General features: G+C 70.1%; 49 protein-coding genes and 1 pseudogene. 22 read left to right on the forward strand and 28 right to left on the reverse strand.

Annotated elements, in window-relative coordinates; translation table 11 throughout:
• Positions 1-314 precede the first annotated feature (314 nt).
• Positions 315-2585 (forward strand): tetratricopeptide repeat protein, encoded by a 2271-nt coding sequence (locus ACXIZN_RS17405; RefSeq protein ID WP_457955666.1) that lies wholly within the window; start codon positions 315-317, stop codon positions 2583-2585.
• A gap of 116 nt (positions 2586-2701) precedes the next feature.
• On the opposite strand, the gene ACXIZN_RS17410 is transcribed toward ACXIZN_RS17405, so the two are convergent.
• A complete protein-coding gene (locus tag ACXIZN_RS17410; protein ID WP_457955667.1) occupies positions 2702-3910 on the reverse strand; it encodes a cytochrome P450 family protein in 1209 nt (402 codons plus the stop codon).
• Positions 3911-4056: 146 nt separating this feature from the next.
• On the opposite strand from ACXIZN_RS17410, the gene ACXIZN_RS17415 reads away from it, so the two are divergent.
• Positions 4057-5559, forward strand: a complete 1503-nt coding sequence (locus tag ACXIZN_RS17415) for a diguanylate cyclase (RefSeq protein WP_457955669.1) — start codon at positions 4057-4059, stop codon at positions 5557-5559.
• A gap of 206 nt (positions 5560-5765) precedes the next feature.
• On the opposite strand, the gene ACXIZN_RS17420 is transcribed toward ACXIZN_RS17415, so the two are convergent.
• Complete coding sequence (locus ACXIZN_RS17420; protein WP_457955671.1) at positions 5766-6713, reverse strand: phosphatase PAP2 family protein; 948 nt, start codon at positions 6711-6713, stop codon at positions 5766-5768.
• Positions 6714-6823: 110 nt separating this feature from the next.
• On the opposite strand from ACXIZN_RS17420, the gene ACXIZN_RS17425 reads away from it, so the two are divergent.
• The 4 genes from ACXIZN_RS17425 (at position 6824) to ACXIZN_RS17440 (ending at position 10284) form a co-directional block, all read left to right on the forward strand.
• Positions 6824-7513 (forward strand): response regulator, encoded by a 690-nt coding sequence (locus ACXIZN_RS17425; RefSeq protein ID WP_457955672.1) that lies wholly within the window; start codon positions 6824-6826, stop codon positions 7511-7513.
• Positions 7510-8922: an ATP-binding protein gene (locus ACXIZN_RS17430; protein WP_457955673.1), complete on the forward strand. Its 1413-nt coding sequence runs from the start codon at positions 7510-7512 to the stop codon at positions 8920-8922. The genes ACXIZN_RS17425 and ACXIZN_RS17430 overlap by 4 nt, the downstream gene beginning before the upstream one ends.
• Complete coding sequence (locus ACXIZN_RS17435; protein ID WP_457955674.1) at positions 8919-9416, forward strand: hypothetical protein; 498 nt, start codon at positions 8919-8921, stop codon at positions 9414-9416. Before ACXIZN_RS17430 ends, ACXIZN_RS17435 begins: the two co-directional genes overlap by 4 nt.
• A gap of 196 nt (positions 9417-9612) precedes the next feature.
• Positions 9613-10284 (forward strand): hypothetical protein, encoded by a 672-nt coding sequence (locus ACXIZN_RS17440; protein WP_457955676.1) that lies wholly within the window; start codon positions 9613-9615, stop codon positions 10282-10284.
• Here the strand turns inward: ACXIZN_RS17440 and rnhA are convergent.
• Genes rnhA through ACXIZN_RS17460 form a run of 4 tightly spaced genes read right to left on the reverse strand, consistent with a single transcriptional unit; the run spans position 10281 to position 12759 of the window.
• On the reverse strand, positions 10281-10763 hold the full coding sequence (rnhA, locus tag ACXIZN_RS17445; protein ID WP_457955678.1) for a ribonuclease HI: 483 nt from the start codon (positions 10761-10763) through the stop codon (positions 10281-10283). The genes ACXIZN_RS17440 and rnhA overlap by 4 nt on opposite strands.
• A gap of 21 nt (positions 10764-10784) precedes the next feature.
• Entirely contained in the window at positions 10785-11975 is a 1191-nt protein-coding gene (gene dinB, locus ACXIZN_RS17450) for a DNA polymerase IV (RefSeq protein ID WP_457955679.1), read from the reverse strand.
• Positions 11976-12020: 45 nt separating this feature from the next.
• Complete coding sequence (locus ACXIZN_RS17455; RefSeq protein ID WP_457955680.1) at positions 12021-12314, reverse strand: putative quinol monooxygenase; 294 nt, start codon at positions 12312-12314, stop codon at positions 12021-12023.
• A gap of 25 nt (positions 12315-12339) precedes the next feature.
• Positions 12340-12759, reverse strand: a complete 420-nt coding sequence (locus ACXIZN_RS17460; protein ID WP_034319495.1) for a DUF6010 family protein — start codon at positions 12757-12759, stop codon at positions 12340-12342.
• Between the two features lie 92 nt (positions 12760-12851).
• On the opposite strand from ACXIZN_RS17460, the gene ACXIZN_RS17465 reads away from it, so the two are divergent.
• Positions 12852-13790, forward strand: coding sequence for a GlxA family transcriptional regulator (locus tag ACXIZN_RS17465; RefSeq protein WP_457955682.1), 939 nt, complete (start codon positions 12852-12854; stop codon positions 13788-13790).
• Here the strand turns inward: ACXIZN_RS17465 and ACXIZN_RS17470 are convergent.
• Entirely contained in the window at positions 13787-14005 is a 219-nt protein-coding gene (locus ACXIZN_RS17470) for a hypothetical protein (RefSeq protein WP_457955683.1), read from the reverse strand. The genes ACXIZN_RS17465 and ACXIZN_RS17470 overlap by 4 nt on opposite strands.
• Before the next feature lie 190 nt (positions 14006-14195).
• Here ACXIZN_RS17470 and ACXIZN_RS17475 point away from each other — a divergent pair, with 190 nt between their 5' ends.
• The 4 genes from ACXIZN_RS17475 to ACXIZN_RS17490 all read left to right on the forward strand — a co-directional run bounded on the left by ACXIZN_RS17475 (position 14196) and on the right by ACXIZN_RS17490 (position 25261).
• The gene (locus ACXIZN_RS17475; RefSeq protein ID WP_457955684.1) at positions 14196-15752 is read left to right on the forward strand and encodes an MFS transporter; all 1557 of its coding nucleotides are present in this window, start codon (positions 14196-14198) and stop codon (positions 15750-15752) included.
• Positions 15753-15773: 21 nt separating this feature from the next.
• Positions 15774-17072 (forward strand): diguanylate cyclase, encoded by a 1299-nt coding sequence (locus tag ACXIZN_RS17480; RefSeq protein WP_457955685.1) that lies wholly within the window; start codon positions 15774-15776, stop codon positions 17070-17072.
• A gap of 25 nt (positions 17073-17097) precedes the next feature.
• Positions 17098-18540 carry a glycosyltransferase family 39 protein gene (locus ACXIZN_RS17485; RefSeq protein ID WP_457955686.1) on the forward strand — a complete coding sequence of 481 codons (1443 nt, stop codon included), beginning with the start codon at positions 17098-17100 and terminating at the stop codon, positions 18538-18540.
• A gap of 1228 nt (positions 18541-19768) precedes the next feature.
• Positions 19769-25261 (forward strand): ATP-binding protein, encoded by a 5493-nt coding sequence (locus ACXIZN_RS17490; RefSeq protein WP_457955687.1) that lies wholly within the window; start codon positions 19769-19771, stop codon positions 25259-25261.
• A gap of 73 nt (positions 25262-25334) precedes the next feature.
• Here the strand turns inward: ACXIZN_RS17490 and ACXIZN_RS17495 are convergent, their stop codons facing one another.
• From ACXIZN_RS17495 to ACXIZN_RS17510, 4 genes and pseudogenes are all read right to left on the reverse strand, one after another.
• Positions 25335-25874 (reverse strand): bifunctional nuclease family protein, encoded by a 540-nt coding sequence (locus ACXIZN_RS17495; RefSeq protein ID WP_457955689.1) that lies wholly within the window; start codon positions 25872-25874, stop codon positions 25335-25337.
• A 53-nt stretch (positions 25875-25927) separates the two neighbouring features.
• Positions 25928-27824, reverse strand: a pseudogene (locus tag ACXIZN_RS17500) (cytochrome c oxidase subunit I); the annotation flags it as partial.
• 58 nt (positions 27825-27882) lie between these two features.
• Positions 27883-28989, reverse strand: a complete 1107-nt coding sequence (locus ACXIZN_RS17505) for an acyltransferase domain-containing protein (RefSeq protein ID WP_457955690.1) — start codon at positions 28987-28989, stop codon at positions 27883-27885.
• Between the two features lie 340 nt (positions 28990-29329).
• Positions 29330-30235 (reverse strand): LysR family transcriptional regulator, encoded by a 906-nt coding sequence (locus ACXIZN_RS17510; RefSeq protein ID WP_410649596.1) that lies wholly within the window; start codon positions 30233-30235, stop codon positions 29330-29332.
• Positions 30236-30306: 71 nt separating this feature from the next.
• On the opposite strand from ACXIZN_RS17510, the gene ACXIZN_RS17515 reads away from it, so the two are divergent.
• Complete coding sequence (locus ACXIZN_RS17515) at positions 30307-31296, forward strand: YeiH family protein (RefSeq protein ID WP_457955691.1); 990 nt, start codon at positions 30307-30309, stop codon at positions 31294-31296.
• Here the strand turns inward: ACXIZN_RS17515 and ACXIZN_RS17520 are convergent.
• The gene (locus ACXIZN_RS17520) at positions 31274-32449 is read right to left on the reverse strand and encodes an MFS transporter (protein ID WP_457955693.1); all 1176 of its coding nucleotides are present in this window, start codon (positions 32447-32449) and stop codon (positions 31274-31276) included. The two genes, ACXIZN_RS17515 and ACXIZN_RS17520, sit on opposite strands and share 23 nt — an antisense overlap.
• 56 nt (positions 32450-32505) lie before the next feature.
• A complete protein-coding gene (locus tag ACXIZN_RS17525) occupies positions 32506-33402 on the reverse strand; it encodes a DMT family transporter (RefSeq protein WP_126735858.1) in 897 nt (298 codons plus the stop codon).
• Between ACXIZN_RS17525 and ACXIZN_RS17530 the strand changes: the two genes are divergently transcribed.
• Both ACXIZN_RS17530 and ACXIZN_RS17535 read left to right on the forward strand, forming a co-directional pair.
• Entirely contained in the window at positions 33401-34825 is a 1425-nt protein-coding gene (locus tag ACXIZN_RS17530; RefSeq protein ID WP_457955694.1) for an aminotransferase-like domain-containing protein, read from the forward strand. The two genes, ACXIZN_RS17525 and ACXIZN_RS17530, sit on opposite strands and share 2 nt — an antisense overlap.
• A gap of 37 nt (positions 34826-34862) precedes the next feature.
• The gene (locus ACXIZN_RS17535) at positions 34863-35561 is read left to right on the forward strand and encodes a Crp/Fnr family transcriptional regulator (protein ID WP_457955696.1); all 699 of its coding nucleotides are present in this window, start codon (positions 34863-34865) and stop codon (positions 35559-35561) included.
• Here the strand turns inward: ACXIZN_RS17535 and ACXIZN_RS17540 are convergent.
• Entirely contained in the window at positions 35533-36093 is a 561-nt protein-coding gene (locus ACXIZN_RS17540; RefSeq protein ID WP_457955697.1) for a hypothetical protein, read from the reverse strand. The genes ACXIZN_RS17535 and ACXIZN_RS17540 overlap by 29 nt on opposite strands.
• A 351-nt stretch (positions 36094-36444) precedes the next feature.
• On the opposite strand from ACXIZN_RS17540, the gene ACXIZN_RS17545 reads away from it, so the two are divergent.
• Positions 36445-37965, forward strand: a complete 1521-nt coding sequence (locus ACXIZN_RS17545; RefSeq protein WP_457955698.1) for a sialidase family protein — start codon at positions 36445-36447, stop codon at positions 37963-37965.
• Between the two features lie 344 nt (positions 37966-38309).
• Here the strand turns inward: ACXIZN_RS17545 and ACXIZN_RS17550 are convergent, their stop codons facing one another.
• From ACXIZN_RS17550 to ACXIZN_RS17570, 5 genes are all read right to left on the reverse strand, one after another.
• Positions 38310-39719 carry a DHA2 family efflux MFS transporter permease subunit gene (locus ACXIZN_RS17550; RefSeq protein ID WP_457955699.1) on the reverse strand — a complete coding sequence of 470 codons (1410 nt, stop codon included), beginning with the start codon at positions 39717-39719 and terminating at the stop codon, positions 38310-38312.
• Positions 39720-39800: 81 nt separating this feature from the next.
• Positions 39801-40268, reverse strand: a complete 468-nt coding sequence (locus ACXIZN_RS17555) for a hypothetical protein (RefSeq protein WP_457955701.1) — start codon at positions 40266-40268, stop codon at positions 39801-39803.
• On the reverse strand, positions 40269-40538 hold the full coding sequence (locus ACXIZN_RS17560; protein ID WP_034322891.1) for a DUF1905 domain-containing protein: 270 nt from the start codon (positions 40536-40538) through the stop codon (positions 40269-40271).
• Positions 40539-40576: 38 nt separating this feature from the next.
• Positions 40577-41083 (reverse strand): flavodoxin domain-containing protein, encoded by a 507-nt coding sequence (locus ACXIZN_RS17565; protein WP_457960542.1) that lies wholly within the window; start codon positions 41081-41083, stop codon positions 40577-40579.
• An 88-nt stretch (positions 41084-41171) separates the two neighbouring features.
• On the reverse strand, positions 41172-42380 hold the full coding sequence (locus ACXIZN_RS17570) for a nitric oxide synthase oxygenase (RefSeq protein WP_457955702.1): 1209 nt from the start codon (positions 42378-42380) through the stop codon (positions 41172-41174).
• A gap of 376 nt (positions 42381-42756) precedes the next feature.
• Here ACXIZN_RS17570 and ACXIZN_RS17575 point away from each other — a divergent pair, with 376 nt between their 5' ends.
• Both ACXIZN_RS17575 and ACXIZN_RS17580 read left to right on the forward strand, forming a co-directional pair.
• Entirely contained in the window at positions 42757-43773 is a 1017-nt protein-coding gene (locus ACXIZN_RS17575) for a CobW family GTP-binding protein (protein WP_457955704.1), read from the forward strand.
• Between the two features lie 288 nt (positions 43774-44061).
• Positions 44062-44328 (forward strand): hypothetical protein, encoded by a 267-nt coding sequence (locus tag ACXIZN_RS17580; protein ID WP_457955705.1) that lies wholly within the window; start codon positions 44062-44064, stop codon positions 44326-44328.
• Between the two features lie 60 nt (positions 44329-44388).
• On the opposite strand, the gene ligD is transcribed toward ACXIZN_RS17580, so the two are convergent.
• The 3 genes from ligD to ACXIZN_RS17595 are packed head-to-tail and all read right to left on the reverse strand — an operon-like array spanning position 44389 to position 47664.
• On the reverse strand, positions 44389-45396 hold the full coding sequence (ligD, locus tag ACXIZN_RS17585; protein WP_457955706.1) for a non-homologous end-joining DNA ligase: 1008 nt from the start codon (positions 45394-45396) through the stop codon (positions 44389-44391).
• Positions 45393-46472, reverse strand: a complete 1080-nt coding sequence (locus ACXIZN_RS17590) for an ATP-dependent DNA ligase (protein WP_457955707.1) — start codon at positions 46470-46472, stop codon at positions 45393-45395. The genes ligD and ACXIZN_RS17590 overlap by 4 nt, the downstream gene beginning before the upstream one ends.
• Before the next feature lie 40 nt (positions 46473-46512).
• Positions 46513-47664 (reverse strand): DUF1015 family protein, encoded by a 1152-nt coding sequence (locus ACXIZN_RS17595; RefSeq protein ID WP_457955708.1) that lies wholly within the window; start codon positions 47662-47664, stop codon positions 46513-46515.
• Between the two features lie 111 nt (positions 47665-47775).
• Between ACXIZN_RS17595 and ACXIZN_RS17600 the strand changes: the two genes are divergently transcribed.
• Positions 47776-49296 carry an MDR family MFS transporter gene (locus ACXIZN_RS17600; protein ID WP_457955709.1) on the forward strand — a complete coding sequence of 507 codons (1521 nt, stop codon included), beginning with the start codon at positions 47776-47778 and terminating at the stop codon, positions 49294-49296.
• Here ACXIZN_RS17600 and ACXIZN_RS17605 read toward each other — a convergent pair.
• Complete coding sequence (locus ACXIZN_RS17605) at positions 49293-50183, reverse strand: TIGR03854 family LLM class F420-dependent oxidoreductase (protein ID WP_457955710.1); 891 nt, start codon at positions 50181-50183, stop codon at positions 49293-49295. The genes ACXIZN_RS17600 and ACXIZN_RS17605 overlap by 4 nt on opposite strands.
• A gap of 123 nt (positions 50184-50306) precedes the next feature.
• Here ACXIZN_RS17605 and ACXIZN_RS17610 point away from each other — a divergent pair, with 123 nt between their 5' ends.
• On the forward strand, positions 50307-51053 hold the full coding sequence (locus ACXIZN_RS17610) for a thioesterase II family protein (RefSeq protein WP_457955711.1): 747 nt from the start codon (positions 50307-50309) through the stop codon (positions 51051-51053).
• Here ACXIZN_RS17610 and ACXIZN_RS17615 read toward each other — a convergent pair.
• Both ACXIZN_RS17615 and ACXIZN_RS17620 read right to left on the reverse strand, forming a co-directional pair.
• Positions 51043-51876 (reverse strand): LuxR C-terminal-related transcriptional regulator, encoded by an 834-nt coding sequence (locus ACXIZN_RS17615; protein WP_457960543.1) that lies wholly within the window; start codon positions 51874-51876, stop codon positions 51043-51045. The genes ACXIZN_RS17610 and ACXIZN_RS17615 overlap by 11 nt on opposite strands.
• Complete coding sequence (locus ACXIZN_RS17620; RefSeq protein WP_457955712.1) at positions 51833-53752, reverse strand: ATP-binding protein; 1920 nt, start codon at positions 53750-53752, stop codon at positions 51833-51835. Before ACXIZN_RS17620 ends, ACXIZN_RS17615 begins: the two co-directional genes overlap by 44 nt.
• Before the next feature lie 111 nt (positions 53753-53863).
• On the opposite strand from ACXIZN_RS17620, the gene ACXIZN_RS17625 reads away from it, so the two are divergent.
• On the forward strand, positions 53864-54460 hold the full coding sequence (locus ACXIZN_RS17625; RefSeq protein WP_457955713.1) for a hypothetical protein: 597 nt from the start codon (positions 53864-53866) through the stop codon (positions 54458-54460).
• Positions 54457-54969, forward strand: a complete 513-nt coding sequence (locus ACXIZN_RS17630; RefSeq protein ID WP_457955714.1) for a YceI family protein — start codon at positions 54457-54459, stop codon at positions 54967-54969. The genes ACXIZN_RS17625 and ACXIZN_RS17630 overlap by 4 nt, the downstream gene beginning before the upstream one ends.
• Here the strand turns inward: ACXIZN_RS17630 and ACXIZN_RS17635 are convergent, their stop codons facing one another.
• Positions 54970-55401 (reverse strand): DUF6292 family protein, encoded by a 432-nt coding sequence (locus tag ACXIZN_RS17635; protein ID WP_126735842.1) that lies wholly within the window; start codon positions 55399-55401, stop codon positions 54970-54972. It abuts the gene before it with no gap.
• A gap of 100 nt (positions 55402-55501) precedes the next feature.
• A complete protein-coding gene (locus ACXIZN_RS17640; RefSeq protein WP_073847073.1) occupies positions 55502-55945 on the reverse strand; it encodes a MarR family winged helix-turn-helix transcriptional regulator in 444 nt (147 codons plus the stop codon).
• A 104-nt stretch (positions 55946-56049) separates the two neighbouring features.
• Here ACXIZN_RS17640 and ACXIZN_RS17645 point away from each other — a divergent pair, with 104 nt between their 5' ends.
• Positions 56050-56448 (forward strand): DUF5313 domain-containing protein, encoded by a 399-nt coding sequence (locus ACXIZN_RS17645; RefSeq protein ID WP_126735841.1) that lies wholly within the window; start codon positions 56050-56052, stop codon positions 56446-56448.
• Between the two features lie 171 nt (positions 56449-56619).
• On the opposite strand, the gene ACXIZN_RS17650 is transcribed toward ACXIZN_RS17645, so the two are convergent.
• On the reverse strand, positions 56620-57396 hold the full coding sequence (locus ACXIZN_RS17650) for a hypothetical protein (RefSeq protein ID WP_457955715.1): 777 nt from the start codon (positions 57394-57396) through the stop codon (positions 56620-56622).
• Positions 57397-57671: the final 275 nt, after the last annotated feature.

Below are 57671 nucleotides of genomic sequence, written 5' to 3' on the forward strand. Positions count from 1 at the left end.
TACACCGACGTTAAGCAGTCCTGCACATTTCGAAAGGATCCGGCCGTGGTCGCCGGGAAAGGCGGCCACGGCCGGTTTCCGAGGAGATCAGTACTCGCCCGGTCGTTCGCGAGGCTGGACAGGGCCTGCTCACATTTCGCGGTCGCGCATGATCCACCTCCCTTTCGGCCGGCGCACCGGTGGGGAACGGGCGCGTTCTCGCACAGTTTGGGGGCTGTCTTCGCACCCGCGCATACCCGGTGGCCAGGTTGTGACCCACGTAATGGGAAGGTTGTGGCACCATCTGCCGCGCAGCGGGGAGAAAGGTGCTTCTGGTGACCGAGAAATCCGGCTCGGCCAGATCCGGGGAGACCGGTAAAGCCCGCCCGGTTTCGACGGCGGCGCTCACCTTCGGGCGCGCATTGCGGCAACGGCGGCAGGCACGCGGGCTGGCCTTGCGGGACCTTCAGAAACTCGCCTATGTCGACAAAAGCCTCATCAGCCGGGTCGAACGGGGGCTCACCCCGCCGAGCGCGGAATTCGCCGAAGCGTGTGATCGCGCGCTGGGCGCGGGCGGGACCTTGATCGTGCTCGCCGAAGCGGCCCGCGCGGAACCCTATGTGCATCTCCCCCCGCCGCCGGATCATTTCGTCGGCCGTGCGGAACACTTGGCGCTGCTGGACGAAAAAGTGTTCACCGAAACGGCCAAAGTGGTCTTCGTGGCGGGGCCGCCCGGGGTCGGGAAGACAGCGCTCGTGCTGAATTGGGCGAACCGGCGGCAAGAGGAGTTCGACTGCGTCCTCTGGTCGGATCTCCGCGGTTATGCGGCGGGCTCCCCGGCGCAACCCGCCGACATCCTCGACGACCTTCTGCGCTGCGTCGGCGTCCGCCCCGACCGTGTCCCCGCCGAGGAACACATGCGGCTGGCGCTCCTGCGGGGATTGTTGCGCGGCCAGCGCACGCTCGTGGTGCTGGACAACGCCCTCGATTCGCACCAGGTGCGGCCGGTGCTGCCCGGCACCCCGGACACCACCGTGCTGATCACCAGCAGGCGGCGGCTGTCCGGGCTGGTCGTCGGCACCGGCGCGGTCCAGGTTTCCTTGGAGCCGCTGGAAGATCTCGAAGCGGCGCGGCTCATGGCCGATCTCATCGGCGACGAACGCGCGGCCAGCGACCCCGGAGGCGTCGGCAGGCTCGTCCGGCTGTGCGCGGCGCTCCCGCTCGCGGTGAGCATCGCCGCGGAACGGGTCGCCACGCATCCCCATCAGAGCGTCGGCGAACTCGCCCGGGAACTCGTCGCCGAGGGGCGAAGGCTGGAACTGCTCGCGGTCGACGACGACGCCGTCGGGGTCCGGGCCGCGTTCAGCTGGTCGTACCGCGCGCTGGAGGCCGACACCGCCCGGATGTTCCGGCTGCTCGGCCTCCATCCCGGGCCGCGGTACAGCGCGGACGCGGCGGCCGCGCTCGCCGGTCTGCCGGAACACGAAGCACGACGGTTGCTGGACAAGCTCGTGCACGCGCATCTCGTCCAGCAGGTCGGCGCGCGGTACTACCGCTTCCACGACCTGCTCCGCGTCTATGCCGCCGAAGAGGCCGCCGCCGCGCGATGGCGGGACGAGCGGCAGGCGGCGGTCTCCCGGCTGGCCCACTGGTACCTCTACGCCGCCAACGCGGCGAGCTGGACGCTGACCCCGGCGCGCGACCACCACGTAGACCTGGGGCCCGCGCCCGAAGGCGTCGAGCCGCTCCGGTTCGCCACGTTCGACGAGGCCTACATCTGGTGCGCGTCGGAGATGCCGAGCATCACCGGCGTCGCCCGGCTGGCGCTGGACCACGGGTTGTACGAGATCGGCTGGCGGCTGCCGGTGGAACTGTTCGACTACCACCTGCTCGGCAGGCCGTGGCAGACGTGGATCTCCAGCCACGAGGTGGCGATCGAGTCCGCGAAGGCGGGTGGCGACCTCGCCGGGCTGGCGTGGTCGGCGATCAACCTCGCCGAGGCGCACCGGCGGCGCGGCGACCTCGACCGCGCGCGCGAACTGTTCGGCCAGGCCGTCGAGCTCTCGGAAGAGATCGGCGAGAACCCGAGCCTCGGCTGGGCGCTGGTGGGGCTCGGCAATATCGCGCACGAGCGGGAGGACTACGCCGAAGCCGTACGCCTCGCCGGGAAGAGCGTGGAGGTGAACGCCAGGATCGGCTACCGGCTCGGCGAAGCGACCGCGCGGGTCCACCTCGGCCGCGCGTACCGCGACCTCGGCGAGCGGGACCTGGCCCTCGAACACGGCCTGCGCGCCTTCGACGCTTACGCGAAGGACGCCGACCAGCACGGCATGGGTTTCGCCCTGGTGCCGCTGGCCAGGACCTGCCGCCGGTTCGGCGATCTCGAGCAGGCGCTCGGGTACTGCGAGCAGGCGTTGACCGCCTACCGGAACTGCGGCGACGTCTGGGGGCAGGCCGACGCGCTCGACGAACGCGGCTGCGCGCTGGCCGCGCGGGGACGGACCGGCGAGGCCATGGCCGTCTGGCGCGACGCGCTCCAGCTCGTCATGGATCTCGACGACCGGAAGGCGAGCGTGCTGCGGGGCCGTCTCGAAGGCGCGGTGTGACCTGAGGGCGCATGCCCGCTCGGACGACACGCGTGATTGGACGGACGGCTCACCGATAGCCGGATCCTGCCGCGTGTCGTCCGCCTGATCACACGAGCCGGCGGACCGGGCACGGTCTAGAGCTTCACCGGCAGGTTGTGCAGGCCGCGGGTGATCGCGCTCGGCCACCACACGAGCCGGTCCTCTGGCACGGTCAGCGTCATCGACGGCGCGCGGCCGAACAACGTCTCCAGCGCCGCGGACGCCTGCATCCGCGCGAGCGCGGCGCCGATGCAGATATGCGGACCGACGCCGAAGGCCACGTGCCGCACCGGCCGCTCGCCCGGCCGGAAGGCGAGCGGGTCGGGGTGCACCTCCGGATCGCGATTGGCCGCCAGCAACGACAACAGGATCGGATCGCCCGCCTCCATCCGCTGCCCGGCGAGTTCCATCGGTTCGGTGACGAAGCGCCAGCTCGTGTTCTGCAGCGGGGTGTCGCGGCGCAGGACCTCCTCGATGACGAGCGTCAGGTGTGCGCCGTCGGCGCGGGCGCGGGCCGCCTCCTCCGGATGCGTGATGAGGGTCAGCGCGGTGGACGCGATGAGACTGATCGTCGTCTCGTGCCCGGCGATCAGGGAGAGGAACGCCGTCGCGGCGACCTCGTCGCCGGTCAGCTTCCCGGCGGCCTCCTGGGCGAGGAGATCACTGATCAGGTCCGCGCCCGGTTCGGCGCGTTTGCGGGCGACGACGTCGGCGAGCAGCGCGTCCAGCTCGTCGGTCGCCCGCAGCATCGACGCCATGTCCGTGACGTCGCCGGCGGCGACCACCAGCGCGGGCGGGCGCACGTCGTCCAGCAGGCTGTCCGGGATGCCGATCAGCTCGCAGATCGACCGGATTCCCAGCGGGTACGCGAAATCCTCGACGAGGTCGCCCTCGCCCCGCTCCAGGATCGGGTCGAGCAGTTCGTGCGCGAGCCGGTGCGTGCGGTCGCGCATATGCTGCAGCCGCCGCGGCCCGAAGGCACCGGCGCAGGCCTTGCGCAGCCGTGCGTGGTCTTCGCCCTCGAAGTTGTTCATATGCCCGATGAGCGTGGGCCGGTGGTCGGCGGGCAGCCCGAGATTGGCCTTGCGCCAGTGGTCCGCCGCGACGGACGGGCATTTGGACAAACGCGGGTCGGCCATCGCGGAAACCACGTCCGCGTGCCTGGTCAGCAGCCAGGTCCAGGTGTCGCCGGGAAGCGGGAGCCGGAACGCGGGGGCGTTCGCCCGGAGCCATTCGTAGGCGGGCGAGGGATCCCTGTCGAACTCCGGGCCGAACAGCGCGGGTACCTCGGCGGCGTCAGGCATACGAGCCACGATGCCAGCTTGTGGCCGAAGGTCGTCCGCCGAACGCAGGCATCGGCCTGTCTCACGAGATCGTCAACGCGGTCCCCCTGTCACCCCCTCGTGGTGACCAGCAAGATCGGAGCGGGTGCGGTGCGTAACGGTGGGAGGTGACCCTCGTCAGCGAGTTCGGCAAGCACGACCCTGACGCGGTCTCGGAGCGGCCGCGCGGTTCGCTCCGGGGTTTCGCCGACACCGTCGGCCTCGCCGCCGCCCGCGTCTGGCGGTTGCGAAGTCGTGCCTGGAACACCCTGCGGCATCCGGCGGGGTGGGAACTGTGGCGGCTGCCGCCCGCGGCGGTCTTCTGGATGCTCGGCACCGAGGTCGCCGTCGCGGTCTGGGCGCTGTACAGCGGTTTCCGGGCGTCCGTCACGACCACCGACCTCGTCCGCTTCGGCGTGATCGCGTGTTGCGCGATCTGGTACGTCGTCCAGACGCAGCATCCCGAGGAGCAGCGCCGGGCCGACGACCGGCGCGGCGAGCACATCGACCAGACCGCCGTCTGGCTCGGCGGCGCGGCCGTCCTGCTGCCGCCCACGTTGTCGCTCGCGCTGCTGCTGATGGTGCGCGTGCAGCGCTACTCCATCGCGCACAAGGCGATGACGACGTTCCTCTTCACCACCGCCGCCCACGCCGCCTCCATCCTCGGCGTGCACACGCTCACCGAACTGACGGCACTGCACACCTGGCTCGAATCGGGCACGCTCCCCCAGCGACCGGGTGACATCGCGCTCGCCGCCGTCGCGCTGGTGGGCGCCGCGCTCTGGTACTTCGCGTCGCAGACGCTCCTGATCAGCATCGCGCGCGGCCTGGCGTGGGGCGGCTGGCGGCGGCAGAAGCTGATCGGCAGCTGGGCCGACAACGCGGACTTCGTCTACGCGCTGCAACTCGCCGCGTGCACCACGATCCTCGGCGCGGTCAACATCGCGCTGGTGCCGCTCGTGATGATCGGGGTCGCGCTGCGGTCGACCCGGCTCTCGCAGGCGCTGGCGGACACGATCGCGCGCAGCCAGCGTGACCGGAAGACCGGCCTGCTGACCGAGGACTCCTTCCACGCGCCCGCGGCCCTGCGGCTGCTCGAAGACCAGACCGGGCGGCGGCCGACGGCGTTCCTGATGCTGGACCTCGACCACTTCAAGCAGTGGAACGACAAGTACGGGCATTCCGGCGGCGACATCGTGCTCGGGTGCGTCAGTGCCGTGCTGCGGCAGAACACCCGCTCCACCGACATCGTCGGGCGCTGGGGCGGCGAGGAGTTCTCGGTGCTGCTGCCGGACACCACCCGCGAAGAGGCGACGCGGATCGCCGAGCGGATCCGGGCGGCCGTCGCGAAGACCGCCATCACCGGCCTGACCGAACTCGCCAGCGGGCACGCCACCAACGAACCCCGCGCGGTGGGACCGATCCACGGCTGCACCGTGTCGATCGGCGTCGGGCTCTCACCCGAACATTCGACGGATTACGGCGAGCTGTTCCGCGTGGCGGACGCGGCCATGTACCAGGCGAAACGGAGCGGACGGAACCGCGTGGTCGTGGCACCCTCCGCGGTCCCGCCCTCGCCCCGGACGCCGATGTCCCCGCTGACCTGGGCCGGAGACTCGCGGCGGGATTGACGCGTTTAGGTCTCTAATTGCGTTCGCCGACCGGGGCCGGTCCCCTTGCCAGGACGCGCGTACATGTCGCGAAAGCCACTTTCGGGACACCAGACGTCGCGAAAGTGGCTTTCGCGACATGCCATGCGTTGCGAAGCACCGATGTCACGTACGGGACCCGAACGGTCCCATACGTGACATTCGGGAGCGCCTCCGAAGACCCCGGGTCAGCGCCGGGTCACGAGGCGGGTCTCGAGCAGATCGCCGACCACCCTGGTCTCCACGCCGGTCCGCCGTTCGAACTCGGATCCGCGCAACGGCCACACCGCGACCAGCACGATTCCCACCGCCGCGCACGCGGCCAGCACCAGCGCGGCGACGAACTGCGCGGCGCCGGCGGTCGCCGTGCTCAGCACCGCGAAGCCGATCAGGACGATCCCGGTGGGCAGCACCGCGGCCAGCGCGACCAGGGAAGCGGGGGTGCGGCGCAGATCCCGGCGCCGGGTGGTCAGCCAGGCCGCGAGCAGGCAGGCGAACGACGCCGCCAGCAGGCAGGCGCCCACCGTGTCGCTGAGCCGGTGCCAGCCCAGCGCGATGGTCGAGGACGCGACCCAGGCGACGCCGACGCCGCCGATCCCGATGATCGCCGGGCGGAATCGTTGGGGCAGAACGAAAGCGAGTGCCATCAGGATGGCCATGGCGGCGCTGACGTGCCCGCTGGGGAAACTGTTGTGCCCCGGCCCGCGGCCGCCGTCGGGCAGCTCGGGGCGGACGAGGACGTAGAGCTTGAGCAGCTGCGCGGCGACGAGCGGGAGCACGAGAACGCTCAGCGCGGGGACCAGGAGGCCCGGTTTGCGCCGGAGCAGCGCCAGGACGACGAGCCCGATCCCGGCGGCGCCGATCACGAGCACCATGTCCTGGTCGCGCAGCGGCCCCGCCCAGTCCATTGTGGACCACTGGCCGGACTGCGCGCTGCGGACGACGCCGTTCTCCGCGAGCTGCCCGGCCGACGTGTGCACGAACAGCACATAGCTCACGAGGAACGCGACGGCCAGTCCCAGTCCGGTGGCGAGCTGGAACACGGCCCTGGACAGGGTCCGCCTGGTCTCGGCGTGCCGTCCAGGCAGCGGACGGCGGGCGGGGGTCGGTTTCGCTTCGTGGAGGAGTAGGGCCATGCGTCTCACTGTCCCCACGGCGTTTAGCCAAGAGGTCCGGACAATGTCATGGTTCTGCTACAAGATCGAGCCGAGTCGCACAGGCGCGGCGGCATCCGAATAATGGCGGCGTGGCCAGTGTCCTGTTGATCGAAGACGACGCGTCCGTGCGGGAGGGGCTGGAACTCGCGCTGCGCCGGCAGGCGCACACCGTCCACACCGCCGAGAGCGGTGAGCTCGGGCTGGAGAAACTGCGGGTGTTCCAGCCCGACATCGTCGTGCTGGACCTGATGCTCCCCGGCATCGACGGCTTCGAGACCTGCCGCCGCATCCGCTCGGCGGGCGAGGTGCCGATCATCATGCTCACCGCCCGCAGCGACGATTTCGACATCGTGGCCGGGCTGGAGGCGGGCGCCGACGACTACGTGACCAAGCCGATCGAACCCCGCGTGCTGGACGCCCGGATCCGGGCGGTGCTTCGCCGTGCGGTGAGCGAGAAGCCCGCGAACGACGCCGCCGCCGGGGAGCGGCACGGCGGCCTGGTCATCGACCGGGCGGGGCTGGTGGTCACGAAGAACGGCGAGCCGGTCTCGCTCACCCCGACCGAGCTGAAACTGCTGCTGGAGCTGTCTCGCACGCCCGGCCAGGTCTACAGCCGCCAGCAGATCCTCTCCGCCGTCTGGGATCACGACTACCTCGGCGACTCCCGGCTGGTCGACGCCTGTGTCCAGCGGCTGCGCGCGAAGATCGAAGAAGTCCCCGCGAAACCCGAACACGTCCAGACCGTCCGCGGCTTCGGGTACCGGTTCGGCCGTTCATGAGGCTGATCTCCGGGCTGCGGCCCCGGCTCATCCTGGCCTTCGCGGCGATGGCGATCATCGGCGCGGCGGCCGCGGCGGGGGCCAGTTACGTCTCGGCGAGGAACGCGATCCTCAAATCCGTCCAGGACGCGGCGATGGATCAGCTGAAGGACCGGGTCGGCGCCTACGACCGCCCGCTGTCCACGCCACCGACCCAGGACCAGCTCAACGACTTCGCGGGCAGCCTGCGATTGAACGCCGTCGCGGTCCACGGCAACCTGCGGTCGATCAACGGCCCCGACCTGACCCGGTTCTCCACCGAACTGCGGCGGACGGTCGCGGGCGACATCCGGATCCAGTTCCAGCGGCTGGACCGCGACACCGGCCCCGAACTCCAGGTCGGCCTGCCAGTGCTGGCGCGACAGCCCGACGGGTCGCCAAGGGCCAGCGGCATCGAGGTGTATTCGCTCACCTCGCTCGTCCAGCAGCAACAGGCCATCGACGAACTCGCGAAATCCGCCTGGCAGATGGCCGCGCTCGTCCTTCCGCTGGCCGCGGCGCTGGCCCTGCTCGCGGCGAGACAGGTGCTGAGACCGGTGCGGGCGCTCAACACCGCCGCCGCCCAGCTCGGTGAGGGCAGGCTCGACGTCCGGCTGCCCGCCAAGGGGTCCGACGAGCTGGCCGAGCTGGTCACGACCTTCAACAACACCGCCGCCGAACTGGAGCGCACGGTCGGCGAGCTGAGAGCGATGGAGGCCGACGCCCGCCGGTTCGTCGCCGACGTCTCGCACGAACTCCGCACGCCGCTCGCGGCGATGAACGCGGTCACCGACGTCCTGGACGAGGACGCGGAGGCACTGCCGCCGGACACGGCCGTCGCGGCACGGCTGGTCTCGGGCGAGACCCGGAGGCTGACCCGGCTGGTCCAGGACCTGGTCGAGATCTCCCGGTTCGACGCGGGCCGCGCCGAACTCGTGCTCGACGAATGGGATCTCGCGACGGCGATCCGCGACAGCCTCGACGCCCGCGGCTGGCGCGAGGGCGAAGACCTGGTCACCGACCTGCCGGAAGGCGTCCTCGCCCGCGTCGACCGGCGGCGGCTCGACCTGATCGTGGCGAATCTCGTGGGCAACGCGTTCCGGCACGGCGCGGCGCCGGTCGAAGTCCGCCTGCGCGCCGGCGGCGACGGCGTCACCCTGGAGGTCGAGGATCACGGGCCCGGTATCGATCCCGAGATCCTGCCGCACGTGTTCGACCGGTTCACCAAGGCCGACACCGCCCGTGCCCGCTCCGAGGGCAGCGGGCTGGGCCTGGCGATCGCGCTGGAGAACGCGCGACTGCACGGCGGCGACATCACCGCCGCCGACACCGGGCACGGCGCCCGGTTCGTCCTGCGCCTGCCGCACCGGACCGAAGGAGGCACGCGATGAGAAGGACCCGGGCACTGCCCGCCCTCGCGGCCGCGATGCTGCTGGCGGCCTGCGGCGTGCAGCCGACCGGAGTCGTCCCGGCCGGGCCCGGCCCGTCGATCCGCGCGACCACGGGGATGTACCTTCTCGGCGGTCTGACGCTGTACTTCGTCTCCGACGGCCGGGTCATCCCGGTGGCGCGGCCCACCGAAGGCTTCATCTCACCCGAAGGCGCGCTCACGTTGCTGCTGAAGGGACCGACGGAGCGGGAAGCCGCGCAGGGCCTCACCACGTTCGTCCCGGCGGAGTTGGGGCGGGTCGAGGTGTACTCGGGCGACCCGACCACGATCGTGCTGCCGTTCGGTATGCGGAAACTTTCGAACCAGGCCATCAACCAGCTGGTCTGCACCACGATCGCGGCCTCCGCAGCGACTTCCCGGACTCTGCGCTCCCCGGGAGTGAACGTGACCTCGCCGGACGGGGACGTGTACTTCCAGTCCTGCAAAGCGGACTGAATTCGTCACTCACCGTGCTCACATAAAAGCACTTCTTGTGTCTGTACGGGCGTGAGCCTCTTTTGGTTCAACGATCAAGGTAACTGTGGGCGAACACACTCGGGCGTGACATTGCCGTGTCCTTTTCGTAATGTTGCCCGGAGCTCGCGGCCCCCGACGCGAGTTCCCGTCCCCGAAGTGGTGAGTGATCAGAGAAATGGCCGGCAGACATCGCAAGCACAAGGCTCCGCAGTGGAAGCTCCCCGCGGGTATCGCGGCAGCGGTCGCCACGGCGCTCCCGGCGTCGATGTGGCTGACGTCCGCAGGTACCCCTGACGTCGAAGCGGCCAGCGCCGCGCTCGCGCTGAAGTCTCCCCCGGTCTCCAGCACGACGCCCCCGCCGTCGACCAGCAGCACCCCGCCCTCCAGCACGACGACCACACCGCCGCCCTCGACCTCCTCGGCTCCCCCGAAGCCGACGACGTCGACCAAGGCCCCCGCACCGGTCAAGAAGACCGTGCCCGCCGCGACGGCGTGCTCCACCGACCTCGCCGGCACCAAACCGCACGTCGCCCAGGTCGGCAACCACGTCAAGGCGAAGTTCGGCGTCAAGACCGTCGGCGGTGTCGCCGGCCGGGCGAACGCCAGCGACCACCCTTCCGGCCTCGCGCTGGACTTCATGGTGGACACCGCCACCGGCAACGCCATCGCCGAGTACCTCATCGCGAATCAGAAGGACTTCGGCGTCACCTACGTCATCTGGCGCCAGCGCTACAACGACGGCAGCGGCTGGGACACCATGGAGGACCGCGGCGGCGCGACCGCCAACCACATGGACCACGTCCACGTGTCCTTCGCCAAGAGCGCGAAGGTGAACGTCAGCTGCTAACGATTCCGGGCGGGCCGCTCGCCGGGCTGGATCACCGGTCGTCCGACGACCTCTTCCACGCCTTTGACGGCGAGGCGGTCCGCCCGCTCGTTCTCCGGATGCCCGGCATGGCCCTTGACCCAATGCCATTCGACGTCGTGTTGCGAGGCGGCTTCGTCGAGGCGGCGCCACAGATCGGCGTTCTTGACCGGCGTCTTGGCCGAGGTCATCCAGCCGTTGTTCTTCCAGTTCCGCACCCAGCTGGTGATGCCGTTCCGGACGTAGGTGCTGTCGGTGTAGATGTCGACCGACACCCGGCGCTTCAGGCTTTCCAGCGCCTCGATGGGCGCGGTCAGTTCCATCCGGTTGTTCGTGGTGGGCCCGGGATCCCCGCCGTAGATCTCCTTCTCGACGGTGCCGTACCGCAGCACCGCGCCCCAGCCGCCTGGACCGGGATTCCCGCTGCACGCACCATCGGTGTAGATCTCGACTTCCGCCACCGGGACACCCTAGCGACGGGTTCAGTCCGGCAGCAGCGGCACCCACGGCTCCTCGGCCCGCCCGAGATGCACCGCGCGCGTGATGGATTTCGACCCGAACCGGTCCCGGACGGTGTCGAGCGTCGAGTCGAGCGCGTCCCGCTGCTTCGCCGCGAACGGCAAGGCGAGCTGGATCGCGTCGTCCTTCGACAGGTTCGTGAGCGCGAGCCCGATCAGCGTGAGGCCGCGTTCGTCGATCAGCGGTCTCGCCGCCGCTAGCAGGTCACGCGCCGCCGCGACGATCGCGCCGGTCTGCTCGGTCGCCTCCATGAGGGTGTGTGAACGCGTCGCCTTGGTGAAGTCGGCGAACCGCATCCGCAGCACGACCGTGCGGCACACCCGGTGCGCGGCCCGCAGGCGACGGGCGAGACGATCGGCAAGGGTCAGCAGCATCGCGTCGAGCTCGGCGGGAGACCTCGGCCTGCTGCCGAGCGCGTGCTGCGCCCCGATGGACCGGCGGCGACGGCCCGTCTGCACGCGGCGTGGGTCGTCGTTGTGGGACAGGGCGTGGAGATGGGCGCCGACGCCGCGGCCGAGCATCCGGACGAGTTCCTTCTCCCCGAACCCCTCCATCTGCCCGACCGTCGTGACGCCGCGCTCGCGGAGCTTCCGCGCCGTCACCTTGCCCACGCCCCACAGCCGCTCGACCGGAAGCGGGTGCAGGAACTCCAGCTCCTTGTCGTGCGGCACCACGAGGAGTCCGTCGGGTTTCGCGACGCCGCTGGCCACCTTCGCGAGGAACTTCGTCCTGGCCACGCCCACCGTGATCGGCAGGCCGACCTGCTCCAGCACGTCCTTGCGCAGCTTCGCCGCGATCCGGCTCGGGGTGCCCGCGATCTTCAGCAGCCCGCCGACGTCGAGGAACGCCTCGTCGATCGAGATGCCTTCCACGAGCGGTGTCGTGTTGCCGAAGACCTCGAAGACCGCCTTGCTCGCCGCCGAATACGCGCGCATCCGGGGCGGGACCACGATCGCGTCCGGGCAAAGCCGCCGCGCCTGGCCGCCGCCCATCGCCGTGCGGACGCCGAACGCCTTGGCCTCGTAACTGGCCGCCAGCACCACACCGCCGCCGACGATGACCGGCCGCCCGCGCAACTTCGGGTCGTCACGCTGCTCGACCGACGCGTAGAACGAGTCCAGGTCGGCGTGCAGGATGGGACCCTCGGTCGTCATAGAACATATGTTCGCATCAAACGGCCCAACGGCCAAGCGCCCGGCTCAGTCGAACGGCGGCCCGGAATGGGAGACCCGGTGCTTGAAGACCTCCCCGTCCCGGATCTCGGCGGAGTACGTCGGCCTCGGCGAGATCGCGCGCCAGGCGTTCAGCACCTCCTCCGACTCCCAGTACTCGAAGATGTTCACCCGGCCCGGTTCCAGCGTGTCCGCCGAGATCACCACGTCGAGGCACCCGGGGTAGGCCCGCGCCTTCTCCACGATCACCTGGTGCCCGGCCACGTACCGGTCCCGTTCCTCCGGGTCGACGTACACCTTGCCCGCCACGATCACCGTCATCTCGAGATCCCTTCTTCCGATCGGTTCACCCCACCGACGAACGCGGACGGCGGGAACCGACACGGGCGCGGACGAAATCCGTCACCGATCGTCCCCCGGCGAAACACCAGATCGCGATCACCGGGTCGCAGATCGCGCAGCCGAACGACGAATCGTGCAGGAACGGGATGATCGGGGCGCCCTTGAGGTGGTGGACGACGTCCCAGCCGGTGTGCAGCAGCCAGGCGATGCCGATGAACGTCCAGGATTCGAGGCCGCGGTAAGCCACGTAGGTCACGACCGCGGCGAACGCGAACTCCCAGATCCCGAGGCCGCCGCCGCTCAGATAGGCGGCACCTGCCCCCGCGACCATGATCGCGTTGAAGCGGCGCCGGTGCGGTTCGTGGATCAGCGACATCAGCACGACGTAGACGAGACCGACGAGAATCGGCGCGATGATCATCATGGTTCGACGCTAGAACCGGCCGCGGCCCGCTCCCAGTGGCGTGAACGACGCCTTCCAACGGGATCTCGCCATCGGGCGGGTACGTTGCGCTCATGCACACCGTCGCGGTCCTCGCGCTGGACAAGGTGATCCCGTTCGACCTCTCGACGCCGATCGAGGTCTTCACCCGCACCCGGCTCGCCGACGGGAGCGCCGGCTACCGGCTGCTCGTCTGCGCCGAACGCCCGGACGTCGACGCCGGGCACTTCACCCTGCGCGCGCCGTGGGGACTGGAGGCGCTGCGCGAGGCCGACACGATCATCGTCCCCGGCACCTCGGACCCGGCAGCGCCGTTGACGGAATCCGTCCACGACGCGCTCACTTCGGCCGCCGCGAGGGGCACGCGGATCGCCTCGATCTGTTCCGGCACCTTCGTTCTCGCCGCCGCGGGCCTGCTCGACGGCCTTCGCGCCACCACGCACTGGGTCGCCGCCGAGGCGCTGGCCGCGGCGTATCCGGAGATCGATGTCGACCCGGACGTGCTCTATGTCGACAACGGGCAGATCCTGACCTCCGCGGGCGCCGCCGCCGGCCTGGATCTGTGCCTGCATCTGATCCGGCGGGACCACGGCTCCGCGATCGCGGCCGACGCCGCCCGCCTTTCGGTCATGGCGCTGGAACGCGAAGGCGGTCAGGCGCAGTTCATCGCGCTGCGGCATCCGCCCGCTCCCCGCGGCGCGGCGCTGGAACCGACTCTCCTGTGGATGCAGGAGAATCTCGCGCGCGAGCTCACCTTGGCCGACATCGCCGCGCGCGCCGGGATGAGCACGCGCACGCTGATCCGGCACTTCCGCGAGCAGACCGGGACGACGCCGCTGCAATGGCTGCACCGCGCGAGGGTCCGGCAGGCACAGCATCTGCTGGAGACCACTCAGCACGCCGTCGAACGGATCGGCGCCGAGGTCGGTTTCGGTTCGCCTACCGCGTTCCGTGACCGGTTCAAACGCACGACCGGCGTCAGCCCCGGCACCTATCGGCGCGCTTTCCGTTAAGCGGCGACGGCCAGGACGGTGTCCGACGCCCGCGCCCTGGCCTGTTCGGCGAATCGCTTCCGGGCGGCGACGACTCTGAGCCACCGTTCCGAGCGCTCGGCGTCGAGATCGAAGGTGGCACGGGCGAGCACTTCGGCGGCGCGTGCGGCGGAGTCGATCTCCGCGGCGGCGCCAAGGTAGTCGCCCGCGTCGATCAGCTTGTAGGCGTGACGCATCTCGGTCTACGCGGTCGAGTAGATGGCGTATGCGGCGAGGTTGTTCGCCAGCGGGCCCAGTGAATGCGACATCGGATTCTCCGTTCCTTCTCTTACCGACACGTCGAACGGGACCTCGCCGGTTCGACACGGCGAGCGGATTTTTTCCGAGGGTTGCGCCGAGTGGCCGCTTCACGACAGCCTGAAGCGCATGCCAGCCCGGGCGGCGTCGTTCCGCAGCGTCTTCGCGGTCGCCGGATTCCGCCGGATCTGGCTCGCTCATCTGCTCTCGGTCGCCGGCGACCAGCTGGCCAGGGTCGCGCTCACGGTGCTGGTGTTCGACCGGACGTCGTCGGCGGGGTGGGCCTCGGCGGCGTACGCGCTGACCTTCGTGCCCGATCTTCTCGGCGGCGCCCTGGGCGGCATCGCGGACCGGTTCTCGCGCCGCACCGTGATGGTGGTGACCGACGTCGGCCGCGCCGTCCTGATCGCGCTGATGGCGGTGCCCGGGCTCCCGCTGCCCGTCGCGGCCGCGCTGTTGTTCCTCGTGCAGCTCATGGCCGGGCCGTTCCACGCGGCCAGGCAGGCGATGCTGCCGGATCTGCTCGACCCGGACCGGCTGGTCGTCGGCCAGGCCGTCGTCTCGTCCACGTACCAGGCCGGGCTCGTGGTGGGCTTCGGCGCGGGCGCCGCCGTCGTCACCGGCCTCGGCGTGCCGGGCGCGCTGCTGATCGACGCGGGAACGTTCGCGCTGTCGGCGCTCATGCTCCACTTCGGCCTCGAACGATTCCCGCCCTCGGCACCCGCTCACCACGAACGTCCGTCCCTGATCGCGGGCTGCCGTCTGGTGGCGCGCGACCGCAAGCTGCGCTGGCTGCTGCTCATCGCCTGCTGCTGCGGTTTCTACGTCGTACCCGAGGGGCTCGCCGTCCCGGTCGCCGCCGAACTGGGCGGCGCGGGCGCGTTGCCGTGGCTGCTGGCCGCGAATCCGGTCGGTTCGGTGCTCGGCGGGATCCTGCTGAGCCGCGTCCCGCGCGAACGGCAGATCCGGGTGCTGGGCGCGCTGGCGGTGGCGAGCAGCCTGGTGCTGATCCCGACCGGCTGGGCTCCGGGCCTGGTCACGATCGTCGTGCTGTGGACGATCTCGGGAGTGTTCTCCGCGCACGACATGATCACGCAGACGCAGTACAGTCTCGCCGCGCCGCCCGCCCATCGCGGTCAGGTGATCGGGGTCGCGATCGCCGCGTTGCGGGCGGCTCAGGCGGCGGGGATCGCGGCCGCCGGGCTGCTGGCCCAGGTCGTCGCGCCGACCACCGTGGTCACCGTCGCGGCGGGCGCGGGAGTCGTGGTCGCCGCTGTCGCCGGGGCAGGCTGGTCACGGGCGGTGTCGTGGCCCCCCCGCCCCCCGCCCGCCGCGGCCCTGAGATGGGGCCTCTCGGCGGGACGACACCCGTTGGCGAGCACGGTTCCTGACACATCACGTCCAGTTGTTGTCACGACGGGTCGTCCAGTTGTTGTCACGCACTACGTTCACCTCCCTTCGCGAAGCCGCGCGCTCGTGGGCGAGATCACTCACGTCCAGTTGTTGTCCCGCATGTCGTTCACCTCCCTCGAAATAGCGATCTACCCGGCAAAACACTCACCAGTTGTTGTCCTGCATCGGTGCACCTCCCTCGTTTCGGTTGGGCTGTCCGGGGGAATTCGTGGCCGCCCGTCTTATCGTCGGAGACAACGCGGTCGTCGCCGTCCCGGTTCGATTACGGTGTAGATCACCGACGGAAGAGGGTGCGTGGACGGACGACTCGGCGGCGCGCGGCGGCGGCTCAGGGCCTGGCACCTGTGGAGCCTGCCGCGACCTGTGCGCTCCTACGTCCTGGTCGTGAATCTCATCGCAGTCCTCTCGACCGCCGCCACGGCCCGGCTGGTCCCGGTGACCGGTACCGACCTGGTGCGGTTCGGCGTCTTGGCGCTGTGCGCGGCCATCGCGATCGAGGGCACCCGGCAGATCGAACGCCAACGGGAGTACGACAGGGCCCCGTCGGTCGCCTACGTCGACACCAAGGCGGTGTGGAGCGTCGCCGCCGTCATCGCGCTGCCGCCGGTGCTCGCCGCCGCGATGGTCGTGGTGACCTACACCATCGCATGGCTGCGGATCTGGCCACACCAACGGCCGGTTCTCCCCCATCGGTGGATCTTCTCCGCCGCGACGGTGCTCTGCGGCACGCAGGCCGCCGTCCTCGTGCTCAACCTCGGCATGCGCCACTACCCCGGCCCGCCCGACTCCGGGCTGCTCACCGGGCTGGGCGACCTCGCCGTCGTCATCGTCGCCGCGGCCCTGCGGTGGGCGATCAACACCGCGCTGGTGATGATCGCGATCGCGCTTTCGTCGCCGCCGAAGTCGATCAGCGAACTGTTCTCCGGGTTCGGCGACCAGATCCTCGAGGCGGGCGCGCTCGGCCTCGGCCTCGTGACGGCCGTCGTCCTCGTCCAGGCCAACCCGCTCGTGCTGGTCGGGGTCGTCATCGCGCTGGTCGCGCTGCACCGCGGGCTGCTGCTGACGCAATATCGGCGCGACGCGCACACCGACGCCACCACCGGTCTCGTCACGAAACGGCGATGGCGTCAGCTGGCCGAAGAACAGCTCGGCCGGACGCGCGCCGGCCGGAAACTCGGCGTGCTGTTCCTCGACCTCGACAATTTCAAGACGATCAACGACACCTACGGCCATCCCAACGGCGACCTCGTCCTGCGCGCGGTCGGCGACGCGTTGCGCGCCGAGATCCGGGAGCAGGACGTCTGCGGGCGGTGGGGCGGCGAGGAGTTCGCCATCGTCATCCCGGACATCCACGGCGAGGAGACGCTGCTCCAGGTGGCCGAACGGATCCGGCACCAGGTGGCGGTGGTGTCGGTCGCGCTGCCCGATCGCGACACCGTGCTGACCGATCTGACGGTGTCGATCGGCGGGGCGCTGTATCCGGCGGCCAACATCACCAGCGTCGACGACCTTCTCGTCGCCACCGACATGGCGCTCTACCGCGCGAAACAAGGCGGCCGCAACAGGGTCGAACTGGCACCGCCCGCGCAGTAGGCTTCGCGTCGTCTGGGGAGGCGCGATGGAGCGATTCGCTCGGGGTCCGGTCGGTCTGGTGGTCGCGATCCAGGTTCTGGTGCTGACCCTGTTGTCCGGCCGGTACGGCTTCCATCGCGACGAGCTGTACTTCCTCGCCGCGGGCAAACGGCTCGACTGGGGTTATGTCGATCAGCCGTCGCTGACGCCCTTGCTCGCGCGGGTCTCCACCGACGTCTTCGGTGCCACTCCCGCGGGTCTGCGCGTGGTCGCGACGTTGTGCGCCGCCGCGACGGTGATCCTGCTGGCGCTGGTCGCGCGCGAGCTCGGTGGTGGGCGCGGCGCGCAGGTCCTCACCGCCGTGATGACCGCCCTGGCCGCGTTCGTCGTGGTCGACGGGCATATGCTCTCGACCGCCACCGTCGACATGCTGGTCTGGAGCGCGCTGGGCCTGGTGACCCTGCGCCTGTTCCGCACCGGCGACGGGCGATGGTGGCTCGCGGTCGGCGCGGTCGTCGGCATCGGGCTGGAGGGCAAGTGGCTCGTCCTGCTGATGGTCGCCTCGATCGGCCTGGCGGTACTCGCCGTCGGTCCGCGGGCGGTCTTCCGCACCGCCTGGCTCCCCGCCGGGATTTTGCTCGCGTTTCTACTGGCGGCACCGGGCCTGATCTGGCAGGCGGCGCACGATTTCCCTTTGCTGACCGTGGCTTCCGGTATCAGCGAGGACGACGGCGCGGAGAACCGGATCCTGTTCGTGCCGATGCAGTTGCTCTATCTCTCTCCCGTGGCGGTGCCGGTCTGGATCGCCGGCGGACTCAGGCTGTGGCGCGATCCTGACCTTCGCTGGGCCCGCTCCCTGGCGCTGGCCTATCCGGTGCTGTGCGTGATTTTGCTGGTGCTGGGCGGAAAACCGTACTACTCGGCGCCGTTCCTGTTACTGCTCGCGGCCGCCGGTGCCAACCCCTGCCTGCGCTGGCTCGGCCGGACTTGGCGCCGCGCCCTGGCTGTCTTCCTGGCTCTCGTGGGTGCGGCCGTGTCGCTCGTCGTCGGACTGCCACTGCTGCCGGAGCCCGCGCTGGCGCCGGTCCTGGCGGTGAACAAGGAGCAAGGCGAGCAGGTGGGGTGGCCGGAGCTGGCTTCTACGGTCACCCGGGTCTGGGAACGGATCCCGGCGGAGCAGCGCTCGACCGCGGTGATCTTCACGCGGAATTACGGGCAGGCGGGGGCTTTGGAGCACTACGGGCTTCCGTCGGTGTACTCGGGGCATATGTCCTATGCGGACTGGGGCCCTCCTCCTGCTGACGCTGTCGGCCCGGTGGTCGTCGTGGGGCCGTACCTTCCGGCGTGGTTCACCGGATGTCGCGAGGCGGCCGTGCACGACAACGGGCTGGGAGTGGAGAACGAGGAGCAAGGAGTGCGGATTTCCTTGTGTGCGGGGACTTCGCGGCCTTGGCCTGCGCTGTGGGGCGAATTGCGGCACTACTACTGATCGGGCTACCTGTTCCTGTAGAACCGGAATTGTCGGTGGTCGGTTGTAGTTTCGGTGTGTGGATACACGCGACGCCGTTGTGGCGGTACTCAAGGAAATCACGTCGGCTGATCTGCTGCGGGAGGTCAATGCGGCGTTGGATGTGTTGGAGGGTGAGGATGCTGTGGCTGCCGCGGTTGCCGCGTCGGAGGGGATCGCGCGGTTGGAGNCCGAAAAACGACCACGGTTGCCCGCAGGGCTGATTTCGTTGCCGGAACCCGGCCACCGAGCCAAGGACTGCGCACCCTGTGATGGCGTTTCGCGACCTGCGGCTGCGCCCGTCCTACAGCTAGCGCCCGGCGCCTATCGCCGAAAACGACCACATCGCCCAGCCCTGCGACCATCGCCAGAAACCGGCCACGAAACCAGAGACCGCGCACACCACGTGATGACGCCTCAAGGCCACGCCCGCAATACGGCTACCACCCAGCCATGCACCTGACGCCGTCGCCAGAAACCGACCACACCGCCCAGCCCTGGGATCGTTGCCGGAATCCGGCTACAGAGCCAGAGCCGGCGCACCACGCGGTGGTGTCTCGCAGTCTGTGACTGGGCCCGCGATACAGCCGGCTTCCGTCGCCGAAAAACGGCCACGGTCTGAAACCGTTGCCAGAATCCGGCCAAAGACCGAAGCACCACTCGATGACGGCTCACACCTCGCCGCCACGCCCGTCACACAGCCAACCTCCGGCCGTCGCCGGAAAACGACCACCGCAATGTCGCACTCAGAGCAACCACCGTTGCCGAAATACGGCCATAGCTCGATCGAGGACACAACACACCTGTCGCCAAGATTCCGGACACGCGACAACCAACACCGCCGTACCCCAACAGCCGCCACCCCGACCAGCCGCCCCAAGAAACGACCACGAACCGACCAAGACACCCCAGAGCGCCGGCCACGACCCGCCGGAACATCCCCGATGAAACCGGCGTGAACACCGGATGACACCTCGCGAACCCGGCTACCAAGCCCGACCCCCAGTTGTCCACTTCATCACGTCATCAGCCCCCTCTACTAGGTGTTCCAGGACACTTTTTGGCGGGTTCCTACAACACCCGGCCCTCGGCATGCGTCACCGACGACATTCTCGTACCGGCCGGTAAGAGGCAGGCTGTTGGCAGGAACAGAAGACTGTCCCGCGCGTGATCCGGCGGGGCGGTGTCGCGCACTTGGGAGGCTCAGTCGGTGTTCAGTCGTGTCGCCATCGTCAACCGCGGAGAAGCCGCGATGCGGCTCATCCACGCCGTCCGCGAGCTTTCGGCGGAGACCGGACGGCGGATCGAGACCGTCGCGCTCTTCACGGACGCGGACCGGTCGGCGACGTTCGTGCGGGAAGCCGACATCAGCTACAACCTCGGCCCCGCGTCGGCGCGTCCGTATCTGGATTTCGCCGTGCTGGAGCGGGCGTTGACCGAGACCGGGGCCGACGCGGCCTGGGTCGGCTGGGGGTTCGTGGCCGAGGATCCGGCCTTCGCCGAGCTGTGTGAGCGGCTGGGCGTCACCTTCATCGGCCCGAGCGCGGACGCCATGCGCAAGCTCGGCGACAAGATCGGCGCGAAGCTGATCGCCGAAGAGGTCGGCGTCCCGGTCGCCCCGTGGAGCCGCGGCGCCGTCGCGGACCTCGACGCCGCCATCAAGGCCGCCGACGAGATCGGCTACCCGCTGATGCTCAAGGCGACCGCGGGCGGCGGCGGGCGCGGTATCCGCGTCATCACCTCCCCCGACGAGCTCGAGGACGCCTACGAGCGCACCAGCCTGGAGGCCGAGCGCGCCTTCGGCAGCGGCGTCGTCTTCCTGGAGCGCCTGGTCACCGGCGCCCGGCACGTCGAGGTCCAGGTCATCGCCGACGGCCAGGGCACCGCGTGGGCGCTCGGCGTCCGCGACTGTTCGGTGCAGCGCCGCAACCAGAAGATCATCGAGGAGTCCGCCTCCCCGGTGCTGGCACCCGAGCAGGCCGACGAGCTGAAGCGGTCCGCCGAGCGGCTCGCGCTCGCGGTCGGCTACCGCGGCGCCGGCACGGTCGAGTTCCTCTACCACCCCGGCGACAAGCTGTTCGCGTTCCTCGAGGTCAACACCCGCCTGCAGGTCGAGCACCCGATCACCGAGCTGACCACCGGCATGGACCTGGTCAAGGCCCAGTTGCACGTCGCTTCCGGCGGCAAGCTCGACGGCGTCCAGCCCGCCGAGTTCGGGCACGCCGTCGAGGCGCGGCTCAACGCCGAGGACCCGGACCGCGACTTCGCGCCGTCGCCCGGCCGCATCGCGCGCCTGGACCTGCCCGCCGGCCCGGGTATCCGGGTCGACACGGGAGTCAGCGAAGGCGACACGATCCCGGCCGACTTCGACTCGATGATCGCGAAGATCATCGCCTACGGCCGCGACCGTGACGAGGCGCTCGGCCGTCTGCGCCGCGCAATGGCCCAGACCACGGTCATCATCGAGGGCGGCGCGACCAACAAGAGCTTCGTCCTCGATCTGCTCGACCAGCCCGAGGTGATCGACGGCAGCGCCGACACCGGCTGGATCGACCGCGTCCGCGGCGAAGGCAAGCTCGTCACCCACCGCCACTCGGCGATCGCGCTCGCGGCCGCCGCGATCGAGGCGTACGAGGACGAGGAAGCCGTTGAACGCCAACGGCTGCTCTCCACCGCGCACGGCGGCCGCCCGCAGGTCCAGCACGAGAGCGGCCGTCCGCTCGACCTCAAACTGCGCGGCGCCGCGTACCGCGTGAGCGTCGCCAGGATCGGCCACCGCCGGTTCCGCGTCGGCGTCTCGGCGGGCGGCGGCGACATCCACCCCGCCGACGTCGAGGTCGACCGGTTCGACGAGCACACCGGCCAGATCACCGTCAACGGCACCCGGTTCCGCCTGGTCACCGGCACGCACGGGCCGATCCACCTGGTCGAGGTCGACGGCGTCACCCACCGGATCAGCCGGGACGAGGGCGGCGTCGTCCGCTCCCCGGCGCCCGCGCTCGTCGTCGCGACCCCGCTGGAGGTCGGCGCGGAGGTCGAGGCGGGCGCGCCCGTGCTGGTGCTGGAGAGCATGAAGATGGAGACGGTGCTCCGCGCGCCGTTCCGCGCGAAGCTGCGCGAGTGCGTCGTCTCGGTCGGCAGCCAGGTCGAGACCGGCGCTCCCCTGCTGCGGCTCGAGCCGCTGGCGGAGGAAGGCGCCGAGGTCGCCGAAGACACCGGCAGTGTCGAGATCGAACTGCCCGCGGAACCGGACGACACCTCGGCCGCGCAGCGGGTCACCCGCGGCCAGCAGGATCTGCGCAGTCTCCTGCTCGGCTTCGACGTGGACCCGCACGACGAGCGCCGCACGCTCAGCACGTACCTCGCCGCCCGCTCCGAGCTCGAGAGCAACGGCGACCGCCCGCTGGAGGGCGAGGTCGAGCTGCTGACCGTGTTCGCGGACCTCTCCGAGCTGATGCGCAACAAGCCGGCGCGCGAAGACACCAAGACCGACACGCGGGTGCACAGCTCCCGCGAGTTCTTCCACACCTATCTGCAGAGCCTCGACGTCGAACGCGCCGGGCTGTCGGAGTCGTTCCAGAACAAGCTCAAGAAGGTGCTGTCGCACTACGGCATCGACGACCTGGAGCGCACGCCGGAACTGGAAGAGGCGGTCTTCCGCATCTTCCTCGCCCAGCAGCGGACCTCGTCCGACGTCGCGGTCGTCACCGCGCTGCTGCGGCAGTGGCTCACCGAGCCGCAGCCGTTCGAGTCGATGCGCGAGCCGGCGGGCAAGGCGCTGGAGGCGCTCATCGCCGCCACACAGCTCCGGTTCCCGGTGGTCGGCGACCTGGCGCGCAGCGTCGTGTTCCGCTGGTTCGCCCAGCCGCTGCTCCGCCGCACTCGCGCCGAGGTGTACAGCGAGGTCCGTAAGCATCTGCGTCACCTCGACCTGCACCCGGATTCGCCGGACCGCGCCGAGCGGATCGCGAGCATGCTGGCCAGCGCGCAGCCGCTGGTCCGCCTGCTCGGGCAGCGGATCGGCCGCCCCGGCACCGATCACACCCCGCTGCTGGAAGTGCTGAGCCGCCGCTACTACGGCAACCGCGCGCTCACCGGTGTCCAGCAGGTCACCGTCGGCGGCTGCACGTTCGTCACCGGTGACTACACCGACGACAACGAGCGGTTCCACATGGCCACCACCGCCGTCGACCGCGCCGGGCTCCCCGGGGCGATCAAGGCGGTCGCCGATCTCGCCGCGAAGCTGCCCGCCGACACCGACGTCGAGGCGGACCTCTACCTGACCTGGGACGACGAGTCCGCCGACGACGACACGATGGCGGCAGGCCTGCGCGAGGTCCTCACGGCCGAGTCGCTGCCGAGCCGCATCCGGCGGATCACCACCACCGTCGCCGGGCACGGCGGCGCGGTGATGCACCACCACTTCACCTTCCGCCCGTCCTCGACCGGGTTCAGCGAAGAGCGGCTGATCCGCGGCCTCCACCCGCTGATCGCCCAGCGGATGCAGCTGCAGCGCCTGGCGAACTTCGACCTCACCCGGCTGCCGTCGGGCGACGAGGACGTCTACCTGTTCAAGTGCGTCTCGCCGATGAATCCGTCGGACCAGCGGCTGGTCGCGCTCGCCCAGGTCCGCGACCTGACCCCGTTGCGGGACAACGACGGCAAGCTGCTGGCGCTGCCCGCGGTCGAAGGCACGCTGGCGGGTTGCCTCGACGCGATCCGCGAGGTGCAGGCGAAGCTTCCGCCGAGGAAACGCTTCGACACCAACCGGATCATGCTGTACGTGTGGCCGACCAGCGAGCTCACCGGCGAGGAGCTGGACACCGTCGCCCAGCGTGTGCAGCCGTCCACGGCGGGCGCGGGTCTCGAAGAGGTCCAGTTCCTCGGCAGGCAGCGCGACCGCGCGACCGGTGAGGTCAAAGAGGTCGCCGTGCGGATCGGCTACGACGTCAGCGGCGGCGTGCAGATGTCGCTGTCCGAGCCCACCACCGAGCCGATCCTGCCGCTCGACGACTACCGCCAGAACGTCCTGCGCGCCCGTCGCCGCGACACGGTGTACCCGTACGAGCTGACCGAGATGCTCGGCTCGTTCACCGAGTACGACATGGACGACACGAACACCCTCGTCCCGGTCGACCGGAAGAAGGGCCGCAACAAGGCGGCGATCGTCGCCGGCGTGGTCACCACGCCGACCGAACGGCACCCGGAGGGCGTCAAGCGCGTGGTGCTGCTCGGCGACCCGACGAAGGCGCTCGGCGCGCTCTCGGAGCCGGAATGCTCCCGGGTGATCGCGGCGCTGGACCTCGCCGAGCGGCTGCGGGTCCCGCTGGAGTGGTACGCGCTCTCGGCGGGGGCCCGGATCTCGATGGAGTCCGGTACCGAGAACATGGACTGGGTCGCGGCCGCCCTGAAGCGGATCGTGCACTTCACCCAGAACGGCGGCGAGATCAACATCGTCGTCGCCGGGATCAACGTCGGCGCCCAGCCGTACTGGAACGCCGAAGCGACGATGCTCATGCACACCAAGGGAATCCTGGTGATGACGCCGGATTCCGCGATGGTGCTGACCGGCAAGCAGTCGCTCGACTTCTCCGGTGGCGTGTCGGCGGAGGACAACTTCGGCATCGGCGGCTACGACCGCGTGATGGGCCCGAACGGCCAGGCGCAGTACTGGGCGCCGAACCTCGCCGCGGCGCGTGACGTGCTGATGTCGCACTACGACCACACCTACGTGGCGCCGGGCGAGCCCGGCCCCCGCAAGGCGGTCACGAACGACCCGATCGACCGGGACATCTCGTCGTTCCCGCACGCGGCCGTCGACAGCGATTTCACCACGGTGGGCCAGATCTTCTCGCGGGAGGCCAACCCGGACCGCAAGAAGCCGTTCGACATCCGCACCGTGATGCGCGCGCTGTCGGACCAGGACCACCCGGTGCTGGAACGCTGGCCGGGCATGGCGGACGCGGAGACCGCGGCCGTGCAGGACGTGCACCTCGGCGGGCGGCCGGTCTGCCTGCTCGGGATCGAGTCGCGTTCGGTGCCGCGCCGCGGCTTCCCGCCCACCGACGGCCCGGACACCTACACCGCGGGCACGCTGTTCCCGCGGTCGTCGAAGAAGGCGGCGCGGGCGATCAACGCGGCCAGCGGCAACCGGCCGCTGGTGGTGCTGGCGAACCTGTCCGGCTTCGACGGTTCGCCGGAGTCGATGCGGAAGCTCCAGCTGGAGTACGGCGCGGAGATCGGCCGGGCGATCGTCAACTTCGAGGGCCCGATCGTGTTCACCGTGATCTCGCGGTACCACGGCGGCGCGTTCGTGGTCTTCTCGAAGGCGCTGAACCCGAACATGACGGTGCTGGCGCTGGAAGGCTCGTTCGCCTCGGTGCTCGGCGGCGCGCCCGCCGCGGCGGTCGTGTTCGCGGGTGAGGTCAACGCGCGGACGGCGGCGGATCCGCGGGTGCGGTCGCTGACGGAGAAGCTCAGCGGGGCGACCGGTGCCGAACGCGCCGCGCTGGCGGCGGAACTGGCGGAACTCCAGTCGTCGGTGCGGTCCGAGAAGCTGGGCGCGGTCGCGGCCGAGTTCGACGGCGTGCACAGCATCGAGCGTGCGGTGAAGGTCGGTTCGGTGGACGCGATCATCAGCGCCGCCGAGATGCGGCCGCGCATCATCGAGGCGATCGAGCAGGGCTTGGCCAAGCAGCAGTAGCCCCTCACGTGCCATGAAGGTCCTTTCCTTGCGAATTTCGCAAGGAAAGGACCTTCATGGCGTTACGGAGGGGTTAGCGCGGTGGGTCGGGCGGCAGTTCCCCGAAGTCCTCCGGCGCGATCTTGTCCAGTGCCTCCCGGAACTCCTCGACCGCCCGTTCCTGCGCGACCGGATCCGACGGCACCGCGGGCAGTTCCGCGTCCGGCCCGGAACCGACGATCTCGACCCGTACGGAGGCGACCTCCAGTACCGCGTCGGCCACCTCGATCCCGACGCCGGCGCGCAAGCCGATGGCGACCGCGTCGCTCGGCCGCGCCGAGACGCGGATACCGGAATCGAGTACCAGGTCGGCGAAGAAGATGCCGTCCCGCAGCGCGGTGACCTGCACGCCGGTGACCCGGTGCCCGAACGACTCGACCACCTGGCCGATCAGTTCGATCGTGCCCGGCCGCGGCAGCCGGATCTGCTCCTGCGCGAGCGCCACCGCGCTCGCTTCGGGGCCGCCGATAGTGATCGCCAGCCAGCGGCGTTCGCCCTCCCGCTCCCGCAGCAACATCACCGGTGCCGCTTCCGGGGCCAGGACTGCCATCCCTTCGACATCCATGGGGATCATGCGCGGTACCTCATTCCCTCGCCTCAGGCGGTGTCGTCGTCCTTCAATGCCTTGTCCGCCAACACTTCCGACGGCGTGGCCTGGTCACGACGCTGGAACGGCGTCGTATGCCCCTCGGCGCGCAGCCTGGGGATCATGTGGGGGTAGTGGAGTTCGAACGCCGGGCGTTCGGACCGGATCCTCGGGAGATCGAGGAAGTTGTGCCGGGGTGGCGGACAGGTCGTCGCCCATTCCAGGGAATTCCCGTGTCCCCACGGATCGTCCACTTCGACGACCTCCCCGAACCGGTAGCTGCGGACGACGTTCCACAGGAACGGCAGCACCGAAGCGCCGAGCAGGAAGGAACCGATCGTGGAGATCGTGTGCAGCAAGGTGAAACCGTCGGTGCTCAGGTAGTCGGCGTAGCGGCGCGGCATCCCTTCGTTACCGAGCCAGTGCTGCACGAGGAACGTCGTGTGGAAGCCGATGAACGTGGTCCAGAAATGGAGCTTCGCGAGCCGCTCGTCGAGCATCCGCCCGGTCATCTTGGGGAACCAGAAGTAGATCCCGGCGAAGGTGGCGAACACGATGGTGCCGAACAGCACGTAGTGGAAATGCGCCACCACGAAATAGCTGTCGTGGATGTGGAAGTCCAGCGGCGGCGCGGCCAGGATGATCCCGGTCAGCCCGCCGAGCAGGAACGTCACCATGAACCCGATCGACCACAGCATCGGTGACTCGAAGGTGAGCTGCCCCTTCCACATGGTGCCGATCCAGTTGAAGAACTTGATCCCGGTCGGCACCGCGATGAGGAAGGTCATGATGGAGAAGAACGGCAACAGCACCGCGCCGGTGGCGAACATGTGGTGCGCCCACACGGCGAAGGACAGCGCGGTGATCGCGATCGTCGCGAACACCATGAGCTTGTAACCGAANGCCGATCCAGTTGAAGAACTTGATCCCGGTCGGCACCGCGATGAGGAAGGTCATGATGGAGAAGAACGGCAACAGCACCGCGCCGGTGGCGAACATGTGGTGCGCCCACACGGCGAAGGACAGCGCGGTGATCGCGATCGTCGCGAACACCATGAGCTTGTAACCGAAGAGCGGTTTCCGGCTGAACACCGGGACGATCTCGGTGATGATGCCGAAATACGGCAACGCGACGATGTACACCTCGGGATGGCCGAAGAACCAGAACAGGTGCTGGAACAGGATCGCCCCGCCGTTGGCCGGATCGAAGACGTGCGCGCCCAGCCGCCGGTCGGCCATCAGCCCGAACAGGGCCGCGGTGAGGATCGGGAAGACCGCCAGGATCAGGATCGTGGTGAACAGGATGTTCCAGGTGAACAGCGGCAACCGCCACATGGTCATCCCTGGCGCGCGCAGGCAGAGGATGGTGGTGACCATGTTGACCGCGCCGAGGATCGTCCCGAGCCCGGAGACGATCAGGCCCATGATCACCAGATCGGCGCCGACGCCCGGGGTGTGCGCGGCGTTGGACAGCGGCGTGTACATCGTCCACCCGAAGTCGGGCGCCCCGCTCGGCGTGAGGAACGCGCTGAGCGTCATCAGCCCGCCGAAGAGATACAGCCAGTAGGAGAACGCGTTCAGCCTCGGGAAGGCGACGTCCGGTGACCCGATCTGCAGCGGCAGGATGTAGTTCGCGAAGGCGAAGAGGTTCGGTGTCGCGTACAGCAGCAGCATGATGAGGCCGTGCATGGTGAACAGCTGGTTGTACTGCTCCTGGGAGAGGAACTGCATGCCCGGCCTGCCCAGTTCGCCGCGCATCAGCAGCGCCATGAACCCGCCGACGAGGAAGAACCCGAACGAGGTGCTCAGGTAGAGCACGCCGATCGTCTTGTGGTCGGTGGTGCGAACGATGTTGAGGAACACGCTGCCCTTGGGCGCCCGGCGCCGTCCGCCGAATCGGACGGCCTCCGGTCGGGGCGATGTCTTCACCGCGGTCATGACGACTCCCAGCACGAGGACGCACCTTCTGAAAGCTGGTACCCCTCCAGGAGAGCCCCTACACGTGGGATTTTTCAAGAGGCTGAAGGGCTAGTCCCGGCAGGAGCCCGAACGCCGGATCGGCCCCGTCGGCCCACAAGGCCGTGGCGACTCGCAGTAGTCGCGGGAGCCCCGGACGATGCGCCGGATGCGCGGCGACGACGAGGTGCTCACGGTCGTGCAGGGTGTTCCCGATCAGCGAGCCGAGCTGCCCGGCGCCCATCTGCACGAACGCGCGGAACCCGGCCGCGTACATGTTCTCGACGAGGCCGCGGAACCGCACCGGCTCCAGCAGATGCCGCACGAACAGGTCACGTACGTCCCCGGCCGACGCCGGGTAGGGCCTGCCCGTCGTGGCCGACCAGACCACGAGTTTCGCCGGACGCGGAGGATGACGCTCGGCGGCCTCGCGGATCGGGCCGAGACACGGTGCGAGCATCGGGGTGTGGAACGCGGGCCGGGCCGGCAGCACATGAGAGATCACGCCGTCGGCACGGAATCCGCGCACGAAGCCGTCGACGGCTCCCGCGGACCCGCAGATCATCGTCTGGTGTGGCGCGTTATCTTGGGAGATGACCACTTCGGACTGTCCTTTGAGGACTTCGGCGACCGTGGACGCCGCCGCGCCGATCACCGCGAAGGCCAGCCCCGGCGCCTTGAGCGCGTCCGGGTCGAAACCCGCCCGGAACGTGCCCACCTCGGTGTCGGCGTGGATGCCGGCGATGGCCATGGCGGTCCACTCCCCCAGACTGTGCCCGGCGAGCGCGTCCGGGGTGACGCGCAGACGGCGCAAGGCCGTGTCGAGCAGCCTGCCCAGCCGGACGTCGTCGGCATGCGTCTCGCAGGTGTTCTCCGGCCCAGGAAAGACGAAGGCGAGTTTGCCACCTCCCGCGCCGAGCAGCGGTTCCGGAACGAACCAGAGGTCGTTGCGGCCGCGCCACGGTCTGCCCTTCGCGACCACTTTCCTGGCCAGGTTCAGTCGTTTGGGCGTCGGGTCGACGAGGCTGAGGCGGATCCGGCCGCGGCCGATGTCGCCGGTGCGCGGAAGGTCGTCGCGGTCGAGCAGGCACCCCATCTCGGCGACGGTCGGCGCGGACAGGCGGAGGACGCTGACGTCCTTTCCCACGGGAAGCCTCCGAAACACGGAAGAGTGAATTGATGACCGAGCGTACTTAAACGCAGACGCGGCGGCACGTCAATACTCGGCAGTACGGTTTCCGGGCACAGGAACCGAATGGCGGAACGCGGGCCCGCGAACCGCGAAGATCGACGCGTTTCCGCCGTGAGAAAGTGTCGAAGGTCCCATGTTTTCCCTCGACAGCAGGGAAGGGCAGTTCGAACCGCTCCCATCGGACCACCGGGAATGGTGGTCCGTACCTATTTCCGGAAATCGACGGCGATTCGCCCTATCGCCGGTAGCACGCCGATGACGGATTCGGTATCACGCGAAGAGAACGTGAAAGGGTTCAGCGGGCTTTCGCATTCCGGACCGCGATGCTCAGCAGTTCCGCGGCCGGGCCGGCGAGCCGCCGCCCGGCGGGCCACACCGCGCGCAGTTCCCGGCCGAAGTCGACGCCGTCCACCGGGACCGGGACGAGCCTGCCTTCGGCGACGTCCCGGACGATGGCGAGTTCGCTGATCACCGCCGGACCGGCGCCCGCGATCACGGCGTTGCCGACCGCGGAGGCGGACCCGAGTTCCAGCAACGGTTTCGCCGGGCCGACACCGGCCTTGCGCAACGCGGCGTCCACGGTCTCCCTGGTCCCGGAACCCGGTTCGCGGACCACGAGCGGCGTGATCGCCAGTTCGGCCGCGGTCACGGGCCGGCGCTTGCGCGTCCACGGATGACCCGCCGGCACGACGAGGACCAGGTGATCGGTGGCCACCCGCCGGGACGAAAGGCCGGGCAGCGAACCGGGCGACTCGACGAACCCGAGGTCGACCTTGCCCTCCCGCGCCAGTTCGGCGGCCTGGTCGGAGTTGGTGACCTCCAGGCCGAGGTAGAGCCCGGGGTCGCCGCGTTTGAGCTCGCCGATCCACCCGGGCACGAGGTACTCGGCCAGTGTCATGCTCGCGGCGACCCGCAGATGCGCCTCGTGCTGGGTGCGCAGGGCTTCGGCGCCGTCGAGCAGACCGTCGAGTTCGGACAGCACGCGGTGCGCCCAGCCGGCGATGACCCGGCCGTCGGGGGTGAGCGCGGAGCCGCGCCGCGTGCGGTCGACCAGCACCAGCCCCAGCCTTCGCTCGACTGTGGACAGTCGTTTGCTCGCCGACGGCTGCGCGATCCCGAGGCTGGCCGCGGCCTGGCCGATACTGCCGAGCTCGTCCACGAGCACCAGCAGCCGCAGGGAGTCCAGATCGGGTGTGGTCATAGCCCAAGTGTATGACCTACCCCTGTCATTCCCGGCTACCGAGGTCGCCCGGTCCGGGCGAGGCTCGAACCATGAGCACCACGCACGCGAGACCGACGAAGCCCTACCTGACCGCCTTCGCGATCACCGGCGCCGGAGTGGCCGCCGCGTACCTGGTCGGCACCGCATTCCCGGTCGTCAGCGCGCTCACCATCGCCGTCGTGCTCGGTATCGCCGCCGGTTCGCTGCCTTCGCTGTCCGATGGGACCCGGAAGGCCATCGCCGGGATCACCAAGAAGCTGCTTCGCGCCGGTGTCGTGCTGCTCGGTCTGCAACTCTCGCTCCCGGCCGTCCTGGCGCTGGGCCCCGGGACCCTGATCGCCGTCGTGCTCACCGTCGGGATCACGTTCCTCGGCACGATCGGTCTCGGCAGGCTCCTCGGCGTGCCCCGCGGACTGGGGATCCTGGTCGCGACCGGTTTCTCGATCTGCGGCGCGTCCGCCATCGCCGCCATGGAAGGCGTCGTGAAACGCGAGGACTCGGACGTCGCGACCGCGGTCGCCCTGGTCACCTTCTACGGCGGGCTCGCCATCGCCGCGGTCCCGCTGATCGGTGGCTGGCTGCGGCTCGACGCGGCCCGGATCGGCGAATGGGCGGGCCTCAGCGTGCACGAGGTCGCGCAGGTCGTCGCCGCGGCCACCCCAGCCGGAAGCGCCGCCATCGCGGTCGCGATCGTGATCAAGCTCAGCCGGGTGGTCCTGCTGGCCCCGATGGTCGCCGCGGTCGGCGTGCACGAACGGCACCGGCCCGCCGACGGCAAGCGGCCGCCGCTGGTCCCGCTGTTCGTCCTCGGTTTCCTGGCCATGGCCGCCCTGCGCAGCACCGGGATCGTGCCGGGTTTCGCGCTCGACGTCGCGAAGATCGCCTGCACCCTGCTGCTGGCCGGGGCACTGTTCGGGCTGGGCTGCGCGGTCCGGATCGGCAAACTCGTCCGCACCGGGGGCCGCGCCCTGCTGCTCGGCCTGCTCTCGACCCTGCTGGTCGGGACCACCGCGCTGGTCACACTGACCGTGCTCGGCTGAGGACGGCGGCCGCGAGCAGCGCGACCACGCCTCCGGCGACCATCACGGCCGGGACGGAGACCGTGTCGACGACCAGCCCGCCGAGCAGCGCGCCCGCGGAAAGCGTCGCTTGGAACGACGAGGTGAACAGCACCGACGCCGCTTCGGGCGCCTGCGGAGCCGCTCTGGCGAACCACGTTCCCGAGCAGACGGGGACGGCGCCGTAGGCGAAACCCCAGAGCACCAGCAGCGCGAGCGCGCCCGCTTTCGTGTCGCCGAGAAACGGCAACGCGCACGTCACGGCGCCGATCAGACCCGCCGCGGCGAGGAAGGTCAGCCGGAGGTCACGGGCGATCGCCGCGCCCGCGACGAAGTTGCCGGCGATCCCGGCGGTGCCGTAGACGAACAGGAAGACGGTGATCAGTTCCGGGCTCACCTGCGTCACCTGGCGCAGGAGCGGCGTGACGTAGGTGTAGGTCCCGAAATGGGCGAGCACGACCAGCACCGTGACGAGCAGGCCGAGCCGGGTCGCCCGCTCGCGGGTCATCCCGCGCAGGACGCCGAGCCGGGTCGCGTCCGCAGACGGCAGCGGAGGCAACGCGAGCGCCAGCGCGGCGAGGACACCGACCGTGAAGACGGCCATCACGGCGAAAGCCGCCCGCCAGCCGAAAAGCTCGCCGAGGAACGTTCCCGCCGGCACCGCGAGAACCGAGCCGAGCGGGACCGCGGAGAAGATCACCGCGGTAGCCCTGCCCGCCTGCCGAGGGCCGACGAGCCGCTCGGCGAGGCCGGAGCCGATCGCCCAGAAGGCGCCGATCACCAGCCCGACCAGCACTCGCGAGACCAACATCGCCCAGTAGGCCGGCGCGGTCGCCGCGAGCACGTCGGCCGAGGCCAGCACCACCATCAGCGCGCACAGCAGGATCCGGCGATCCAGCCGTCCGGCGGCGACGGTGACGGCCGGGGCCGCGAGCGCGGCGAGGAAGCCCGGCAGGGTCATGGTCAGGCCCGCCGTCCCCGGCGTGATCCGGAAGTCCGCGCCGATCGGGGTCAGGAGGCCGATCGGCAGGATTTCCGTGGTGACGAGGGAGAAGATCCCGAGCGTCACCGCGAGGACGGCGAGCCATCCCTTCAGCGGGGTCCGCGCGGAGGTGTCGAGGGTCGAAGCGGTCATGTGCTTCAGCCCATCACCACGCGGGCACCGCGGTCTGGCGGATTCGCGACGTCGATCTAGCTACGCGACCGCTGGGTCACGACGATGCAGGCGACGACGATCAGCGCGGTCACCGGCGCGGCGGCCGGGAGGTGCTCGCCGAGCAGCAGGACCGCCCAGACCAGGGTGAGCAGCGGCTGGGCGAGCTGCAGCTGGCTCGCCCGCGCGACCCCGATCTCGGCCATTCCCCGGTACCAGGCGAAAAAACCGCCGAACTGCGAAATGAGCGCGACGTACAGCAGGCCGACGATCCCCTCGCCGGTGATGTGCAGCGGTTCGGTCGCGAGCCCGAAGACGGCGAACGCGCCGGTCACCGGCAGCGCCATCACCAGCGCCCACGCGATCACGTGCCAGCCGGCCATCTCCCTCGCCAGCCTGCCGCCCTCGGCGTACCCGAACGCGCACAGCACGAGCGCGCCGAACAGGAACAGGTCCGCTGTGGACAGTCCGCCGCCGCTCTGCGCGACGGTGAACACGACGACGGCGCTCGCGCCGACCGCCGCGGCCAGCCAGAACCGGCGGGACGGCCGGTTCCCGGTCAGCTTCGAGGAGATGACGGCGGTGGCCAGCGGCAGCAGCCCGATCACCACCGCGGAATGCGCGGTCGACGACGTCGTCAGCGCCAGCGTGGTGAGGATCGGGAACGCGAGGACACAGCCGAGGGAGACCACGGCCAGGCCCCGCCACTGGTCGCGCCTCGGCAACGGGACCCGGAAGACACGCAGACAGGTGCCGGCGACCAGCGCGGCCAGGACGCTGCGCAGCCCGGTGGCGGTCCACGGGTCGAAACCCTTGAGCGCCCACACGGTGGCGGGGAACGTGAACGAGAAGGCGAGGACACCCAGCGCCGCCAGCGCGGTCCCGGAGCGGACCGCTACTGCCCGGTCCGCGATAGCGCTATCATCCAGTCTCATGTCCGATGGTAGCAGCGTCACCAGCCTGGTCATACAGCTGCGATCCACTTTGGAGCGCTATCCGATCGACGGAAAGCTCCCGTCGAGCCGGGAGCTGGTCCGGGAGCTGAAGGTGAGCCCGGTGACGGTGTCGCGCGCCATCGCAGCGCTGGCCGCCGAAGGACTGGTGATCACCCGGCCCGGTGCCGGCGTCTTCCGCGCCCCGCCGCCCCGCGAGGTGGCGGTGACCGGTGACGTGTCGTGGCAGGAGGTGGCGCTGAGCTCGCAGTCCGGCACCCGCGCGATCGACGCGAGCGGCGTGCTCACCGCGCTGAGCGATCCACCTTCGGGCGTCATCGACCTCAACGGCGGCTACACGCATCCGAGCCTCCAGCCGGAACGCGAACTCGCCGCGGCGTCCGCCCGCGCCGGACGCCGCCCCGGCGCGTGGACACGGCCGCCGATCTGCGGCCTGCCCGAACTGCGGGCCTGGTTCGCCCGCGACATCGGCAGCCCGGTGAACGTCGAGAACGTGCTGGTCACCTCGGGCGGGCAGAGCGCGCTGACCACGGCGTTGCGCGCGCTCGGCGCTCCCGGCGCGCCGGTGCTGGTGGAATCCCCGACCTATCCGGGGATGCTCGCCATCGCGCGGGCGTCGGGGCTGCGGCCGGTCCCGGTGCCGATCGACCGCGACGGCGTCCGGCCCGAACTGCTCGCGGACGCCTTCCGCGACACGGGCGCCCGGCTGTTCGTCTGCCAGCCCGCGTTCCAGAACCCGACCGGCGCGGTGCTGTGCGCCGAACGCCGCGCCGAGGTCCTCCGGATCGCCCGTGACGCGGGTGCTTTCGTCATCGAGGACGATTTCGCCCGGCTGATGGCGCATCCCGGCAGCCCGGCTCCCCCGCCGCCGCTCGTGGCCGACGACCCCGACGGCGTTGTGGTGCACATCCGCTCGCTCACGAAACCGGCGTCACCGAGCCTGCGGATCAGCGCGCTGGCCGCGCGCGGCCCGGCACTGGAACGGCTGCGCGGGCTCCACGCCGTCGAGAGCTTCTTCGTGCCGCGCCCGCTGCAGGAGACCGCGCTCGAACTGGTGAGTTCTCCCGCCTGGGGCCGCCACCTGCGAACCCTCGCGGCCTCGTTGCGGGAACGCCGCGACGTCGCCGTCTCGGCGCTGCGGGAGTTCCTGCCCGCCTGGACGGCCGTCCCGGTCCCGACCGGGGGTTACCACCTGTGGCAGCCGCTCCCCGGTTTCGTCGACGAAGTAGCGCTGACCAGCGCCGCTTTCCGCGCCGGAGTAGCGGTCACCCCCGGCAGGATGTACTTCGCGGCGGAGGCTCCGGGGCCTTATCTGCGCCTGAGCTACGTCAGCGCCGCGACCGGCGCGCAGCTACGCGAGGGCGTCCAGCGCCTTTCCCAGGCGTACCAGGAGATCCCCGGCTGATGTCTCGTACGATCGCGCACGGAGGCGACGAAAAGGCATGACACAGCCGGCGGCGGAGCCGCACGATCCACCCGGCAGGCTCTGGGAGCTGCTCGACGACGGCCAGCGCAAGGCGCTGCGTGCCGGGGCCGAACTGCGGCGGTACCCGGCGGGCACGGTGATCATCCGCGAGGGCGACCGGTCGGACTGGGTGCTGATCCTGATGACCGGGCGGGTCAAGATCACCTCGGTGTCCACCGGCGGCTACGACGCCGTGCTGGCCGTCCGGGATCCGGGCGACATCATCGGCGAGATGGCGTCGATGGACGGCAGCCTGCGTTCGGCCACGGCGATCGCCGTCGAGCCGGTCACCGGCCTGTGGCTGTCCTCGCGCGCGTTCAACGCCGTGCTCCGCGAGCATCCCGGCATCTCCGTGGTCCTGCTCCGGATCATCACCTCCCGCCTGCGCTACGCGAACTCGCGCCGCACCGAATTCGGGGACAGCACCGCCGCCGAACGCATCGCGGCGATCCTGGTCGACCTGGCGGAGCGGTACGGCGTGCCCGTCGCCGACGGCACCCTGATCGCCCTGCGGATCAGCCAGCGCGACCTGGCCGGGCTCGCGTCCGCGTCGCGGGAAGCCGTCGCGCGGACCCTGCGGACCCTGCGCGCCGACGGGCTGCTCAGCACCGGCCGCCAGCGGCTGGTCGTGCGGAGCGTGAACGACCTCAGGCAGCTGGCACCCGACGACCGCTGAGCCGCCATGGCAGGCCGAAATGCCGTGCCACGCGCGCTCCGGTGGCCAGGAACAGTTTCCGCACACGCGGCTCGTTCTCCGGATCGAAGTCCGGTGTGGACTCGATCAGCGACGCGAGTTCGCGGACGAGCCCGGCCGCGGACTTCCCCGGCACCAGCAGCACCCGCACCGGCGCGAGGCTGCGCACCGCGGGCGGTGGCGCGACGAGGTCGACCCGGGTACGGACCAGGCCGGTCAGTCTCAGCAGCCGGAGAACGGCGCCCGTCACCGCCCAGGCCACCAGTTCCGCCACGAGGACGGGCGACAGGATCAGCGCCACCCCGGCGGCCTGCCCGACGGCGATCCCCAGCATCAGCCAGTCCCCGAAGTCCAGGCGTTCCTCCTTCGCGGACCTGCCGCGGTGCCGGGTGAACGACACTTCGCGGTAGCGCTCGCTTTCGGTGACGATCGCGAGCGGGCGGATCCGGCGCAACCAGGGCGCGAACCGGCGCACGATCAGCCACTCCCCGCCTTCGGCGTCGGTCACTCGCATCGCGTTTCCCCTCGTCGGTGTGCGGTACTCCGACGAAGCGCCGGCCGATGTCGTTCCCCCGGGCCGGCGACCGCCGGTGGGTCCCGCCACCGGCCGGACCCACCGGCGCCACGACGCGAACCGGTGATCGGCCGCCCCTCACCCTCTCCGGATCGATCACCGTCATCGGCCCTCCCTTCCGATCTCGCGCCGTGTCCGGCGGGAACGAGCCTGGCAGGGATCACCGCGTCGTTCTGTGTCACCTGACACAAAGGGCGAAACCGGGTTGTACGCGGCTTGTACGACGGCTGTACGAGCCGGAAGGACTCTGATGTCCCGTCACCTGAACCGAATCCAGGACGGAGTCATCCCGTGAAGATCTCTCGCGTCGCACAGGGCCTGCTCGCGGCCCTCGTCGCCACCGCGGCGGTCGGCGCAGCCCCGGCCACCTCCCTCTCCGCACCGGCCACCGGCGACCGGTTCTCGGCCGCCGCGGTCGGGAACACATTGGTGTACAAAGAGAAAACAGAAGGTTACGACTGTTTCAGAATCCCCGCCATCGTCAAGGCGAACAACGGCGAACTGCTCGCGTTCGCCGAAGGCCGCAACGGCGGAGCCAGCTTCTGCAACGACCGCGGCGACATCGACCTCGTCGTGAAACGCTCCGCCGACAACGGCAAGACCTGGAGCGCCCCGAAGGTCGTCATCGAGGGTTTCGGTGACACCAAAGGAAACCCGACGCCGATCGTGATCCCGTCCACCGGGCGGATCGTGTTGCTCTCGGTGATGGAATGCGTCAAGAACCCCGACTGCAACCGGATTCCGCGCGTCTCCATCAGCGACGACCACGGCAAGACCTGGACCGCGCCCAAGGTGCTCACCACGCAGCTCGGGTTCAGCTCCGCGCCCGGCTGGCTCGCGACCGGGCCCTCGCACGGCATCGTGCTGACCCGCGGCGCGCACGCGGGCCGCATCGTCGCCGGGATCAGTTACACCATCGACGGAAAGAACAGCGGCGCGCTCGTCTACAGCGACGATCAGGGCGTCACGTGGAAGCGCGGCGCCACCGACACCCCGGCCGCGTCGGCCGAGCTGAACCCGCAGGAGATCAGCGTCACCGAACTGCTCGACGGCCGGGTCTACGCCGCCGCGCGTAACCAGGCCAACAACGACGACAAATGCCTCAGCGGTGGCGCCAAGAACCGCGCCTACGCCATCAGTTCCGACGGCGGGGCGAGCTTCTCCACCAAGTTCTCCTTCGAGGAGGATCTGATCACCCCCGTGGTGCAGGCCTCGACCGCGCGGATGACCGCGACCGACAAGGCGGGCAAGTACAACCGGATCCTGTTCGCGGCGCCGTCGGTCTGCGACCGCCGCAAGGAACTTGTCGTGCGGTCGTCGTTCGACGAGGGCGCGAACTGGCAGGGCAACTCCGCGGGAACGCTGGTGTGGAGCGGTGACGCCGCGTACTCCGACATGGTCCAGCTGTCCTCGGGTTCGGTCGGCGTGCTGTACGAAGCGGGCCCGGCGGGGAACGCCAACGAGACCATCCGCTTCTCGACTGTCACCGAGCCTGCCCTCGGCGCCCCGGTGTGCGGCGGCGGATACGGCGTGATCGACTCGGCCCCGCTGGGGACGGCGGGCACGGTTTACCTGTCCTACAACGCTTCCAACGGGCAGAACTGTGTCAGCACGATGAAGAGCGAGTCCGCGGGCACCGCGACCGCGACGTCGGCCTACCTCGAGGTGGCGGGGTCGTCCCGGATCACCGATTCCGGGTCGTTCTCGTGGTTCGCCGGTCCGGTGCGGGCGGCCGCGGCGGGCAAATGCGTGAAGTGGGGCGGTTCCGCGGGCGGGACGTCGTACAACAGCCCGTCGGAACACTGCGGCTGAGCGCCGAGCGTCTGCTGGAGCCGGTGTCGCGAAAGCCACTTTCGGGACGTCTGATGTCCCGAAAGTGGCTTTCGCGACATGCACAGCCGAGCCTCAAGCCCGGTCGATGACCGCCTTGAGGAACCGCCGCGTCCGGTCGTGCTCCGGATCGTTGAANTGTCGCGAAAGCCACTTTCGGGACGTCTGATGTCCCGAAAGTGGCTTTCGCGACCTGATCACCAGGACCGTGGCGGCCCAGTCACGGCCGACGTTGCGAAAGCCACTTTCGCAACGTCGAAGGTTGCGAAAGTGGCTTTCGCGACACCGGCTCCAGCCCGGCAGAACCCCGGCACCACCGAATGGGGTCAACCGCGACGCGTCACCCACCAGAGCCGCGCGCCCAGCACCGCGGCGACCGCGGCCGAGGCGGTCAGCCACCAGAACGTCGCCCGGAACGCCGAGTCCGCGCCCGCGGGCAACAGGTTCGCCAGCACGACGGCGAACAGGGCCGTCCCGGCCGCGCCGCCGACGCGGCTGACGATGTTGATCTGCGCGGCCGCGTCGGGCAGCTGCTCCTTGGTGACGGCCGCGTACCCGGCCGTCGTCGCGGGCATCAGCAGGAACGCGACGGCGATTCCCCTGGCCACCAACAGGATCTGCACGACGACGCCGTCCGGCGGGAACCCGCCGATGGCGAAGGGGACGGTGGTGGCGAGCGTCGCGACACTCCCCCAGGCGGCGACCAGGCCCGCGCCGTAGCGGTCGGTGAGTTTGCCGGAGAGCGGCAACGCGATCGCCGTACCGACCCCGAGCCCCATCAGCAGCAGTCCCGTTTGGACGACCCCGCTCCCGCCCAGCACCTGGAAGTACAGCGGCAGCAGGAAAAGCGCACCGAACAACGCGGGCGCGGCGAAGAAGGACAACACGACCGCCGAGGTGTAGACGCGGCTCCGGAGCAACGTCAGGTCCATGACCGGGTTCTCCCGGCCCCACGACCGCCGGACGAACAGCGCCAGCAGCACGACCCCCGCGACGAGCGGCACCAGCACCCCTGCACCGAACTCTTCACCGCCTTCACCCCAGGTGGTGAGCCCGTACAACAAGGCCGGGATTCCCGCGCTCACCAGGACGAAGCCGAACCAGTCCGGCCGGGCCACCGCGCCCTTCTCACCACGGGGCACCAATCGCAGCCCGAGCGCCAGCGCGATCACGCCGACCGGGATGTTGATCAGGAAAAGCCACTCCCACGAGAGACCGCGCAGCAGGACGCCGCCGAGGACCGGGCCGAACGTCGGGCCGACGCTCATCACGATGCCCAGCGTCCCCATGACGCGGCCGAGCCGGGCGGGCCCGACCGCCTGACCGAGCACCGTCTGCCCGGCGGGCAGGAGCAGCCCGGCGGCGAGGCCCTGCAGCACCCGCAGCCCGATCAGCCAGCCCACGTTCCCGGCGAGCGCGCACAGCACCGACGCCACGGTGAACGCCGCCAGCGAAGCCAGCCAGACCCGGCCGGCGCCGAACCGGCGGCTGAGCCAGCCGCACAATGGCAGCGCGACCGCCAGCGCGACCAGGTACGCGGTGAAAACCCATTGCACGGAAGCGATTCCGGCGCCGAGTTCACGGGTGAGTGTCTCGGCGCCGACCGCGAGGACCGTGGTGTCCAGCATGGTCATGAACGCGCCGAGCACGATCACCCAGGCCATCCGCCAGGCCTCGGCCGGCACCTTGTCCGGCGGCGGGACCGCGTTCGCCCGCCGTTCCAGCGAAACAGCCATCGGAGTGTTCTCCTCACGTGCCCCAGGGATCTTGACCTGGCTCACGCTAAGACCTCGACTTAACTCAAGGTCAAGCGAAGATCACTTCGGCGGGCGCTGCCGAGGGGAAAGCTTGGTGAGCGCCAATTCCTCCAGCCTGCTCGAGATCTCCGCGATCCCGGCGTCGAACCGCTCCAGGTCCACGCCGTCGGCGGCGAGGTCCTCGCGGACGTGCTTCTCGACCTTCGCCCAGTCGTTGCGGTACCGGGTGGCGAGTTCCTTCCACGGCACGCCTGCCAGCCCGGCGGTGAGACCGCCGTCGTAGGCGAGCACGCCACGCTCCAACAGGTACGCGATACCCGGGTACCCGAGATAGCCCTGCCAGTAGGACCCGTTGTCGTTGGCCGTGATCGACCCCGCCGCCGGGTCATGGCGGACGTCGTAGATCTTGGCCTTGTCCGACGACGCGACCCGCGCGGTGTCGCCGTCGACCTCGACCCGCCCGTCGGCGATCGCGCCGAGCGCCTCGTAGATCTTGATGACCGGGGACGGCTTCCAGCCCGCGGCCACTCAGCCCTCCAGCCGTTCGAGCAGGACGACCTCCACCGTGTCTCCCTCCTCCTTGCCGATCGCCTTCCGCACGTCGGCCTTCACCGGGAGCTTGTGGGTGCCGTCGCCCAGCGCCATGAACGAACTCCGGAACGGGTGCCCGTCGACGGTGCCGCGGACCTTCACCAGCCCCTTGGTGCCGAAGAATTCGGCGGAGCCGGGCATGACCACATACGTCCAGCCACCCTTCTCCGGGCTTTTGACCAGCGTCGCAGTGAACCGTTTGTCCATGAGGGCACCTTACGGCAGGGCACCGACAAAACGGTCTTTCAGAGCGCGACGCGGATACGCACGCGGCGGCCGACGTCACGGGCCCAGGCCCGGATCGACGGCCAGTCCCGGAAGTCGCCCGCCCACGGGCCCGCGGCCATGACCTTCCAGAACAGGCCGCTCGCGGTGGCCGGGGTGAGCCTGCCGCCGAAGGTGGCCGTGCGCTCGGCGTCGATCCTCGCGGCCAGCAGGGCGACGCCCGCGGGCAGGCTCACCCGTTTGCCGGCGGCGCGCGGCCCGCACGGCCCGCTGTGGAACAACCAGACCGGCCGGATCCGGAGCGCTTCCTCGTGCTCGGTGAGCAGGCGCACCGCCTCCGGGCGCCAGCGCCGGTGGTACAGCGCGCTTCCGACGATCACCGCGCTGTACGGCTCGACGTCTTCGACCTCGGCCGCGTCCAGCAGATCGGCCGTCAGCCCGCTTTCCCGCAGCTCGGCGGCGATCACCTCGGCGATCTCCCTTGTCCCGCCGGATCTGCCGGCGTGGGCGACGAGCACAGCGGTCATGCCGCCATTGTCCGCGCGGCCGTCGGCAGCGCCACCGTCCGGCCCATCGACACGCCGCATTCGGCTCACCTCTTCACCCGTCGGAGCGCTACCCGGGAGGCAGGAACGCCGGTCTCGCCGCCGGATCGGGTTCGTCGTAGTAACGGTGGAACACGGCGGTCTGCCCGCCGGACAGCGGCGGGACTATCCAGCTCCATTCGGCCTGGCAACGGCGTCCCGCGCGCTCCTCCTTGGCGATATGCGTGAGGAACCGCCGCGATTCGGTGTGGTGGTCGGCGACGGTCACGCCCGCCGCGTCGAAGGAGTGCTGGACGGCCAGCGTCAGTTCGACGAGGGCGCGGTCGCGCCACAGGGTGCGCTCCGATTTCGTCGACAGGCCCATCAGGTCCGCGATCACGGGCAGCAGGTCGTAGCGGTCGGTGTCGGCCAGGTTGCGCGCGCCGATCTCGGTACCGAGATACCAGCCGTTGAACGGTGCCGCCGGATAGGTGATCCCACCGACGGCCAGCCGCATGTCGCTGATCGCCGGTACCGCGTGCCAGCGCAGCCCGAGCCCGGCGAACCAGCGGTGGTCGGGATGCGACAACGGGACCTCCAGCACTGCGTCCGGTGGCAGCCGGAAGAGACGCCGCTCCCCTGGTTCCGCTTCGATGAGCAGCGGGAGGACGTCGAAGGATCCCTTGCGCTCGGGCGGGCGCCAGCCGTGCGCCTGGACGGTCTCGGTGAAGCCGGCGTAGCGCGGATCGCCCAGCACCGAGCCGTCGCTCAGCCGGTAGCCGGCGTACCGGACGAGCTGGTCGTTGTGGATCTTCGGGCCTGGCCCGGCCGGGCCGTCCGGCGCGAACACGGTGATGGTCGGGCGGATCCGGCCTCCCCGGGTCGCCTCCCGCAAATGGGTGACGCACTCCTCGGCGATGGCGGCGGCTCCGACGACCTCACGGCGGTCCCGCACCCTCAGCCCCTGCCAGTACAGCCTGCCGATGCACCGGGCGGAGTTCCGCCAGGCCACCCGCGCGCCGAACTCGATCTCGGCCGTCGTGTGCCGGTAGGTGCCGGTGTCACCGACCTCGGCTCGGACCCGGTCGAGCCGCTCGCGCAGCCGCGCCGGCCCAGCGTCCGTTTCGGCGTGGAAGAGCCGGAGGAAGTCCTCCGCCTCGGCGACGTCCACGCTCCGTTCCCGGGACGCCACCTCCGGAGGCAAGCGAGGGATATCCGTCACCCGCATGGAGGCCGTCGCCACCTCGGCTTCCCACTCTCCGAATTCGACGCCGGGGCCGGCGGCGGGAACGATCACCATTCCTCCTGCACTCGGAAATGCCCGGAGAGATCATGCCTGATCGGCGAGATGGCCGGGTCCGGACCAGACGAAAGACGATACCCCACGAAAAGACCGCCACGATCCTCCAAATGGCAGAAGCTTCGCCCGCGCTGACATTTCCCCAGCTAGAACACTTGCGGACGACAATATTTGGAATTGCGTAAGACTTCGCGGGATATTCACCGAAATGGATCGTGCGAAATGATCACATCCGGCCAAGATCACTTTATGATCGTCGTTAATCACTCTTTCGAGCGTATTCGACGGCGAGCCCTTCTGTTCTTTCCCTGTGCCGGTGTATTGGCCCGCTCCGGCCGTCGCTAGAGTGCGGAGAGCTCCGACGGAAAGGAAAATCGTGGTCGACAGGCGGATTCCGGTCATCCTGGTCGCGGGCTTCCTCGGCTCCGGCAAGACCACCCTGCTCAACCACCTGCTGGCCAACCGGCAGGGCGCGCGGATCGGGGTGGTGGTCAACGACTTCGGCAGCATCGCGGTCGACGCGATGGCCGTCTCCGGCCAGGTCGACACCATGATGTCGTTCGGCAACGGCTGCCTGTGCTGCGCCGTCGACGCGAGCGGGCTCGACGCCATGCTCGCGAAGCTCTCCGAGGCCGAGGCCGGCATCGACGTCATCGTGATCGAAGCCAGCGGGCTCGCCGAACCGCGTGACCTCATCCGCCTGATGATCGCCAGCGAGAACCCCGCCATCGCCTACGGCGGCCTGGTCGAACTCGTCGACGTCGCCGAGTTCGAGACGACCAGGAAGCGGCACCCGGAGCTGGACGAGCATCTCGGGTTCGCCGACCTGGTCGTGCTCAACAAGATCGACCGGGCCGACGAGGACGCCCTGGCCAAGCTGCGCGGCACGATCGACGAGATCGCGCCCGGCACGCCGGTGATCGAGACCTCCCACGGCCGGATCGACCCCACCCTGTTCTTCGACGCCCGGCCGCGCGAACGGGTGGGCCAGCTGTCGTTCGACGACCTCCGCGAGGAGGAGCACGACCACGAGCACCACTTCCACACCGCGTACGACAGCGTCGCCTTCACCACCGAACGGCCGCTGGACCCGCGACGGCTGATGGACTTCCTCGAACAGCGCCCCGGCGGGCTCTACCGGATCAAGGGTTTCCTCGACTTCGGCCCGAACGGCCCGCGGTCCCGGTTCGGCCTGCACACCGTCGGCTCCTTCATCCAGCTGGACCGGTCGGCGTGGCCCGCCGGCCTGCCGCGCCGGAGCGAACTGGTGCTGATCGGTTCGGGGATCGACACCGAGGCCGTCACCGCGCGCCTCGAAGAATGCGTCGCGGACGATCCCGACGTCGTCGACGACCGGGCCATGCTGCGCGTGCTGCGGTTCATTCAGGACTGACACGCCGACGTCCGCGCCCGATCTCGCGTGTCCAGAGGCGTAACTCGCGTGATCGAAGGCGTAACTCGCGTGTTTGGCGGCGTAACTCAGCACCGTGGCGAGTTACGTCCCCAAGCACGGGAGTTACGTCCCCAAGCACGCGAGTTACGTCCCCAAGCACGCGAGTTACGCCCGGACGCACTTTGACACGCCGAAAGGCGGAAATACCGGGAATCGCGGCGTGTCTCGCCGACACTGACGTGCGGAAGGAATCTCGAGCTGGACCACCTGTATCGGGAGGACAGTTCCATGACGGACACCGCCGGACGCTGGTATCTGGTCGGCGCGCTGCCGGAGAACTCCCCCGCCGCGCATCTGATGACCCGCTCCGAAGACCTCCGCTACCGGCGTTCCGCCTGCGGGGACAAGGAAGCCCGGCTGTGGACGCCGGTGGATCTCACCACCACCGACGTCGCCCCGTGCCCCCGCTGCGCCGCGACCCTCCCCGGCCACCGGTCCACCCGCAAGGCCGAACCCGCCGCGAACACGCAACTCGCTTTCGACCTGCCGCTCTGACTCCCCGCATTTCGTCCTCTGGATGCGGTACTTGCACGCGCAAGTACCGCATCCAGAGGACTAAACGCCGTCTTTCTTCGCCCGGCTCGGCGCGACCCGGGGCGGCTCGTTCGGCATCTTCGGGTAGACGGGCGGCCATGGCGCGTCCATCAGGCCGTTCGCCATGTCCTTTCTGGACATTTCGAGCAACGGCTCGATCGACTGCGGTTCCGTTCCCGCCCAAGGGTCTCCGCGTTCGGCGAGCAGAGCGGGCACAGTGGACAGTGTGAGCTTGTCCGGCTCGACGGTCTCGAGTTCGTCCCAGGAGATCGGCGTCGACACCTGCCCGCCGACCCGTGGCCGTACACACCACGCGCCGAACACCGTCTTGTGCGGCGCGTTCTGGTTGAAGTCGACGAACACGCGGGAGCCGCGTTCTTCCTTCCACCACTGCGCCGTCATCTCCTCCGGGTGGCGGCGTTCGAGCTCGCGGGCGAGCGCGACGGCGGCCGCGCGGACCTCGTAGCCGTCCCACTTCGGTTCCAGCGGCACGTAGAGGTGCAGACCGCGCGAGCCCGAGGTCTTCAGCTGAGCGGTGATGCCCAGCTCTTCGAGCAACGCCTTCGACAGGACGGCGCCGTGCCGCAGCTCGGGGAACCCGATCCCCGGCGACGGGTCGAGGTCGATGCGGAGCTGGTCGCTGATGTCCAGCGCGTCGGCCCGGTTCGGCCAGACGTGGAACCCGAGGCAACCCTGGTTCACCGCCCAGATGACATGCGCGAGGTCCTTCGCCACGAGCGCGTCCGAGGTGGTGCCGTTCGGGGTGGACACCACCGTCGTGGTCAGCCAGGCGGGCGCGTTCTTCGGGACCCGCTTCTGGAACCACGACTTCCCGCCCGCGCCGTCCGGATAGCGTTCCAGCAGCAGGGGCCTGCCGCCGAGTTGCGCCAGCAACGGCACCGAGACGGCGCGGTAGTACTCGACGAGGTCCAATTTGGTCTCGCCGTTCTCCGGGAAGTAGACCTTGCCCGGATTGGACACCGTGAGCTCGACTCCGTCGAGGTCCAGCGTGACCGGCTCTGCCTTCATGTCTCCCCCAGCTCGGTGAACAAGGTGGCCAGCTCGGCGGGCGGGACCTCTTCGAGCTGCGCGTACGTGCACGAGGCCGGTTCGCGGTCGGGGCGGAAGCGCACGAGCCTCCCGCCGTGACGGAACCTCGTGCCCTCGACGTGTTCATAGCGGACTTCGGCGACCCACTCGATGCGGAGCGGCTCCCAGCTCAGGTCCTTCTGCGGCGCCCACCGGCTCCCCGCGCCCGGCATGCGGCCGCCCGCCTCCTCGTGGGTCTCGACCCACTCGCGCCACGGATGGTTCTCCAGCGCGTTCTCCCGCAGCGGCGCGAGCTCGTCCACCAGCTCACGACGCCTGGCGGCGGTGAAACTGCTGGCCACACCCACACTGTGCAGGACGCCTTCGTCGTTGTAGAGCCCGAGCAGCAGCGACCCGACGCCGACGCCGTCCTTGTGCCACCGGAACCCGGCGACGACGCAGTCCGCCGTCCGCTGGTGCTTGACCTTCCACATCACCCGCCTGTCCTGTTCGTACGGCGCGTCGGCCGGTTTGGCCATCACGCCGTCGAAACCCGCGCCCTCGAACCGGGTGAACCAGTCCTGGGCGACGTCGGGATCCTCGGACAGCGGAGTGAGGTGGACCCGGGCGAGCTTGGTGTCGACGACGCTTTCGAGCAGCTTCCGCCGCTCCCCGAACGGTTCGGGCGTCAGATCCCGGTCGTCCAGCGCGAGCAGGTCGAACACCACGAAACTGGCGGGCGTCTCCTCGGCCAGTTTGTTCACCCGGGACGCCGCCGGGTGCAGGCGCAGCTGCAGCGTCTCGAAGTCGAGACCGCCCTCAGTGACCAGCACGATCTCGCCGTCGACGACACAGCGCTCGGGCAGCGCGTCCTTGAGCAGATCGACCAGCTCGGGAAAGTACCTCGTGAGCGGCCTGTCGTTACGCGAGCCCAGCACGACCTCGTCGCCGTCGCGGAAGACCACGCACCGGAAGCCGTCCCACTTCGGCTCGTACAGCAGCCCCGGCGTGCGGGGCAGTTCGTGCACGGCCTTGGCCAGCATCGGCTTGACGGGTGGCATCACGGGCAGTTCCACGAGGCCGATCCTAGGCCGCGTCACCGACAAAAGCGCGGGATCACAGTTCGGCCAGTAGGAGCCCGCTCCGCGGTTTCGGCGTGAAATACGTGGCCTTCCTCGGCATCCGCGATCCCGCCGCGTGCACGGCGAGCACCTCGGCGTACGGAACCGGAGCAAGCAGGAATACCGCGTCCGCGTCTTCGGGCACCGGCGCGCCCGGCAGCAGGGGGTGCACGTTCGGCCCTTCCGGATCGACGCCGAGCGCCCCGCGCAGCAACTCCTGCTCCACCACGGCGTGGTCACCGCCCGCCTTGCCGAGCGTCACCCGGAGCGCCGACCCGCCCGCCAGCACGGTCACCTCGCCCGGTTCGGCGGGCGGCCCCGGCGGACCGGGATGGACGTCGAATCCCGCCTCCGTCCATCGCCGGACCAGGGCGGCCGGTTCGAGACCGGTGCCGGCGAGCACCCGGTGGATGGGCCCGATCCGCAGCCCCGGCCCGCCGGTGACCAGCGCGAGCAACGCGCCGCGACCCGAAGCCGCGGCGGCCGCGACCCGGTGGTTGCCGTCCGCGACCAGGAGATCCAGGCCGTCCAGGGCCGCCAGCAGTTCGTCCTGGGCCTGCCCGGGGCCGGCGAGCCACAGTTCGTGCTTACGCCCCGGGCCGTCCACTGTGGACAGGCTGGGCACCTGCCCCCGGCAGATCCGCTCGATCAGCGCGGTCAGCTCCCGGCCACCCGTCGCGGGGACGAGCATCGCGGCGCTCGTCGCGACACCGAGCCCGGCCAGCATCGCCGCCCGCTCCGCGACGACGTCCGGATAGACGTCCTCGGTGTGCCGCACCCTGGTGACCCCGCCGTCGCGGACCGCGGCCGGATCGACCAGGCACAGCACGCCCAGCGCGACCCCGTCCGGCCCATCGATGCGATAGGGCGCGACGACGTCGGAGACCGGCCGGTAGTGCCGCTTCCGGATCCGCTCGAACGTGGCCCTGGCCTGCGGTAACGCCGCTTCGATCGAAAGCCCGCCCGCCAGCGCGGCCGGTGTCCTCGCCGGATGCTGGACCGCCAGCAGGCTGTCGCCGTGCGCCCCGGCGAGCGCGGCCTCGACCCGGCCCGGGTCGGCGAACTCGTCGACGTCCGGCCCCGGGACGCTGTCGCGGACGGCCCAGCCACGGCCGATCGGGCGGATCCAGGTGCTCATCCGATCCATTTTGCGGGATAGCTCACGGAAAAAATCGGTCCCATGACCGGGTGTCTCCATGGAATGCTTACCCATGCGAAGTAGTTGACGTCGTTCATGAGCCCGAGGAGACCGCCACAGATGACGACCCCGGCCCCGGTCACCGCGAAGGAAGGGGTCGGCTTCCGGTCCGAACGCGGCCCCGTCCTGATCGCCGTGATGCTGTGTTCCGGCCTGATCGCGCTGGACTCGACCATCATCGCCACGGCGGTGCCCTCGGTGGTCGCCGATCTGGGCGGGTTCTCGCAGTTCCCGTGGCTGTTCTCGATCTATCTGCTGACCCAGGCGGTCACCGTCCCGCTGTACGGCAAGTTCGCCGACGTCCTCGGCAGGCGGCCGGTGATGTTCTTCGGGATCGCGGCGTTCCTGCTGGGCTCGGTGCTCTGTGGCGCGGCCTGGAGCATGCCGGTGCTGATCGCCGCCCGCGCGGTGCAGGGCATCGGCGCCGGCGCCATCCAGCCGATCGCGCTCACCATGGTCGGCGACATGTACACCGTCGAGGAACGCGCCAGGGTGCAGGGCTACCTCGCCAGTGTCTGGGCGATCTCGTCGGTGGTCGGGCCGACGCTGGGTGGTGTGTTCGCCGAGTACCTCGACTGGCGCTGGATCTTCTTCATCAACCTGCCGCTCGGCGCGCTGGCGGCGTGGATGCTGTTCCGGAACTTCCGCGAACGCGTCGAACGCCGCTCGCACCGCATCGACTACCTCGGCGCCACGCTGCTCACCCTCGGCTGTTCGCTGCTGATCCTCGGCCTGCTGGAGGGCGGGGTCGCCTGGGGCTGGGCGTCCGCGCCGAGCCTGGCGATCTTCGGCGGCGCGGTGGTGCTGCTGGTGGCGTTCGTGTTCGTGGAGCGCAAGGCCGACGAGCCGGTGCTGCCGCTGTGGATCTTCACCAAACGGACCCTGATCGGCGGGAACCTGATCGCCGTCGTCGTCGGCATGCTGCTGATGGGCCTCACCTCGTATCTGCCGACCTTCTCCCAAGGTGTGCTCGGCACCGGTGCGCTCGTCGCGGGATTCGCGCTGGCGGCGCTGACCGTCGGCTGGCCGATCTCGGCGTCGCTGGCGGGCCGGGTCTACATGCGGATCGGGTTCCGGGACACCGCGCTGATCGGCAGCGGGATCGTCATCGCGGGGGCGGCGCTCACGGTGTTCCTGACGGCGGGATCGTCGATCTGGCTGGCGGCCTCGGCCGCGTTCGTCCTCGGGCTGGGGCTGGGCCTGGCGTCGAGCCCGACGCTGATCGCCGTGCAGTCCACGATCGGGTGGGAACGCCGCGGCGTCATCACCGCGACGAATATGTTCAGCCGGTCGCTGGGCAGCGCCGTGGGCGTGGCGATCTTCGGCGCGATCGCGAACGCCACGCTGGCGAGCCGCTTCGCCAACCCGCCCGAAGGGGTCACCGGCCTGCCGTCCGGAGTCGACGCGACCAGTGTCGTCCTGGAGGGCCACGGCCCGGACACCCCGACGACGACGTTCGTGCGCGGCGCCCTCGCGGACGCCACGCACCACGTCTTCCTGGTGATGCTGGTGGTCGCCGTGCTCAGTGTCGGCGCGCTGCTGCTGATGCCGCGGCGGACCGAAGAGCTGAAGTTCGACTAGTTCTGCAGCGGGACGGCGTGCTCGACGAAGTTCTCGACGAACCGCTCGATCGGCTCCGGCCCGGCCGGGTACAGCACGAATTTGCTCAGCCCGGCGTCGACGTGCTCGGCGATCAGGTCGCGGGCGGCGCGCCAGCCGCCCGCGATCAGCCGGGACGGGTCCGCGTCGGACCGGGCCGCGATCGAAGCCGCGAGCGCGTCCGGGATTCCATCCTCCGCGACGATGAGGCTGATGCCGAAGTGGTCGGCCTCGATTTCCCGGCCAGCCTCGGCGGCGGCCTCCTGGATCGCCTCCCGGCCGGCCCGTGCCTCCTCCGGCGTGAGGAAACTGGCCAGCCAGCCGTCCGCGAGCCTCCCGACCCGCCGAAGCGCGCCCGGCGCCTTCCCGCCGAGCCAGAGGTCGAGCCGCTTGACCGGCCGCATGCCGAGGCCCGTGCCCTCGACGCGGAAGAACTCGCCCTCGAAGGTCACCTCTTCCTGTTCCAGCAACGCCCTGATCAGCCGCAACGACTCGTCGAACACCGCGGCACGGCGGCCCTGCGGCACCGGGAACAACGGCAGCTCCGCGTCGCGGGCGGGCTTCAGCCCGAAGACCGGTAGGACCCGCTTCGGCGCGAGCGCGGCGAGGGAGGCGAGCTGTTTCGCGACCAGGACCGGGTCACGGCCGGGCAGCACCATCACCCCGGTGCCGACCTTCAGTTTCGTGGTGCGGGCGAGCGCGTGCGTCAGCCCGACGACCGGGTCGATCCTCGGCGAGTACACCGCCTCGGGGAGCCAGAGCGAGTCGATGCCCGCCCGCTCCAGCAGATCGACCGCGGCGCCGAACTCTTCGGGTGCCGTCCCGGTCCCCAGCCCGGCTCCGATCCTGATCTTCAGGTCCTCCGCCACACTTGCTCCCTTCCCGTGTTCCCACCGTGAACAACCCCGCACAAGCATGGACTCATTCCGCGAACCCCCCGTACATTCCAGTGTCGTGCGGGGGCGTTCCCGCACGGATTGGGGGATTTTTCGATGGCAGGACAGGCTCCGAGCAGCTGGACGCGCTGCTTCCACCGGGCCCCGTCGGCCGGGATGCGGCTCCTCGCCTTCCCGCACGCGGGCGGATCGGCGAGCGCGTACCGCGCGTTTTCGGCTGCCCTCTCGCCCACGATCGAGGTGCACACCGCCCAGTACCCGGGACGGCAGGACCGGATGGGCGAACCGGTCATCGACGACGTCCACGTCCTGGCCGAGCATCTGGTGGACGTCGCCGCCGCGCTCCCGCAACCGTTCGCCCTCTTCGGGCACAGCATGGGCGCGATCGTCGGCTTCGAGGTCGCCCGGCGGCTCGAAGCACGCGGAATCGTCCCGGCGGCGCTGTTCGTCTCGGCCCGCCGTGGTCCCGATATCCAGAAGGAGAAGTCGCACCACCTCGCCGACGACGACACCTTCCTCGACGAGGTCAGCCGTCTCGGCGGCACGGACCCCACGATCTTCGCCGACCCGGACATCCGCGCGCTCGCGTTGCCCGCGCTGCGCGGCGACTACAAGGCCGTCGAGACCTATCGGTACCGGCCCGGCCCCGACGTGAGCTGCCCCATCGTGGCGCTCGCCGGGAACGCGGACCCGGTCCTGCACCTGCCGGACGTCGAAAACTGGCGTGAGCACACCACCGGCTCGTTCGAGATGGAGGTGTTCGAGGGCGGGCACTTCTTCCTCGAAGCCAACCTCGACGCCGTCGTCGCACGCATCCTCGGCAAGCTGACCGTCAGTCCCTGAGGCCTTCCCTGCTCGCCCACGCGACGACCTCGGTCCGGTTCGCCAGGCCCAGTTTCGCCAGGATGCTCCGGACGTGGCTTTCCACCGTGCGTTCGGAAAGCACGAGCCTCTCGGCGATCCGGCGGTTGCTCAGCGCGTCGGCGAGCAGGGCGACGATCTCGCGTTCCCGCCCGGTGAGCGGGTCGGCGGCACGGCGTCCGGCGCGGATCCGGTCGAGCAGCGCCGCGGCCCGCGCAAGCGGTCCCGGTATGGCCAGGCGCCGGAACTCGTCGAGCGCGTCACGCGCGATCCCTTGCGCGCGAACGAGATCCCCCCGTGCGACCAGCGTTTCGGCGAGCAGCAACCTGGCCAGGGCGACACCGGGGCGGGCACCGATGCCTTCGTTGACGGCGATCGTCCGCTCGTACAGCCGCACGGCCTCGTCGTGGCGGCCGAGGACGGCGTTGAGGCGGGCGGGCTGCTCCAGGGTCGAGCCGGTACAGAAGACGCCGGCGCCTCCGGACACGATCGGCCGCACTTCTTCAAGGCGCCGCAACAGGTATTCCGCCATGTCGGTGTCGTGGAAGGCTTCGACCAGCGGCACGAGATTGGGCAGCGCACCGGTGGTGTGCAAGGCGAATTCCGGGCTTCGTACCAGCGGAACCAGCTGCTCGTACCTGAGCCTCGCCTCGTCGAGGTCGCCCATGAGCAGGCTCAGCAGCGGCCGCGAGACCAGGGTGACCGGCAGATGCGGGGCCCGCTCCAGCAGGCTCGCGTAATCCCGTGGGAGGTCGCCGGGATCACCCGTGAGCAGCACGAGCTGGGTGCGGAAGGCGTAGGACATCCCTTTCGCGGAGAAGTCGTCCGCGAGTTCGGTGTCCGCCAGTTCCTCCGCCGCGAGATCGAGTTCGCGCGCCTCGGCCAGATCTCCGCGCAACGCCAGCACCGAACTGCAACCGCAGGTCGTGCCAGCGGACCAGCGGCAGCCTCGTCAGCCGGGCCAGCGCCGTCACCGCGACGAGTTCGTCGTCGACGAGCGCCATCCGCCCGTCCTCCAATGCCGCGTCGATCCGCCATTTGTGTCCCCACAAGGAAACCAGCGGTTGCCCGGTGCGTGCCCCCAGCTCGGCGGCCAGCGCTCCGAGCCGGAGCCTTTCGGGTAGCGGCAGCTTCTCCGGTGCGACCTTCATCCGGGCGCGGACGGCGTCGACCAGCGCTTCGGGATCACCTGATTCCTCAGCGAGCGCGAAGGCCTCGTCGGCGAGCTTCCCTGCTTCGGCGAACCGGCCGTAGTCGGCTTCCACCGACGCGCTGTGCGCCAGCAGACGCGCCCGTGTCGTCCGGTCGACGTCGTCCGCGGCGAGCGCGCGGGCGGCCAGGTCGCGGATGCCGGGCAGGAGATCCGGCGCCGCGACATCGCGGACCACCAGCGCCGCGCGGGCGAGCAGCCCGGCGTCGGCGGCCTGCCGGGCGTGGTCGAGACTTCGCGCGAACCGGCCGGTCCGGTATTCGGCGACGGCCAGGTCGAGCAGCAGCCCGGCACGGTCCACTTCGGACAGTCCGGCCTTCGCGCGGGCGTCCAGCGCGATCGCGAGGAAACGCTCCGCTTCGTCGAAGGCCAGCGACCGGTTCGCTTCCGCGGCCGCGATCGCCGCCCACTCGGCAGTTTTCTCGGGCGCGGACGTCGAGCGCAGCCAGTGGCCCGCGACCGTCCCGGCGAGCGCGGGATCGCGCCGGGCGTGTTCTTCGAGTGCGGCCGCGGCACGGCCGTGCAACGCCTCCCGTTCGGTTTGCCCCAAATCCGCGTAGATCCCGTCGCGGACGACGGCGTGCGCGAATCGCCCCTCGCGCAGCACCCCGGCCTTCGTGGCTTGATCGAGCCCGTGTGCCACCTCTGCGAGCGGCAGGCCGGACACCTCCGCGAGAAGGGCCGCTTCGACGTCCTCGCCGAGCACCGCCGCGATGGCGAGCAGCCGCCGCACCTCCGGCCCGAGCGCCGCCACCGTGGCGCGCACGAGATGGCCGAGTTCCGCCCCGCCCGCCGAACGCGCGATCGCGCCGAGATAGAGCGGATTCCCGCCGGAACGGCGATACGCCTCGCGTATTTCCTCCTCCGCCAGCCCGCTGAGGAGCCTCCGGGCCTCGGGCTCGGCCAACGGCGGCAGCGAGATGCCCCGCGCGCCCGGACGGCGCAGGAGGTCCGGCAGGGCGGCGTCCAGCGTGGGCGTGTGCCCGGTGTCCCGATGCGTCGCGATCACGGCCAGCTTCGAACGCCGCAGTTCCCCCGCCAAATGCCGCAGCAGGCGCAAGGACGCCTCGTCGGCCCAGTGCAGGTCCTCCAGGACGACGACGAGGCCCGCCGGTTCGGCGGCGGCCACCAGTGCGTCCGACGCGGCGGCGACCAGCCGGAATCGGGCGGCCTGGACGTCGGCCACGCCCTCGGCCTCGGCGAAAGCGGCCGTCACGGCCGAATCGACCGACGGCAGCACCTCGACGACGCGACGCCACGGCCACAGCGGCGGCGCTCCCGGATCGTCGGCGCACCGGCCCCACACGACCTCGGTCGCGGTGGACACCGCCTCCTCGACCAGCCTGGTCTTGCCGATCCCGGGCGGCCCCGAGACGAGCACGAGCCCGCCGGAACCCGCGGCGGCGTCGGCGAGCCTGCCGCGCAGACTCGCCAGTTCGGCCGCCCGGCCCACGAACGGTTCCCGGTTCACGAAAGGAGTATCGCCCCGCGGGCCCGATTCCGTACCGCACTGCGTACTGGCACTGATGTCCGGCGGCGGCCGGGGGCGCAGAGTCGGCGTGTCCGACGGAAAGGAAAGCCCATGTACGCCACCGTCCACCAGTTCCGGCGTTCGCACGCCGACGAGTCCGCGGGCTGGGGTCACGCCCTCGCCGCCGAACTCCACCCCGGCACCGGATCGCCGGGGACCTGCACCCTCGCCCAGGTCTGCGGCCTGACCGGGCTCGTCGTCGCGTTGTGGCGCGACCGCGGGTCCGCGCTCGCCGCGGCAGACCGGCGCACACCTGGCACCTTCGACGCCCGGGTCTTCGAGGTCTCCGACGTCGAAAGCGGCTCGGCCGAGCCCGAAATCGCGCAGGCGACCTGGTTCGACCGGCCGCTCACCCCGGCACAGGCTGACGCCGCGCGATTCGGCGGGCGCGAGCGGATTCGGCCCGCGGTCCGGGGACTCGACGGGGTCGGCGGCTTCTACGTCCTGACCGCCGAAGACCGGTCCAGTCTCATCCTCGGCTTCACCGAGTCGATCGAGGCGATGGAGGCCGTCCAGAAGACGATCATGAGCACGGACTTGCTGCCCGGCGAGGATCCCGCACTGCTGCCGGGCCCGGACCGGATCGACGTCCACCGCGTGCTCCACACGTCGCTGCCCTCGCTCGGCCTGGTGGGTGAGCCGCGATGACCGCCGGGACATCCGCACGCGTCGGCACCTGGACCGTGCTCGCCGAACGGACCTCGGCCACGTTCACCGTCCGGAACTTCGGCTTCCGCGTGGTTCACGGCTCGATCCCGGTCAGCCTGGGTTCGGTGCGGGTCTCCGCGGACGGCGTCTCCGCCGTCGAGGCCGCGCTGGACCTCGACGGCATCGACACCGGCAACGCCAAACGCGACGCCGACCTGCGTAAACCCGGTCTGCTGGCGATCGACGCGCAGCCCGTCCTGACCTTCGCGGCCGACCGCGTCGAGGGTGGCCCGGACGAGTGGTCGGTCCACGGCGCTCTCGGAGCGCGTGGCGAGTCGTGTCCGCTGACAGTCACCGGTACCGGGCCGGTGGACAACGGTGACGGCACCTGGCGAGTGGTCGCCGGCGCCGTCTTCAACCGGAGGGCGATCGGTCTCCGCGCGCCGAGGTTCCTGATCGGCAGGGAGATCACGATCGCGCTCGACGTCGTCCTCACGCCGCCCGGGTGATCAGGCCCAGGCGGAAAGCTCCTTCGCGAGCGCGGACGGCCCGCCGGCGGTGCGCAGCGTCGGCGCGCCGGGCCAGCAGTCCTGGTGTTCGCCGGTGCGAAGGGTTTCGGCGAACCTGGCGACCAGCCGCGGCTGCGACGCCACCGTCCGGCCGCCGAGGTAGGCGACGACGACGTGGTGATCGTCGTCCGAATGCGTCGCCACGGCGGCCGACCAGCCGTGCTCCTCGTGCCACATCAGGTCGACGTCACGCTCGGGGAAACCGGGAAGACGCCAGTTGAGCCTCATCCTGGCGGTGACCGGACCGGTGAGGTCGACCGTGGACGCCTCCATCCGTATCCCCAGTGCCGCGGCCACGTCCTCCAGGTAGGCGTTCAGCCTGGTCTTGAGCTCCAGACCTGCTTCCGTGGGCGCGGGGGTCGAGGTGGTCACGGTCCCTCATCTTCCTGTCACTTTGAGTTGGCGTGACGGGAATTACCCACCCCGGAGCGGCTTCACACCCTCATTTCGTCACACCACGGTTTCGGTTCGCTCAAGCCGTGGCTTCGATGACGCGGGTCAGTGCTTTGTGCAGCGCCTCCAGCTCGGAGACCTCCATGCCGAGCTTCTCCACGACGCGGTACGGGATCTTTTCCGCCTCCGCGCGCAACGCGCGACCGGATTCCGTCAACTCGACCGTCAGCAGCCGCTCGTCCTCGGAACTGCGCCTGCGCGTGACGTAACCGATCGTCTCCAGGCGCTTGAGCAGTGGTGACAGCGTCGCGGGCTCGGCGCGCAGGGCGACGCTCAAGTCCTTGACCGCCTGTGGGCCGCGCTCCCACAGCGCCAGCATGACGAGGTACTGCGGATGGGTGAGCCCGTGGGGTTCCAGCAACGGACGGTAGATGGCGATCACGCTGCGCGACGCGACCGACAGCGCGAAACACACCTGACGTTCCAGCGCGAGCGGGTCCTCGCCCAGATCGATCGACTTCATCTCCGGCCCCTTCGAGTTCATGCCGCCGATCCTAGCCGTGACGCTAATGTTTAGCGTACTAATCGTTAGTGTACTGTGGCGGTATCGACGGAAGGAGTCGCCCGATGCCCCGCAAGCGCCCGGACGTGTTCCGCTGGCTGTGGTACTCGCTCGGCGGCAGGCTGCCCGAGCGCTACCACGCCTGGATCCTCCACGACGCGACCACGGGAAGCTGGCGCTGGCGGCACGTCGCCCGCAGCACGGTGATGATCGCCCCGCTCTGCGCCGTGTGGCTGCTCCTGCCCGGCCCGCTCACCCTGCGGCTGGCGATCGTGCTGATGGCCGCGCTCGTCGCGTATTTCTACTCGATGGCGTACATGGAGGAGAGCATCGAGCACCGGCTCGCCAAGAACGGCTTCCCGCCGGGTATCGGACGCCGGACGCGCGCGGAGGCCGTCGCGGTCGCGGAAGCCGAGGTGACCGAGCGGTACCTCGCGCGGTACCGGAACCAAGCTGGCTCCTGATCCGCTGGGGCTCCCTCCCCTCCTCCGCCACCGCTGCCGTTGCCGTTGCCGCCCGAGGGAAGCCGGTGTCGCGAAAGCCACTTTCGGGACGCCTGATGTCTCGAAGCCACTTTCGGGACGCCTGATGTCTCGAAAGTGGCTTTCGCGACACCGAAGCGCGGCCACCGTGGATTAGGCGGCCCGTCGCGTGCGCGCTTCGGCAGCACGGTAGGCGGCTACGAGTTCGGCGGCCACCCGCTTCGGCTCCGTTCGCAACCGGCTCGGCAAGGTCTGGAGAACGACGATCCCCGCTGCCGCGTACCTGGCGTTTCTCGCCACCGTCGCGGCGTACTGCTGCTTGCCGAAGTGGAAGTCGTACGAATCGATCTCCCAGGCCATCCCGGCCGACGCGAAGTACCCATCGGCGGTCGCGATGTATTCGCCGTTCTCGTCCCGCAACTCGTGATTCCACAAGGGTTCCGGCAAGCCACTCATCCGCCACACCTTCATCGCGTCGACCTCCGCGGCCGAGCGGGCTCCGTCGGCGATCCGATGCAACGCCTCGCGCGGGATCGCGGTGCCGCGACTGCTTCCGGCATCGAGTTCGGCGAACAGTTCCGGCAGTCTCGCGCCCCGCTGCACCGCCTCTGCCAGCAGAGCGGAAACCTCGTGGCGCGAGCCAAGGCGGCGACAGCAGTCGAGTACCGACCTGACCAGAGGCGCCAGCGGCACACCGCCGGACACGACCGCCTGCGGCAGCCGGGTCGTTCGTTCGACGATCACGTACCCGGAACTGCCGACCTTGTGCTCGAGGGGCACCAGAAGATGGACTCGGAAGTCACCGTCCGGCAGCATCTTCAACCCTTGCCGACGGCACGAGGTCGCCCCCGTCACCACCGCGTCCGGCCCGGCGTACAGAAGTGCGGCGTCGACGAGCTGCCGTCGCGTCGGCTCGCCGGAATTGAGCATCAAGACTCCCGGTAACAGACGGCGCCACCGCTGTCCCGGACGGCACCGTCGATAGCAGGTCCTCGACGGAACGCCGAGTTCCGTCAACCGGGCAACGGTGATCACGCCGCCACGACTGTGTTGGTAGAGCCCCTCGGGATCACGGGCCCAATCTCCAGGTTGCACCTCGTGATCGTCGACCTCGCCGACCCGCGGCCACCAGTGCTTTCGGCGCTACCTGTGGACAACTCGCCCCACCAGCCCCACTGTGGATAACTCCGGAGATGTCGCGAAAG

The organism is Amycolatopsis sp. TRM77291 (genome assembly GCF_054166285.1).

Excerpts from the sequence above, each read along its gene's own strand:
- ACXIZN_RS17495 (WP_457955689.1), bottom strand. The coding sequence starts at position 25,874 with ATGATCCCCATGGATGTCGAAGGGATGGCAGTCCTGGCCCCGGAAGCG.
- ACXIZN_RS17465 (WP_457955682.1), top strand. The coding sequence starts at position 12,852 with ATGCACACCGTCGCGGTCCTCGCGCTGGACAAGGTGATCCCGTTCGAC.
- ACXIZN_RS17640 (WP_073847073.1), bottom strand. The coding sequence starts at position 55,945 with ATGAAGTCGATCGATCTGGGCGAGGACCCGCTCGCGCTGGAACGTCAG.
- ACXIZN_RS17475 (WP_457955684.1), top strand. The coding sequence starts at position 14,196 with ATGCCAGCCCGGGCGGCGTCGTTCCGCAGCGTCTTCGCGGTCGCCGGA.
- ligD (WP_457955706.1), bottom strand. The coding sequence starts at position 45,396 with ATGAAGGCAGAGCCGGTCACGCTGGACCTCGACGGAGTCGAGCTCACG.
- ACXIZN_RS17520 (WP_457955693.1), bottom strand. The coding sequence starts at position 32,449 with ATGACCGCTTCGACCCTCGACACCTCCGCGCGGACCCCGCTGAAGGGA.
- ACXIZN_RS17485 (WP_457955686.1), top strand. The coding sequence starts at position 17,098 with ATGGAGCGATTCGCTCGGGGTCCGGTCGGTCTGGTGGTCGCGATCCAG.
- ACXIZN_RS17580 (WP_457955705.1), top strand. The coding sequence starts at position 44,062 with ATGACGGACACCGCCGGACGCTGGTATCTGGTCGGCGCGCTGCCGGAG.
- ACXIZN_RS17645 (WP_126735841.1), top strand. The coding sequence starts at position 56,050 with ATGCCCCGCAAGCGCCCGGACGTGTTCCGCTGGCTGTGGTACTCGCTC.
- ACXIZN_RS17615 (WP_457960543.1), bottom strand. The coding sequence starts at position 51,876 with ATGTCCTACGCCTTCCGCACCCAGCTCGTGCTGCTCACGGGTGATCCC.
- ACXIZN_RS17410 (WP_457955667.1), bottom strand. The coding sequence starts at position 3,910 with ATGCCTGACGCCGCCGAGGTACCCGCGCTGTTCGGCCCGGAGTTCGAC.
- ACXIZN_RS17595 (WP_457955708.1), bottom strand. The coding sequence starts at position 47,664 with ATGGATCGGATGAGCACCTGGATCCGCCCGATCGGCCGTGGCTGGGCC.
- ACXIZN_RS17630 (WP_457955714.1), top strand. The coding sequence starts at position 54,457 with ATGACCGCCGGGACATCCGCACGCGTCGGCACCTGGACCGTGCTCGCC.
- ACXIZN_RS17525 (WP_126735858.1), bottom strand. The coding sequence starts at position 33,402 with ATGAGACTGGATGATAGCGCTATCGCGGACCGGGCAGTAGCGGTCCGC.
- ACXIZN_RS17530 (WP_457955694.1), top strand. The coding sequence starts at position 33,401 with ATGTCCGATGGTAGCAGCGTCACCAGCCTGGTCATACAGCTGCGATCC.
- ACXIZN_RS17560 (WP_034322891.1), bottom strand. The coding sequence starts at position 40,538 with ATGGACAAACGGTTCACTGCGACGCTGGTCAAAAGCCCGGAGAAGGGT.
- ACXIZN_RS17420 (WP_457955671.1), bottom strand. The coding sequence starts at position 6,713 with ATGGCCCTACTCCTCCACGAAGCGAAACCGACCCCCGCCCGCCGTCCG.
- ACXIZN_RS17435 (WP_457955674.1), top strand. The coding sequence starts at position 8,919 with ATGAGAAGGACCCGGGCACTGCCCGCCCTCGCGGCCGCGATGCTGCTG.
- ACXIZN_RS17470 (WP_457955683.1), bottom strand. The coding sequence starts at position 14,005 with ATGCGTCACGCCTACAAGCTGATCGACGCGGGCGACTACCTTGGCGCC.
- ACXIZN_RS17540 (WP_457955697.1), bottom strand. The coding sequence starts at position 36,093 with ATGCGAGTGACCGACGCCGAAGGCGGGGAGTGGCTGATCGTGCGCCGG.
- ACXIZN_RS17650 (WP_457955715.1), bottom strand. The coding sequence starts at position 57,396 with ATGCTCAATTCCGGCGAGCCGACGCGACGGCAGCTCGTCGACGCCGCA.
- ACXIZN_RS17570 (WP_457955702.1), bottom strand. The coding sequence starts at position 42,380 with ATGGTGATCGTTCCCGCCGCCGGCCCCGGCGTCGAATTCGGAGAGTGG.
- ACXIZN_RS17455 (WP_457955680.1), bottom strand. The coding sequence starts at position 12,314 with ATGACGGTGATCGTGGCGGGCAAGGTGTACGTCGACCCGGAGGAACGG.
- ACXIZN_RS17430 (WP_457955673.1), top strand. The coding sequence starts at position 7,510 with ATGAGGCTGATCTCCGGGCTGCGGCCCCGGCTCATCCTGGCCTTCGCG.
- ACXIZN_RS17625 (WP_457955713.1), top strand. The coding sequence starts at position 53,864 with ATGTACGCCACCGTCCACCAGTTCCGGCGTTCGCACGCCGACGAGTCC.
- ACXIZN_RS17510 (WP_410649596.1), bottom strand. The coding sequence starts at position 30,235 with ATGACCACACCCGATCTGGACTCCCTGCGGCTGCTGGTGCTCGTGGAC.
- ACXIZN_RS17550 (WP_457955699.1), bottom strand. The coding sequence starts at position 39,719 with ATGGCTGTTTCGCTGGAACGGCGGGCGAACGCGGTCCCGCCGCCGGAC.
- ACXIZN_RS17440 (WP_457955676.1), top strand. The coding sequence starts at position 9,613 with ATGGCCGGCAGACATCGCAAGCACAAGGCTCCGCAGTGGAAGCTCCCC.
- ACXIZN_RS17600 (WP_457955709.1), top strand. The coding sequence starts at position 47,776 with ATGACGACCCCGGCCCCGGTCACCGCGAAGGAAGGGGTCGGCTTCCGG.
- ACXIZN_RS17535 (WP_457955696.1), top strand. The coding sequence starts at position 34,863 with ATGACACAGCCGGCGGCGGAGCCGCACGATCCACCCGGCAGGCTCTGG.
- dinB (WP_457955679.1), bottom strand. The coding sequence starts at position 11,975 with ATGACGACCGAGGGTCCCATCCTGCACGCCGACCTGGACTCGTTCTAC.
- ACXIZN_RS17460 (WP_034319495.1), bottom strand. The coding sequence starts at position 12,759 with ATGATGATCATCGCGCCGATTCTCGTCGGTCTCGTCTACGTCGTGCTG.
- ACXIZN_RS17565 (WP_457960542.1), bottom strand. The coding sequence starts at position 41,083 with ATGACCGCTGTGCTCGTCGCCCACGCCGGCAGATCCGGCGGGACAAGG.
- ACXIZN_RS17515 (WP_457955691.1), top strand. The coding sequence starts at position 30,307 with ATGAGCACCACGCACGCGAGACCGACGAAGCCCTACCTGACCGCCTTC.
- ACXIZN_RS17610 (WP_457955711.1), top strand. The coding sequence starts at position 50,307 with ATGGCAGGACAGGCTCCGAGCAGCTGGACGCGCTGCTTCCACCGGGCC.